General features: G+C 42.6%; 35 protein-coding genes. 33 read left to right on the top strand and 2 right to left on the bottom strand.

The window, feature by feature from the left end:
* The 8 genes from PHG22_03050 to PHG22_03015 form a co-directional block, all read left to right on the top strand.
* The coding region (locus PHG22_03050; GenBank protein MDD5490749.1) for a MopE-related protein at positions 1–1,133 on the top strand (1,133 nt) is incomplete at its 5' end.
* A gap of 277 nt (positions 1,134–1,410) precedes the next feature.
* Complete coding sequence (locus PHG22_03045) at positions 1,411–2,397, top strand: radical SAM protein (GenBank protein ID MDD5490748.1); 987 nt, start codon at positions 1,411–1,413, stop codon at positions 2,395–2,397.
* Positions 2,398–2,400: 3 nt separating this feature from the next.
* The gene (locus PHG22_03040; protein MDD5490747.1) at positions 2,401–3,822 is read left to right on the top strand and encodes an O-antigen ligase family protein; all 1,422 of its coding nucleotides are present in this window, start codon (positions 2,401–2,403) and stop codon (positions 3,820–3,822) included.
* 3 nt (positions 3,823–3,825) lie between these two features.
* Positions 3,826–4,917 carry a glycosyltransferase gene (locus PHG22_03035; GenBank protein ID MDD5490746.1) on the top strand — a complete coding sequence of 364 codons (1,092 nt, stop codon included), beginning with the start codon at positions 3,826–3,828 and terminating at the stop codon, positions 4,915–4,917.
* Positions 4,895–6,154 carry a glycosyltransferase gene (locus PHG22_03030; protein MDD5490745.1) on the top strand — a complete coding sequence of 420 codons (1,260 nt, stop codon included), beginning with the start codon at positions 4,895–4,897 and terminating at the stop codon, positions 6,152–6,154. Before PHG22_03035 ends, PHG22_03030 begins: the two co-directional genes overlap by 23 nt.
* Positions 6,117–8,189: a putative glycoside hydrolase gene (locus PHG22_03025; GenBank protein MDD5490744.1), complete on the top strand. Its 2,073-nt coding sequence runs from the start codon at positions 6,117–6,119 to the stop codon at positions 8,187–8,189. Before PHG22_03030 ends, PHG22_03025 begins: the two co-directional genes overlap by 38 nt.
* 17 nt (positions 8,190–8,206) lie before the next feature.
* On the top strand, positions 8,207–10,162 hold the full coding sequence (locus tag PHG22_03020) for a hypothetical protein (protein ID MDD5490743.1): 1,956 nt from the start codon (positions 8,207–8,209) through the stop codon (positions 10,160–10,162).
* Positions 10,163–10,499: 337 nt separating this feature from the next.
* The gene (locus PHG22_03015) at positions 10,500–11,651 is read left to right on the top strand and encodes a glycosyltransferase family 4 protein (GenBank protein MDD5490742.1); all 1,152 of its coding nucleotides are present in this window, start codon (positions 10,500–10,502) and stop codon (positions 11,649–11,651) included.
* 296 nt (positions 11,652–11,947) lie between these two features.
* Here PHG22_03015 and PHG22_03010 read toward each other — a convergent pair whose 3' ends face one another.
* Complete coding sequence (locus PHG22_03010; GenBank protein MDD5490741.1) at positions 11,948–12,238, bottom strand: helix-turn-helix domain-containing protein; 291 nt, start codon at positions 12,236–12,238, stop codon at positions 11,948–11,950.
* 268 nt (positions 12,239–12,506) lie between these two features.
* Here PHG22_03010 and PHG22_03005 point away from each other — a divergent pair, with 268 nt between their 5' ends.
* The 14 genes from PHG22_03005 (at position 12,507) to PHG22_02940 (ending at position 30,396) form a co-directional block, all read left to right on the top strand.
* The gene (locus tag PHG22_03005) at positions 12,507–13,058 is read left to right on the top strand and encodes an RNA polymerase sigma factor (GenBank protein MDD5490740.1); all 552 of its coding nucleotides are present in this window, start codon (positions 12,507–12,509) and stop codon (positions 13,056–13,058) included.
* Between the two features lie 5 nt (positions 13,059–13,063).
* Complete coding sequence (locus tag PHG22_03000; GenBank protein MDD5490739.1) at positions 13,064–14,341, top strand: hypothetical protein; 1,278 nt, start codon at positions 13,064–13,066, stop codon at positions 14,339–14,341.
* Between the two features lie 330 nt (positions 14,342–14,671).
* Complete coding sequence (locus PHG22_02995) at positions 14,672–18,418, top strand: hypothetical protein (GenBank protein ID MDD5490738.1); 3,747 nt, start codon at positions 14,672–14,674, stop codon at positions 18,416–18,418.
* 209 nt (positions 18,419–18,627) lie between these two features.
* A complete protein-coding gene (locus PHG22_02990; GenBank protein MDD5490737.1) occupies positions 18,628–19,269 on the top strand; it encodes a transposase in 642 nt (213 codons plus the stop codon).
* A gap of 12 nt (positions 19,270–19,281) precedes the next feature.
* Positions 19,282–20,865: an Ig-like domain-containing protein gene (locus PHG22_02985; GenBank protein ID MDD5490736.1), complete on the top strand. Its 1,584-nt coding sequence runs from the start codon at positions 19,282–19,284 to the stop codon at positions 20,863–20,865.
* Positions 20,866–20,919: 54 nt separating this feature from the next.
* On the top strand, positions 20,920–22,974 hold the full coding sequence (locus tag PHG22_02980) for a S8 family serine peptidase (GenBank protein MDD5490735.1): 2,055 nt from the start codon (positions 20,920–20,922) through the stop codon (positions 22,972–22,974).
* A 171-nt stretch (positions 22,975–23,145) separates the two neighbouring features.
* Entirely contained in the window at positions 23,146–24,165 is a 1,020-nt protein-coding gene (locus PHG22_02975; GenBank protein ID MDD5490734.1) for a GDP-mannose 4,6-dehydratase, read from the top strand.
* Between the two features lie 30 nt (positions 24,166–24,195).
* Positions 24,196–24,864 carry a glycosyltransferase family 2 protein gene (locus PHG22_02970; protein ID MDD5490733.1) on the top strand — a complete coding sequence of 223 codons (669 nt, stop codon included), beginning with the start codon at positions 24,196–24,198 and terminating at the stop codon, positions 24,862–24,864.
* A gap of 40 nt (positions 24,865–24,904) precedes the next feature.
* Positions 24,905–25,243 carry a DUF2304 family protein gene (locus PHG22_02965; protein ID MDD5490732.1) on the top strand — a complete coding sequence of 113 codons (339 nt, stop codon included), beginning with the start codon at positions 24,905–24,907 and terminating at the stop codon, positions 25,241–25,243.
* Between the two features lie 142 nt (positions 25,244–25,385).
* Positions 25,386–26,435 (top strand): glycosyltransferase family 2 protein, encoded by a 1,050-nt coding sequence (locus PHG22_02960; GenBank protein MDD5490731.1) that lies wholly within the window; start codon positions 25,386–25,388, stop codon positions 26,433–26,435.
* Positions 26,436–26,443: 8 nt separating this feature from the next.
* The gene (locus PHG22_02955) at positions 26,444–27,658 is read left to right on the top strand and encodes a glycosyltransferase family 4 protein (GenBank protein MDD5490730.1); all 1,215 of its coding nucleotides are present in this window, start codon (positions 26,444–26,446) and stop codon (positions 27,656–27,658) included.
* Complete coding sequence (locus PHG22_02950; protein MDD5490729.1) at positions 27,658–28,842, top strand: glycosyltransferase; 1,185 nt, start codon at positions 27,658–27,660, stop codon at positions 28,840–28,842. Before PHG22_02955 ends, PHG22_02950 begins: the two co-directional genes overlap by 1 nt.
* Positions 28,843–28,986: 144 nt before the next feature.
* Positions 28,987–29,886 carry a hypothetical protein gene (locus tag PHG22_02945; protein ID MDD5490728.1) on the top strand — a complete coding sequence of 300 codons (900 nt, stop codon included), beginning with the start codon at positions 28,987–28,989 and terminating at the stop codon, positions 29,884–29,886.
* A 240-nt stretch (positions 29,887–30,126) separates the two neighbouring features.
* Positions 30,127–30,396 (top strand): hypothetical protein, encoded by a 270-nt coding sequence (locus tag PHG22_02940; protein ID MDD5490727.1) that lies wholly within the window; start codon positions 30,127–30,129, stop codon positions 30,394–30,396.
* Positions 30,397–30,495: 99 nt separating this feature from the next.
* Here the strand turns inward: PHG22_02940 and PHG22_02935 are convergent, their stop codons facing one another.
* Entirely contained in the window at positions 30,496–32,598 is a 2,103-nt protein-coding gene (locus tag PHG22_02935) for a hypothetical protein (protein MDD5490726.1), read from the bottom strand.
* A 41-nt stretch (positions 32,599–32,639) separates the two neighbouring features.
* Between PHG22_02935 and PHG22_02930 the strand changes: the two genes are divergently transcribed.
* The 11 genes from PHG22_02930 (at position 32,640) to rfbD (ending at position 41,210) form a co-directional block, all read left to right on the top strand.
* Positions 32,640–33,212: a CDP-alcohol phosphatidyltransferase family protein gene (locus PHG22_02930; protein ID MDD5490725.1), complete on the top strand. Its 573-nt coding sequence runs from the start codon at positions 32,640–32,642 to the stop codon at positions 33,210–33,212.
* A gap of 9 nt (positions 33,213–33,221) precedes the next feature.
* The gene (locus PHG22_02925) at positions 33,222–34,820 is read left to right on the top strand and encodes a glycosyltransferase family 39 protein (protein ID MDD5490724.1); all 1,599 of its coding nucleotides are present in this window, start codon (positions 33,222–33,224) and stop codon (positions 34,818–34,820) included.
* A 1-nt stretch (position 34,821) separates the two neighbouring features.
* Positions 34,822–36,270 (top strand): hypothetical protein, encoded by a 1,449-nt coding sequence (locus tag PHG22_02920; GenBank protein ID MDD5490723.1) that lies wholly within the window; start codon positions 34,822–34,824, stop codon positions 36,268–36,270.
* The gene (locus tag PHG22_02915) at positions 36,263–36,451 is read left to right on the top strand and encodes a hypothetical protein (protein ID MDD5490722.1); all 189 of its coding nucleotides are present in this window, start codon (positions 36,263–36,265) and stop codon (positions 36,449–36,451) included. Before PHG22_02920 ends, PHG22_02915 begins: the two co-directional genes overlap by 8 nt.
* Positions 36,452–36,453: 2 nt before the next feature.
* Complete coding sequence (locus PHG22_02910; GenBank protein MDD5490721.1) at positions 36,454–36,909, top strand: dTDP-4-dehydrorhamnose 3,5-epimerase family protein; 456 nt, start codon at positions 36,454–36,456, stop codon at positions 36,907–36,909.
* 11 nt (positions 36,910–36,920) lie between these two features.
* Complete coding sequence (locus tag PHG22_02905; protein MDD5490720.1) at positions 36,921–37,331, top strand: HIT family protein; 411 nt, start codon at positions 36,921–36,923, stop codon at positions 37,329–37,331.
* A gap of 4 nt (positions 37,332–37,335) precedes the next feature.
* Complete coding sequence (arfB, locus tag PHG22_02900; GenBank protein ID MDD5490719.1) at positions 37,336–37,782, top strand: alternative ribosome rescue aminoacyl-tRNA hydrolase ArfB; 447 nt, start codon at positions 37,336–37,338, stop codon at positions 37,780–37,782.
* A 9-nt stretch (positions 37,783–37,791) separates the two neighbouring features.
* Positions 37,792–38,799, top strand: a complete 1,008-nt coding sequence (rfbB, locus tag PHG22_02895) for a dTDP-glucose 4,6-dehydratase (GenBank protein ID MDD5490718.1) — start codon at positions 37,792–37,794, stop codon at positions 38,797–38,799.
* A 1-nt stretch (position 38,800) separates the two neighbouring features.
* Positions 38,801–39,529: a nucleotidyltransferase family protein gene (locus tag PHG22_02890; protein ID MDD5490717.1), complete on the top strand. Its 729-nt coding sequence runs from the start codon at positions 38,801–38,803 to the stop codon at positions 39,527–39,529.
* 128 nt (positions 39,530–39,657) lie between these two features.
* Complete coding sequence (locus tag PHG22_02885; protein ID MDD5490716.1) at positions 39,658–40,206, top strand: hypothetical protein; 549 nt, start codon at positions 39,658–39,660, stop codon at positions 40,204–40,206.
* Between the two features lie 161 nt (positions 40,207–40,367).
* On the top strand, positions 40,368–41,210 hold the full coding sequence (gene rfbD, locus PHG22_02880) for a dTDP-4-dehydrorhamnose reductase (GenBank protein ID MDD5490715.1): 843 nt from the start codon (positions 40,368–40,370) through the stop codon (positions 41,208–41,210).
* Positions 41,211–41,393 lie beyond the last annotated feature (183 nt).

The following is a 41,393-nucleotide window of genomic DNA, read 5'->3' as shown; positions in this document are numbered from 1 at the left end:
GAGACAATGACTGTAACGGCGTGGCTGACAACGGCCTGACCTGCGCTTGTAATCCGTCCGTGGAAATCTGCGATGGCGTGGACAATGACTGTAACGGTCTAATTGACGACGGGTTTGCGGGGTTGGGCGATGCCTGCACTGACGGAGTCGGTGCCTGCTTACGCCGGGGGTTTGTCCAATGCAATGCCACTCAGGACGCTACTGAATGTTCGGTTGTGGCCGCCGCTCCCGGAGTAGAAATCTGCGACGGCATAGACAACGACTGTAACGGCGTGGCTGACAACGGCCTGTCCTGCGATTGCAACTCTGAAACCGAAGCCTGCGATGGACACGACAACGACTGTGATGGTTTTGTTGACGAGGACTTTGCCAACTTAAATGGCGAATGCCTGGTCGGAACCGGCTCCTGCGCCAGACGCGGTTATTACATCTGCCAAGGCGGAGGCGTAGCCTGTTCAGCAACAGCTGGTACTCCGGTAGCAGAGTTCTGCGATGGTAGAGACAATGACTGTAACGGCGTGGCTGACAACGGCCTGACCTGCGCTTGTAATCCGTCCGTGGAAATCTGCGATGGCGTGGACAATGACTGTAACGGTCTAATTGACGACGGGTTTGCGGGGTTGGGTACTCTTTGTGAAGTTGGTATTGGTGCTTGTTATCGCGCCGGCTATAATGAATGTTCAACGGATAAACTATCTGTTGTATGTTCGGTGACCGCCGGCAGTCCTTCCACTGAAGTTTGCAACGGCATTGATGACAACTGCGACGGTGATATTGACGAAAGCCTTTCTTGTCCGTCGGCCGTTTTAGAGGTTGACTGCGCCCCGACTGACCCGGGCTGTGCCATTACCATTTATTACGGCAATGGACAGACGGGAACAGGAACCGGTCCGGCGACTTTTACGCTTGACGCCGAGCGTTGCTCGTGGGGCGTGGATATTAATGCCCGCCGAGTAAGCGACAGCGCTTGGTACTCGGCAATTGGGTGGTTAGAAGACCTCGCAACCGAGGTCAATAATAATTCACTCACTTACGATATTTGCGCTGACAGTGACCAAACCTGTACTGGCGTAGTGACGGACGCCTACGGCACCAATCTCCACGTTGGGCCAGCCGACCTGCTTTGCCCATAGTTATTAACAATTTTCCAACCGTCCCGATATTATTTCGGGACGGTTTTTTAGTATTTATTCGTAAGAATTCCCCGCGGTCTTGTCCGCCCGCCCGGCTCGCTGAAGCGTAGATTATTTTTTCATATATTTCCCCTTCCCTTTTGTAAAAGGGAGTCCCGCCCCGACCCCGCATTTGCGGGGTCGGGGCGGGGAGGGATTTAAGGCTAAGAGTTCGTTTTATTGTCTTTTCCCCCTCTTTTTGCTAAAATAACAGAATAATCAGATAATTTTTAAATCAATGTCCAAAGTAAAATTGCCGATAGACGCGGTCATTGCCGTCACTTATAAATGCAATTCCCGCTGTACTATGTGCAATATCTGGCAGTTAAAAGATACTCCGGAAGTGCCAAGAGAATATTTCCGACGGTTGCCGAAATCTTTGCGTTACGTGAATATCAGCGGCGGCGAACCATTTTTAAGGCAGGACTTGGCGGAGACCATTAAAATAATCAAAGAGACGTGCCCCGCCGCGAAACTTATAATTTCCAGCAATGGCTTTGCCACCCCGCTTATTATTGAAAAGATGAGGGAGATTTTAAAAATAGACCCGCCAATCGGCGTGGCGATTTCCATAGACGGAGTAGGGGAAATGCACGATAAAATTCGCGGCATACCCGGCGGTTTTGAAAAAAGCATGGCCACGGTTAAAGAATTGCAAAAACTCGGTCTGACTAATTTGCGGCTGGCTTTTACGGTGTCGCGGGGCAATATTAGTCATCTGAGCAAGGTTTATGACTTAGCCAATGAGCTGGGCGTTGAATTCACCTTGGCGCTGGCCCAGAGTTCGGAATTCTTTTTTGGCGGCAAGGAAATTTTAGATAATCCGCCGACGGAAGAACTCACCAAGCAGTTTGGCTATTTGATAAAATCCGAACTTAAGAAAAATAATCCCAAGCGGTGGGCGCGCGCTTATTTTGCGCAAGGGCTTTTAAATTTTGCTTTAACCGGAAAACAACCCCTGCCATCGCGCGCGGGTATGGATTATTTCTTTTTAGACCCTTACGGCGATATTTACCCTTCGGTGGTTCATAATTCAGTGATGGGGAATATTAAAGAAGAAGAGTTTGATAAGATTTGGTTTTCCGAGAAGGCTGATAAAATCCGCCGTTTGCTTACCGAACGTTCGCAGGAGGCCTGGATGATTTGCACCGCCCGCACTGCCATCCGCAAGTCGCCCTGGAAATTGGCCGGGTGGGTTTTAAAAAATAAATTTTTTAAATGGTAATCTATGCCGGATATTTTTACGAAAAATAAACTGCGCAATTTCAGCATAGCGGCCGTCTTTCTTATTCTGGCCGCGATTCTATCCTTTGTTATTCCTCCGGTTCTTCTTTTATTTGCTATCGCCGGGATTTTAGCGGTTATTTTTTTCTCTTTTTATCCCGAAGTCGGGCTTTATTCAATGGTGCTTATCTACCCTTTTATTTATTGGCAATTTTATTTTAAGACTCCGCCGCAGATTTTTACCGATTTACTGGAGGATATTAATGTTCCCTATATTGATATTTTAGCTATGACCGTTTTTGCCGGTTGGTTTTTGCGGATTCTTTATCTCCATTTTTCCGGACAAGAGAAAATGTCCTGGAAAATTTTTCCCGGACTCGGACTGTTCGTCGCTTTTATCGCCGTTTCCAGTTTGTCCCTCTTTAACGCCGAAAACTTCCTCGCCGGCGCTAAATTTATTTTGCGGCCGCTGACTTTCTTTTATTTGATGTTTGTGGTTTTGCCCTTTAACGTCATTAAGAATAAAAAAATTTTACTTAATGTCTTCCGTTGTTTTTTTCTGGTGGGAATTTTTGTCGCCGGCATGGGATTGTGGTCATTAATTTTTACCGACCGGCCAGGCTGGCTTAATCCCGCCATTCCGGTAGCCGTTTTCGGCGTGCATATTCTCGGTACCAATCATAACCTGATTGGCGAGGTTCTGATTTCCATCATCCCACTTCTGTTTATCCTTATGGAAAATGAGAGCCGGGAAATTCTGCGTCGCATTTATTTTTTAAGCCTGATTTTTTTGGTAGTTATCACTCTGCTCTCGCTTTCGCGCACCGCCTGGATTTGTCTTTTTATAGAACTGGCCCTCATGGTTTTAATCCATTACCGTCCTCGTGTTAAGGATTTGGCGTTTCCCGTTCTTATTTTATTATTAATCTTTTCGCCCATTTTAATTTTTATGGGTATGTACATAACAAGTTATACGGTGGAGCTTTCCAATTACAATAGAATTTTGATGACTGATATTTCCGTAGATATTTTTTCCAAACATCCGTGGATTGGCAATGGTGTCGGCTCTTTTCGCGACCAGCTGGCCAGCTATTATATTTATCTGGTGGAATTCGGCGAACCGTCGGAGGCTCACGGAGTTTTGCAGAAATTGTTGCCCGAGGTGGGAATTTTGGGCACCGCCACTTTTTTCGCGTTGTGGGGGTTTGTGCTTTACAAATTAATTTGGGTTTTTCGGAAAATAAAATCTTCGCCGGCTTGGCGTTTTGTGGTTTTAAATTGTATGATGGCCGCGGCGGGCAGTATGGTCTTTCAATTATTTAACACTTCTTATTTTGTTTCCAAGCTGTGGTTGCCTCTAGGTGTGGCTTTAGCCGCCGCTAATTTAGCGCTCCATTATGCCGGAGAAGAAGAATTATCCAAGTAGATTATGGAAAAATATCCGCTAAAAATAGTTTATGCGATTACGGCTCTCCCGCGAGGCGGAGCCGAGCGTTTTTTAGTTGACTTGCTAAAAAATTTAGACCGCCGGAAATTTGAACCGCAGGTTATTACCGTGGTACGCGGCGGAGAACTGGAAAGCGAAATTCGCGCGCTCGGCATACCGCTTACCGTTTTCCATAAAAAAACCAAGCTGGGGTTGGGCGTGATTTGGCAAATCTATAAATACCTAAGAAGAGAACGACCATTTATTTTTCATTCCCAGCTTTTTGGCGGCGATACCTGGGGCAGAAGCGCGGCGATTTTAGCCCGCGTGCCGGTGATTATCACAACAGAGCAGAATATCAATCTAGACGAAGGATTTTTTAAAAAGACAATCAAAATGATTTTGTCGTGGTTCACGGACAAAGTGGTGGCCATTTCCGAGGCAGTCAAAAACTATTCAATCTCTGTTGACTGCATTTCTCCTAAAAAAATGGAGGTGATTTATAATGGGACAGAGGTGGAAAAATTTTTGTGGTCCGGCCCCAAATTTTTTCAAAATAATCCGTCGATACTTTTAACCGTCGGGCGCCTTGAACCGCAAAAAGGGCATAAGATTTTATTCAAGGCCCTGAGCTTGATTAAGGAACTGCCGTGGAAATTGCGGTTGGTCGGCAAGGGAAGCTTAGAAGATGAGCTGACAGTTTCGGCGCGGGATTTGGGCATTGCCGAGCGTGTAGAATTTTTGGGCGGGAGGGAAGATATTTCCGGAATTTTAAAATCAGCCGATGTTTTTATTCTCCCTTCAATTTGGGAGGGATTAGGAATAGTGATTTTAGAAGCGGCATTAGCGGCGCGGCCGATTATTGCTTCGGCTACGGGAGGCATCCCAGAAATTATCAAGGATGGCGAGAGCGGCTGGTTAGTTAAACCCAAAGATTCCTTAGCGTTAGCCGAAGCGATTAAAAATGTTTTGGAGAATAAGGGCGAAGCCGAGCGTCGGGCGTTGTTGGCGCAGGCGGACGTTCGCCGGAGGTTTGACATAAAAAATATCACTAAATGTTACGAACAACTATATGAGGATCTTACTCGTCAATAAATTTTTTTATCTCCGCGGCGGGAGTGAGAGATATTTTTTTGAACTGAAGAAATTATTGGAAAGTCACGGACACGAAGTGATTTGTTTTAGCATGAAGGACGAGAAAAATTTCCCTTCTCCCCAGAGCGATTTTTTTGTGGCCAATGTTGATTTTGCCAGCCGCCGGGGTTTTTTCAGTAATATTAAAAAAGCCGGCCATTCTCTCTATTCCCCGGAGGCCCGCCGAAAAATGGAAGCGTTGATAAAAAAATACCGTCCGGAAGTGGCGCATTTGCATAATATTTCCCATCAGCTTTCCCCGTCAATTTTATCCATTTTAAAAGAATATAAGATTCCGACGATTCAGACGCTCCATGATTATCAGCTCATTTGCCCAAATTATAAATTATTTACCGAAGGCGCGGTTTGCGAGAGGTGCCGCCGGCACAGATATTACGAAGCCGTAATTCATAAGTGTATCAAAGAGTCGTATGTTGCCAGCGCTTGGGGAGCCTTGGAAATGGCCATCCATAAATCTTTACAAATTTATGAAAGGGTGCTAAAATACTACGTCAGCCCGAGCGTTTTTTTGGCTAAAAAACTTGAAAAATGGGGTTATCCGCCGGGGAAAACCAAGGTGGTTAATAATTTTATAGATTTGGCGGGTTATGAACCGAATTACGGCAACCGAGGTTATTTATTGTATTTTGGCCGTTTGGCCGAAGAAAAGGGCCTGCCGATTCTTCTAAAAGCCATTAAAGGTTTACCTGAAGTTAATTTGAAAATAGCCGGTGCCGGTCCGGAAGAACAAAGGATAAAAAAAATTATTATTAAAGAGAAAATTGAAAATGTGGAGATGGTTGGGTTTAAAACCGGACAAGAATTAGCAGAACTTATTAAAAACAGCATTGGCGTGGTAATGCCATCGCTGTGGTATGAGAATTATCCGTATAGTATTTTAGAATCGTTCGCTTACGGCAAGCCGGTGGTCGCTTCTGATTTAGGCGGGATTCCCGAGTTAGTAAAAGAAAATATCACGGGGCTACTTTTTACCGCGGGAGATTTTTCCGAGCTGAGAGACAAAATAAAGTCGCTTTATTCGCAGCCAAGACTGGCGGAGGAGATGGGACGACGCGCGAGAAAACTGGCGGAGGAACAAAATAATCCCGAAGACCATTATCAAAAAATAATTTTTATATACGAAGAGTTAAGAAAAAAATATGGCAAACCAGGGGAGACAAATAAGAAACATTTTTAAACTGGCCGGAATCCTGCTTTGTTTTTTATTTATCTTTCCTTTGGAAGCATTGGCCTTGGATGCCGATTTGGGATATCCCAAAATAGCCAATGTTTTTCTAAAATGGGGGATAAGCGAGGAGGAAGCCAAAGAGTTGTCGCGTTGGGATTTAGTGGTTATTGATATGGAAGCGCAAGTTTATACGCCCGGCGAGCTTAAAAAGTTGCGCGAATATAATCCCCGAATAATTATTTTGGCTTATGTCACCGCGCAGGAGATTCGCAGCGACGCCGCCGGTCTAGAGGGGACCTTAAGACAGAAGCTATTTTCTGGCATCAGCGATTCCTGGTGGTTGCGCAACGCCCGCGGAGAAAAAATCAGCTGGTGGCCCGATACCTGGCTCCTTAATGTTTCTGACGATTGCCCGTTGGTCAGTGATAAAAGATGGAATAATTATCTTACCGAGTTTGTTCATCAAGAAGTCATGTCCAGCGGTCTTTGGGACGGCATTTTTTACGATAATACCTGGAATGATATTGGCTGGCTTCGTAATTCTTCGGAAATAGATATTAATAATGACGGTCGCGCCGATACAGCACAATTTTTGAACAGCCGCTGGCAGGAAGGCATGGCAAAATTACTCCGCCAAAGTAGGGCGGCAGAGGGAGAAAAATATATTATAGGCAATGGCGGCAGCGCTTATCGCGAGATTATCAACGGTTCTTTATTGGAGCATTTTCCTTACACTATAGAAAATGATTGGGCCAAAACCTTAGCGGAATATTTTTTAATTAACGACGAGGGCAAAGAACCGCGTATTAATATCATTAACAGCAACACCGGCAACACCGGCAATAAGGAGGATTACCGGCATTTTCGTTTTGGGCTCGTCAGCACGTTGCTGGGAAACGGTTATTATAGTTTTGATTTTGGCGACCGAGAGCATAGTCAATTATGGTGGTATGATGAGTATGATATTTTTTTAAACGTTCCGGTTTCGGATTTTTATAATGTAGATAATAAAGACGACAAAAATTTTAAAGACGGGGTGTGGCAGCGCGATTTTAAGGGAGGGGTTGCGCTTTTAAACAGCGGCGCCGAACCTCGGACCGTCAAATTGGCCGGTGAATTTGAAAAAATCAAGGGAACGGAAGATTTAGAAACTAATGATGGCCAGATTGTGAGCGAGGTGGAACTGCCTCCGCTAGATGGGCTTCTTCTCCTTCGTCCGTTAGATAAAATAATCGGCGCTCCGTTTGTCAATGCTTCTTTCGCTAAAATTTTTAACCGCAATGGTAAAAGCATCCGCAACGGCTTTTTCGCTTACGAGGGAGATTTTAAGGGGGGCAGTAAGATAATAATTAAAGATTTAGACGGTGATAAGAAAAATGAGTTTATTGTTGCCGATAAAAACAAGGTGGCGATTTATGGTTCCGACAAAGTTTTAGCGGCGAGTTTTTATCCCTATGGCGGGAAATACGACAAGGGGATTAATATCGCTTTAGGCGATTTAGATAACGATGGGCAGGAAGAAATTATCACCGGCACGGAGGCCGGCGCTGGTCCGCAAGTGCGGATTTTTAATCGCTCCGGCCGGCCGTTAACCCCGGGATTTTTCGCTTTTGATAAAAAATTACGCGGAGGCGTCAATGTAGCGGTGGGTGACTTGGATGGCGATGGCAAAAAAGAAATCGTTGCCGGCGCCGGCGCGGGCGGAGCCCCGCAGGTTCGTGTCTTTAATAAAGATGGTAAACTTTTAAGCAAAGAATTTTTTGCTTATAATGCCGGATTTCGCGGCGGAGTGAATGTCGCGGTCGGCGATTTGAACGGTGATAATTTAGCTGAAATAATTACCGGTCCGGGTGCCGGCGGCGGCCCACAGGTGCGCGTTTTCAATAAAGATGGTAAAATGTTAAGCGCCGGATTTTTTACCTCTGATTCCAAACTGCGAAGCGGCGTTAAAGTTGTTTCCAGTGATGTGGACGGTGATGGTAAAGACGAGATAATCGCTTTGACTACTGACCCCTTCACCCTGTCTTCTTTAATCAAAGAATAATATAAATACTACTGGGTATGGTTGAAGAAAAAAATAAATTAGAAAATAATTCCGAACCCAAGGAGTCTTATGTTTGCGAGGAGAAAAGCGGAAAATTGGTTTGCGAAAAGAAAGAAGAGGAATTAGTCGTTAAAAAATCTTCCCCCTTATCTGGCAAAGGCAATATTTTTATTGGTACTTTAAATATTATGGCAGCGCCGGCCAAAGCCATAGCCGAGCCGTTGAAAAGCCATTACACCAAGAAGTACGAAGGTAAATATAAGCACGCCAGAAAACTTTTTATTTTAGACATGATTTTACTGGCTATAGTCGGATTTTTGGTTTTTGCGGATATTTATTTATTTTTTGGCGGACGATTTGGTTTCTTCACACCCAATAATCGCGCTTTAATTGATGTGAGTTGGGGGAATGAAAAGATAATCAGCGGCGATGAAGCGGCATTAAAAATTGATTATTTGAATAACAGTAAGGATTTACTTAAAGATGTTTATCTCACTGTTGATTTCCCTGAATATTTTAAAGTGACGAATTATAGCGAGAGTTTTGACCCCCGAAGTCATATTTTTAATGTCGGCGATTTGCCGCCCGGAGCTAATGGCAGTTTTCAAATAGCTGGCAGATTATACGGCGGGACAGATAAACCAGATAAAGTTGAAGGAGTTTTGACTTATAGCGTCGGCGCTCGCCAGGGGAGTCAAGCTTTTCAGGCTGAGTATTTAGTTGAGGGCTCAAAAGTAGGGGCAGAACTTTCGGCCCCGGAAGCGGCGATTAAAAATCAATTTTTTAATTTTAATGTCAGTTATTACAATAATACCCCCGATAAAGCGGAGCAAATCTTGATTGTCCCTGAAGGCGGAGCGAATTTCCGTCTTGGCAAAGCAAACTCTTTTTATGACGAAAATCTTGGCGGTTGGGTGATTAAAGGTTTGGAGCCCGGCGGTGTCGGAGAGATGGCGGCCGAGGGAGCATTCTTTACCGATAAAATCAGCGAAACATTGCGCCTTAAAACATATCTGTTTTTTGGCAATCAAAAATTATTACAAGCGGGAGGTAAAACAGATATTAAAATAATTGATTCGGGTTTAGTTTTTGGAATAGAGGGCATGGGAATATCCGAAGCAGTTAATTTGGGGGAGAAAATTGATTATAGAATCAATTTTCTCAATAAGGGTAAATATAATTTTCGCAATGTTATTATTACTGCCGTTTTGGAAAGCGAATTTTTTGACTTATCTTCGGCAGAGGGCGGATTGGTTAAGGACGGAGCAATAATTTTTGATTATAATTCTTATCCGGAACTCGCTTTATTAAAACCAGCTCGTGCCGGTGAATTAAATTTTTCCGTGAAGCTAAGGAACGACGTTCCGGCCGGAGAAATTTTTAAAGGAGAAGCGTTGATTAAAAATTATTTAATGGCAGAGTATATTTTAGAAGATGATATTGACCGGCCGGCGAAAGAAAAATCCCCGATTTTTGAAAAGAAAGTTAATACTGATTTGCGCCTGGATTCCTTCGCCAGATATTTTTCAGCGTCCGGCGACCAGCTGGGCCGCGGGCCTGTTCCTCCTAAAGTCGGAGCAACGACCAAGTACTGGATCTTTTTATATCCGTTAAATAATTTAAGCGATGCCACGGACGTTGTTATTTCTGCCGTTTTGCCATCCAATGTAGAGCTCACCGGACGGAGTTTGCCTATGGATTTAATTGAATTCAATACCGCTACTCGCGAACTTCGCTGGAATGTTGGAAAGGTCAACCGATATTCCGGAGAGTCGGGGAAAGGGGTTAGTTTTGAAGTATCTTTAATACCGGAAGAATCACAAGCGGGTAAGGTAGCGGAACTTTTGAAAGATATTAAGATCAGCGGTCAAGATTCTTTCACTGGCCAAGAATTATTTAGCGTTTTTCCGGATATAACCACGGAATTGAGCAGAGATTTAAGGGCTAAGGGCGAGGGTGTGGTTAAAAAATAGAAGAAATAAATTAGAAAAATTAACTAAAAAATGGCTAAAATAAGCCATTTTTTAGTTAATTTTAGCTATTGACAAAAAGGGCTAAATGTGCTATAATATATCGTTAATCAATTTTAAATTAGTTTAAGTTTTTAGTGGTTTAAAAGAATAGCCATGACCCCGCCAAGGCGGGGCGAGACGAGGATATTAATATGTTTAACTTTCAGCAGTTTTAATCTATTTATTTAAATTATGAGAATAGCAATGACCCCGATAGTTATCGGGGCGCGAAGTGATTATTAAGAATGCGGGAGATTATTTATAGTTATACTTTATTTATTATATTATGCGAGTAGCCATGATAGGACAAAAGGGAATACCGGCTATCTATGGAGGGATAGAGAAGCACGTGGAAGAGCTTAGCGTACGGCTGGCTGGTTTTGGCGTGGAAGTTTCGGTTTATTGCCGTCCTTGGTATAGCAATAACGGAGAAAGTTTAAAAGTTTTTAAAGGAGTTAATTTGGTGTATTTGCCGAGTTTAAAGACAAAACATTTGGACGCCATTTCTCATACTTTTTTAGCCACCCTCCATGCTTTATATAAAAAAGCCGACATAATCCATTATCACGGAGTGGGGCCTTCTCTTTTGGCGTGGTTGCCGAGGATTTTGAGTCCGCGCACTAAAGTTATCACTACTTTTCATTGCATTGACCGCAAACATCAGAAATGGGGATGGTTTGCCAAACTCTCTCTTAGATTAGGGGAGTGGGCGGCTTGCCGGTTTGCTCATAAAACCATTGCCGTGTCTAAAGTTTTAAAACAGTATTGCAATGAGGTTTATGATTGCGAAACTATTTATATACCCAATGGCGTCAATGTTGAACCAGCTCGGGAATTTGGCGATAATTTAATCAAGCAATTTGGTTTAGAAAGGGGTAATTATATTGCTATGGTCTCCCGCTTAGTTAAGCACAAAGGAGCACATTATTTGATTGAGGCCTTCAGGGGCTTGAAAACCAATTTAAAATTGGTGATTGTGGGCGGTTCGGCTTTTACCGATAAATACGTTGGCGAGCTTAAGGATTTGGCCGGGGACAATTCCGATATTATTTTTACCGGTTTTCAATCCGGGGAAACTTTAAAACAGCTTTTTAGTAATGCTTTATTTATTGTTCATCCCTCGGAATCCGAAGGGTTGCCGATTTCCGTGCTGGAAGCTATGTCTTTCGGCAAGGTGGCGTTAACTTCCGATATTCCGGAAAATTTGGAAGCAGTGGAAAATTATGGTTATACTTTTTCCAATAAGAGCGTTTTGGATTTACGAGAAAAAATAAAAATTCTAATTAGTAATAAAAAGGATTTAGAATCTCTCGGGGCTAAGGCTCGGGATTTTGTAGGAGCGAATTATAATTGGGATAAAATCGCTCGGCAAGTTTGCGATAATTATTTCTCTTTAATGCCCGGCAGTGAAGCCGGAGCGGTTAAAGAATTGGGAGTGATTCAAAACTAAAAAATTTCATCTAACGTGATTATAAAAAAGGAGCGGTTACTTTGAGCCGCTCTTTTTTATAATCATTATCACGAATGCGCTATTTTGTGTCATCTCTAGTCGTCCGTAGAGACGCCCCGCCGCGGCGGGGCGTCTCTTCAAATCCCAAGTTCAATCTGCAAGATTGAACTAACAAGGGATTCTTCCCCCGCCAAGGCGGGGTCAGAATGACAAATAGGGGCGGGATGACGAAGGACAATAAAATGAAAGATTAGAATAAGAAAAAATAGGAGAGCCGAAAGGCGTAAGTTACGGGATTATAAATTTCTATCCTTTTCCGTTTCCAATGTTTTAGGATTTGGGCTAAAAAGTCGGTTTTTGATTTTCCATTTATCCACATACTGGCCGATGCCTTGTTGTGATAGCTTATTTTTTACTTTAGATTTTTTTTGCGACCATTCCAGCGCGCTGGCGAAATTTATTTTATATCTACCCCGAACCACAACGTATTTTAATTCCTGGTCTTTAATGGCGCGGCGGATTGTTTTTTCATTTACCCCAAAAAGGCGCGCGGCTTCATTAATTGAAACTCGGATTAAGTTTTCCATAGGTAGCGGTTAAAAAATTTATTGATATGTCCACAATAGAGTGGACATATCAATTATAAACAATGTTAATTAAGGAGTCAAATTTTGAGTAACTGTTATTAACAGTTAGGGGGGGGTTTGACAAGAAAAATACAATGCCGTATAATAGTAATTCATCTGAATTTATATTTAATATTAGCCAATAATTAAGGGTTTATAGCAAACGATTGGCAAATATTGTATAATAATGTCTAACTGTAACGTTTTCTCATTTTAACCGTCTTATTAAATGAAAACTTTAAATAAATTTAAAGAAAAATTTCTCCTTTTTCGGATTAGAACTCGGGGCGATAAAGAAGCGTATGGCGAATTATATGATAATTATGTAGCCAGCATTTATCGCTTTATTTATTTTAAAGTGAGTTCGCGGTCGGAAGCGGAAGATTTGACCTCGGAAACCTTTTTAAAAACATGGGATTATCTCGCTGACCAGGAAAAATCCAGCCGAATTGAGACTTTCGGACCTTTCATATATAGAGTGGCGAGAAATTTGGTAGTTGATTATTATCGGAATAGGATTGAAGAAACGGCGCTGGAAGGGATTGAGAGTTCCACCGAGAAAATGGATTTGAAAACAAACATGGAGTTGGATGAGCAAGTGCGAGAGATAGAAGAGGGGATGAAAGATTTAAAAGAAGAATATAGAGAGGTAATTTTACTTAAATACATAGAGGGCTTGGGGATCTCTGAAATAGCGGAGATTATAGATAAGACCAAGGGCTCCACTCGGGTTTTACTCCACCGTGCAGTCAAAGCATTAAAGGAAGTGGTAAAAGAATAAAATAAATGTCTAAAGAACTCATAAAAAAATTAAAAGCGCTGGAGAAAATTGCTCCACAAAAAAACTGGCAGGAAAACCGGCGGGCTTTTATTTTATCAAAAATAGATAATACCAATTTAACCGATGCCAAAGAGAATCTTGGCCGTTGGGGCAGTTTTTATGCCTCACGTTTTGCTTTTTGGACAGTGCGTCCGGTAGCGGTTTCGGCGATGATTCTTATTGTGGCTATGAGCGGCGGTATTGCCACCGTGGGCGCTTCCAGGGGCAGCTTGCCAGGCGATACTTTATATTCAGTTAAACTCGCAAGCGAACAAGTAAAGCTGGCTTTGACTACCGGAGAGGTGGGAAAAGCCAAAGTTCAATTATCCATGGCTGAGAACAGAGTGCAGGAGATAAAGGAGTTGGTCAAGCAGAATGATTCCGGGAAAAACGCGGTTATAAAAAATACGGTTAAAAATTTAAAAGTTAGTGTCACTGCCATCCAAGACCACATTGCCAAAGCGCAGGAGAAAGAAGTAACCAACGAATTAATAGCTTTAGCGGAGGAAGTGAATACTAAAACTAAAGAGTACGCTAATACTTTAAAAGAGAGTAATACGGAATTACATAATAACGAAGTTTCGGCAGAAAAATCCGAAGAAAAAGTTGAAGCCAAAAAAGCCGTGGACGAAGCGGTGGAGGTGGCTCAATTCACCAGCACGGACGCTTTAAGGGTTTTAATTTACCAAGAAAAGACGGAGAAGATAAAAATAAATCAGGAAGAAGTATTAAAAAGATTAAATAATGAAATTGAGGATTACAAGACGTCCGTAACTAAGCTTTGGGAAAAGGAAACAGCCACGCAAAATTTATATAATTCAGCGAGAGACCTAGCCGGAGTGTTAGAGGGGCATAAGGAAGCAGTTAAAATGGAAAGTGTTGAGTATCGCGCGTTAAGCGAAGAAGAATTAACGCAATTAAAGGAAGCTAAGGATTCCTTGGCTAATATCAGTGTGGATTTAAGCGAACTGATAAATCAGATAAAAGACGCTGGCGTGCCGGTGGAACAAAGATTAAAGTGGTTGAAAGACAGGAGCAGATTTGACAAATTGATTGATGACTTGATTCTTTCAAAGGCCAGCGTGAACAATTTAGAGAAATATGTAGGGAAGACAAATGAGAGCGTCACGGCCTTAACGGAAAAGTTAAGTAAAATAGAAACGGATATAATTGTGGCGAAAGAAGAGCCGAAAACGGAAATAACAACGGAAGAAAATAAACAGACGGAAGAAGCGGTGGAATAAATAGTATCGGAATCGGATGATTGGATATTAAAAATAGATTTGTCATTTGAATTTTAGATTTTGTCATTTTTTGTGTCATTTTTAACGCGCTATTTTGTGTCATTCTGAGTCCCGAGAACTCGGGACGAAGAATCTGAATCCGAGATTCTTCATTCCGTTCCGAATAATCGGGACTCAGGGTGACATATCAAAGAGGTGGAGAGGATGACGCGAGGTAATTATTAATAAAAAATCTCCCATATTTGGGAGTTGTAGCGAGCTAAAAGGTCGAGGCCAAACGGCCGCTGGCTGCATAACCTAATTTAAAATTAAAGAAAGGTAAATTAATTTATGACAGATGTTTTACGCTTTGGGAAGAAAGCTTTTACCTACACCGTAATTGTGACAACCATCATCTGGGCGATTGGGCTCGCGGCTTTTTTGCCGTTGACCGCCAATGCCGCTACCATTACCGGTGGCGACCTGATTAAGGCCAGTGGTGCAGCTGTTTACTATTATGGCAATGACGGTAAGAGATACGTCTTTCCTAACGAAACTACCTACAAAACATGGTACGCCGATTTTTCCGGCGTTAAGACCATTACCGACAGCGAATTAGCCGCGGTCTCCATTGGAGGCAACGTGACTATGCGTGCCGGTACGAAGTTAGCTAAAATCACTACCGATCCCAAGGTCTATGCCATAGAACCGGGCGGAGTTCTCCGCTGGGTTGAAACAGAGACCGTCGCTAAGACGCTTTGGGGCAATGACTGGGCCAAACGCGTAGTTGATGTTCCGGATGCTTTCTTCACCAACTATTCTTCCGGTTCTTCTTTAGCCACTGCCACGTATCCTACCGGCAGTTTGGTTAAGACCGCCGGCAGTGCCGATGTTTATTACATTGACGGCACAACCAAAAGGAAAATTGACAATGAAGCCGCTTTGACCGGAAATTTATTCCAGTCAGCGAACATTGTCACCGCCTCTGATTTAGCCGCCTATACTGCTGGAGCCATTATCTCCGGCAAGGATAGCGCCATTTCCAATGTTGCCGGCAGTACCTCGGTTGCCACTGGTCCCTTGACCATTGCTTTGGCCGCCGATACTACGTCTGCCGCTTCTGTTGCTAAAGGCGCCAATGCCAACTTTACCAAGGTGACTTTCACCACCGGAGCCAACGCGGTGAATATCAGTCAGATTTACGTCACTCGCTATGGCTTATCCGCCAATACCGAGTTGGAAAATCTTAAATTCGTTGACGCGAACGGCACAACCGTCGGCAATGTCGCGAGTTTGAACACTGATGGCCGCGCTTTAGTCACTTTCTCTCCGAATTTAGCTTTAGCCGCCAACAGCAGCGTTAGCTACTTCATCCGCGCTGGCTTTACCGCCACCGCCAATACCGGCATTACCGCCGCTTTAGGTATTAATGCCGCTTCGGATGTCACTTCTAACGCCGCTTCCATCGCTGGCACTTTCCCGGTCAAGGGTAATTATATGACTACCGTGGCTGTCACTATCGGCACTGCTAGTGTTGACGCTGATGGCAACGTGACTGATACCACTCCGGATGCCGGAGATACCAACGTGGTGGTTAACAAATTTAAAGTAAGCGCTGGTACTACCGAAGCTATCACCATTGACGCTGTTTCCGCCATTGAAGCCGGCACTGCTTCTTTGACTGATACTAAGAACATTGAATTATACAGTGTCACCTTGGGTAAGTCCTTAGGAGAAGTCGCTTCTTGGAATGGCGAAGGTAAAGTCACTTGGAACAACCTAAATATCACGGTTGACAAGGGTAATGTCCATCGCTTTGAAATCAGGACTGATATCGTTTCCGGCGCTGGCTTAACCGTCAACGCGGATATTTCAGATGGTTCTGATATTTTAGTAACTGTCAAGGGCGCCACTTATGGCTTCTTTATCACTCCTACCTTAACGACTGCTACTTGGACTGGTAAGGGCGGTACGGGAGCTACAGCTGTTAATCAGACCATTAACGCCGGCACTTTGGTTATTAGCAAATCTTCCACTACTCCGGCTACCGGAAATGTGGCGGCTGCTGATAATCAGGTTTTGACCACTTGGGATTTTGAAGCCAAGGGCGAGCCGATTAAAGTCACTTCTTTAAGAGTGGCCTTTAATCTTACGGCTGGATTCGTTGATGGCACTGATGAGACCCAGCTTACCAACGTTAAGATTTATGATGAGAACGGCGTGATTGTTGCCGGTCCGCAGGATCTTGGTACTACTAACCTCACTGTTAACGGCACAACCTATGAAGGTTATATCACCTTCACTGACCTTATCATTGTTCCGATTGGAACTCATAAATATTCCGTCAAAGCTAAATTAGCTAATAGTGTTTCCACTGGCGATGCTTTGGCAGTCGGTATTCCCGACCCGGATACTTATGTTGTTGCCAAGGGCTACAATACCAATGATACGGTCACTCCGTCCCCGACCACTTCCAATGTTGATGGCAATACCCAAACCGTGAAAGCCGCTACTTTAACGGCTACCACTTTAACCACCACCCCAGCCGCGAGAAACATCGCCGCTGGTATCCAGGATTATCTCTGGATGGTCGGTTCTTTGGATGCCACCAACTCTGGTGAGGACATTCAGGTGACTTCCATCGTTGTTGAGGACACTGTGGCTGATAGCGATGTCACTCGCGCTGCTGGTTTCGCTGATTTAAAGAACGCCGAATTATGGGCGGACTTAACTGCTGAAAACAGCACTCGTGGTGATGCTTATGAGACCAAGATTTCCAGCACCGAACAGCCGTCTGGCTCCGGAGTTGGCGATCATACTTTGACTTTCAGCTTAGCCCAGACCTTAACGATTAAGAAGAACACCTTTACCAAGATTGCTTTCATTGCCGACTTAAGCTCCTTTACTCCGGACGGCGTTGAGACCCACCGCATCAGTTTTGACACTGATGCGAGTGATATCACTGCCACCGGCGCGGAGACCGGCACTGATATTTCCGCTAACGTCACTCCTTCCGGAGCTGGCCAGTTGATGACCATTTCCGCTTCCGGTGTAATTACCGTGAGCTTGGATTCCACTGCTCCAGCCGCTTCTTTAATCGGCGGCAGCACTAATGGAGTCACCTTGGGCGTCTACAGATTGGCCGCTTCCAACGTTGAGGACATTGATTTGGACCGTCTTGATTTCACTGACAACGGTTCCAATGATGTCGGTGTCACCACTTACTACCTCTATCAGGGCAGCACCCTGATTGCTTCCCAGGCGGGCGGAGCCACTGTTTCCTTCATCTTAGATGACGGCGCAGTGACACTCCCGGCCAATGGCCATATCCTCTTAACTCTTAAGGGCGATGTTGCTAAAGTTGACGGAAGCACCGTGGTTAATGGTTACACTGTCAGGCCTTCTATCGCTGATCCTTCCGGTGAAGTCGGCGGAGCTCCTACCACCACCGATAACGATGGTGACGTGAGAGGTACTGGTAAATCCAGCGGAGCCACCATTGATGGCTACAGCAATGCCACCACTGATGCCGCTGTTCAGTCCAATATTTTCACGATGTACGAGGCCTATCCGTCCTTCGCCTTTGTGTCTGATTCCCAGATTGGCAGCACCACTACTGGTAGCTCCAAGCAGTATGTCGCTAAGATCGGCATTACCGCTTCGGCTGGCAATGACATCACCTTTGAAGATGATGATGGCAACCAGTTAGTGCTCCAGATTACGACTGTCACTTCTGCCGGCGACGCTGGCAACGAGAATATCGTCTTGGAAGATGTTTCCAACGGTAATACTCTCTGCACAGTCGCTACGGAAATCGACAACACTTCCGGCGCTCATGAATCTACTTGTACTTTTGATACGAATAGCTTCACTGTGCCGGCTGGCGAAACCAGATACATCAAGGTGTACGCTGACACCAGTTTGCTCATCAGCACTGGCGAAAGCTTACAGGTTAGCGTGGATTCTGCCACGGCTACCGACCTTGACTGGAGTATCAACAGCGCCAACTCTACCGATAACTCTGCCACTAATAGCTTCAACAAAGCGGATGTTATCTGGAGAAGCGTCGCTCCGGGCCCGGTCTTGAGCCATACCTAATCCGAATTTCTTAGTTTAACGGTAGCTTTTACAAAAACCGTTCAAAAACCCCCCGATATTTTGTCGGAGGGGTTTTTGTGTTTGATTAAATCCCGTTGTAGGGACGCCCCGCCGCGGCGGGGCGTCCCTACAAATGACGCGGTATAATCGTAGACGCGATTAATTGCGTCTCTACAATGATGCGATGAACAATGTTAAAATGATTTTGTATGTTTGATTTATTCCAAAATAAGTATCGTATCCAATCCACGCGTTTGGAAGATTGGGATTATTCGCAAGATGGATATTATTTTGTCACTATTTGTACGCAAAATAAAAGATGTTTGTTTGGTGAGATTAAAGACGAGGAGATGATTCTAAATGGGTTAGGGAGAATCGCGGTAAAATGTTGGTTGGAAATACCCCAACATTCCCCGTTTGTTTTGCTAGACGAATTTATTGTTATGCCCAATCATATCCATGGGATAATTGTTATTAAAAATAATAATGGCATAAAACGGCGCGGAAATGTGATACAAAATAATAACGTTAACCGTGACAAAAACGATAATTCCGTAGAGACACGCCATGGCGTGTCTCTACAAGATGAAAATAAAAGTAAGTTTAACAAATTTTCCGTCCCGATACCCGGTTCTTTGCCAACTATTGTTAACCAATATAAATCCTCGGTAAAACGTTGGTGCAATAAAAATGGATATTTATTTTTCACTTGGCAACCTCTTTATTATGACCATATTATCCGCGATGACGAAGAATTGTATAATGTCCGGAATTATATTATTTCTAACCCCGAAAAATGGGAGAGGGATAGAAATAATCCAGCCAATATGGTAAAGTATAAACAGAAATAATAAATCAAAAATATGAAAAAAGTTTTATTTTTGTCCATTTTTTTGTTGGCGACCCTGGCCATTCCGGCAGGCGCTTTTACGGGAGCCAATTTTACGAATAACAACGCTCCAGAAGCCACGGCCTACGAAAACGATTTTGACGTTTTGGTTTTAGACGTGATTATTCCGGATAATAACGGCTCGGCTGACACGTTTAAAGCCATAACTTTAAGAAATTTGGGAACAGCGGCCGAGAGATTGAATATTACCAAGCTGGTTATTTGGCAAGACAAGGGCCTGGCCGGTTGGCAGGGATTGGGAGTTGATGGTGTTTTAGGCGAGGCTGTTTGGGATAGTTTGTATAGTTATTGGTATTTAGATAATTTAACCGCTACCGTGCCCGCAGGCGGATTACGAATCTTTGCGAGCGTAGAAACTGCCTCGCCTTTGCAACACGACACCACGGTAAAAATGACGGTTCCTATGTACGAAGATAAAAATAGTAATGGTTCTTTTGACTCGGGAGATACCGGGATTTTTGTCGCTTCTAAAAATAACGGCCCCACCGGCTCGGCCGTAGAAAATTATTTTTATCAGAATATAAACAAATCTTTATACGATGGTGCTGCGCCGAGGACCAATCTTACCAACCTCACGGATGGCCAGACGTTAACCGGTGGGACTTTTAAAATTACCGGTCAATCGCGCGACCGCGGTAATTCCGGTTTTGCCGCTCCAAAAATTGTGATTGATAGCAAAGAATACGGGACAACGGAAGACAGTTTTAGCAGCGAAGGGTTATTGTCTTGGCATTATGACGCTAATTTTTCCGCCGGCAGCCATAAAATTAAAACCATCACTACGGACAATTATTTTAATAGTTATGAGTCGGCCGAAATTTCCCTTAATATCACCGAAGTTACTGTTACACCGGTCGTTTTTTCTTCAGAGAATTCCTCGGTTTCCGCTTCTCTCCACAGTATTTTGGCCAACGGCAGTTCGGCGGTAAAGATTACTGTGACCGCCAAAAACAATTCCGGTGAAGTGATGCCCGGAAAGGAAGTGACTCTTTCCTCCACTCGCGCGGCAGAAGATATTATCACCATACCAACCGCGACAACCGACGCTAAAGGCGAAGCGGAATTTTCAGTTGTTTCTAATCTCGCTGGTGAGAGTATTTTCACGGCTAAAATAGCTGGCGTGGCTTTAAAGGAAACGCTGGCGGTTTATTTTTTTGCCGCCCCCGGCGGAACCTTAATCAAAGGCCAATCGTCAGCGGCGGTTTATCTTTTAGGGCTCGATAATAAGCGTTATGTTTTTCCGCAGGAAGGAGTTTATAAATCTTATTATGGCAGTTCTTTCGCCAGCGTGAAGACAGTGAGCGATGTTGAGCTGGCAGGGTATCCTTTGGGTAAAAATATGACTTACGCGCCCGGAACGCTCATTAAAATTCCTTCGGTGCCAAAAGTTTATGTCGTGACTTCCGGCGGAGTTTTGAAATGGGTCAAAACCGAAGACGCGGCTATAAAACACTTTGGCGCTAATTGGGCTAAATCGGTCAAAGATGTTTCCGAAGCGTTTTTCGTGGATTATAAAGAAGCGGGCGCATTAGAATAAAAAGAATGTAATCAGTTTTAGTTATAGCCGGATTTTTATCGGCTTTTATATTTTATGAAAGGTTTTATAAAAATATTTTCTCTTTTGGTTCTATTTTTTATTGGCATCAATGCCGCCCAAGCTTTGGTTTTCCCCAACGACCCTTACTACAAAAATCAATGGTATCTTAATCATATAAATTTACCGGCGGCGTGGGATTACACTCAAGGTTCCGAGAGCGTGGTAGTGGCGGTCATAGACAGTGGAGTTGATATTAACCATCCCGATTTAAGAGAGAATATCTGGGTTAACAGCGACGAGATTAAGGGTGATGGGATTGATAATGATGAAAATGGATATGTTGACGATGTCAATGGCTGGGATTTTATTAATAATATTCCCGACCCTTTACCCAAATATAGCGCAGCGGGTTTTACTAATGTCGGCATGCAGCATGGCACGGTTATCGCCGGAGTGCTGGCCGCTCGCGGCAATAACGGAGAGGGCGTGGCGGGCGTGAGCTGGCGGAGTAAAATTATGCCCCTGCGCGCGATGAATAGCTTCGGCAGCGGCGATGCCAACACGGTAATCAGGGCGATAGATTATGCCGTGGATAACGGAGCCCAGATTATTAACATGAGTTTTGTCGGTTTTGCGGATGAACTGTCTTTAAAGCAAACGGTTGAGCGAGCTTATAACAAAGGAGTTTTAATTGTGGCCGCCGGAGGGAATAATACGACGAAAAAAGAAGGTGATGACTTGGATTTAGTTAAAATGTACCCTATTTGCTTCAATGATTCGGTAAATAATTTGCTTTTAGGGGTTTCTTCCACCGATGCCAATGACCAGAAGGCAAGGTTTTCCAATTATGGCTCTTGCGTGAATATCTCCGCGCCCGGGATTGATTTTTTTAGCACGGAATTTTTAGATAAAAAATTTGGCTTTAATGAATCTTACGGCGGCAATTGGTCAGGAACTTCTTTGGCCACCCCGCTTATTTCCGGCACGGCCGCTTTAATAAAATCTTTTAAACCAAACTATTCCGTAGAAAAAATTATCAAATTGATTTTGGAAAACAGCCAACCGATAGACGATAAAAATCCTTTCTATGTCGGTAAGCTGGGCAAGGGGAGATTAAATACGGAAAAAATTTTTTTAGCTATGGCACAGGAGAACAACGAGGAAGCAATGGCTCCGGCGATTGCTCCGGAACCGGCCCAATGGAAAGATGAAATTAAATTGCTTGTTTCCGGGGAGCAAGGGTTTCCCGCGGATGTTAAGTTTTTTCAAAACAGTGGAGTAATAAAAGAATGGCCGGTTTTAGTAAATTTCAAAGGCGGGATAAATATAGCCAGCGGAGATTTGGATGCTAACGGCGCCAGGGAAATAGTCGCGGCGGTCGCTTCTTCCGGCGGCCCACAGGTGAGAATTTTTAGTGAGAGCGGTCAGCTTCTTGGTCAGTTTATGGCTTATCGCGAGTCCTTTCGCGGCGGTGTCAGTATCGCTGTGGGCGATTGTTTGGGGGATAGCGGTGAGGAAATCATTACCGCGCCGGCTTCGGATAATGTTCCCGAAGTAAGAATTTTTAACAGCCGCGGAGAACTTTTGAAAAAATTTCTGGCTTTTAGCGAATCTTTCCGCGGCGGGGTTAATTTATCCGCCGGAGATTTAAATGGCGATGGCCAGGATGAAATTATCGCCGCGCCGGCGAGTAAGAGTAGCGCAGAGGTAAAAATTTTTGACAGCAACGGGAAAGCGCTGGGGAATTTTTTAGCTTTAACTAAAAGTTTCCGCGGCGGGTTAAATGTTTCCGTAGGAGATATTAACGGTGATGGTGTGAAAGAAATAATCGTCGCCTCGGACTCAGATAATGTTCCCGAAGTAAGAATTTTTAACAGCCGCGGAGAACTTTTGAAAAAATTTCTGGCTTTTAGCGAATCTTTCCGCGGCGGGGTTAATTTATCCGCCGGAGATTTAAATGGCGATGGCCAGGATGAAATTATCGCCGCGCCGGCGAGCAAAGGCGGTCCGCAGGTAAGAATTTTTAATGGCGGCGGGGAAGTTTTGTGGCAATTTTTTGCTTTTGACCAGAAACTTAGAGGCGGGCTGAATGCCAGCGTGTTGAAATAAATTTATGATTTTCCCCCATTTGCCGGCAGGCGAAAAGCTTCGTCTGATTATTTGAGCGGACAACCCAGTCGGATGACCGAGCCATTTTATGAACAAATCTTTGCGTTTTCTTGCCAAAAATAGCTAATTTTACTATAATTAACCAAGGTTTAACAATAATATAGATATAATATGGTAGCAGCAAAAAAGCCGATATTCGGCAAGAAAAATGTATTAATCGCCGGCGGAGCAGGGTTTATGGGTTCGCATCTTTGCGACCGGCTGATAAAAGAAAGCAAAGTTATTTGCGTGGATAATTTTTTAACTAGTAATGTCAGAAATATCGAGCATTTGTTGCGTTCTCCCGATTTTGTTTTTATTAACCATGATATTACCAAACCGTTTGATTTGGAAAATTTTCCGGAATTAGAAAAGTTTAAAATTCCCTTTCAGGGCATTCAGGAGATTTATAATTTCGCCTGCCCGACTTCTCCAAAAAAATTTGACGATTTTAAGATTCAAACGTTAGAAGCGAATTCCACTGGGCTGATTAACCTTTTAGAAATAGCCCGCCGGTATAATTCTAAGTTTATTCACGCCTCTTCTTCTGTCATTTATGGTCCGCGGACCGAGGAAATAGTTTATTTTAAAGAGAGTGATGTGGGTGTTGTTAATCATTTGACTCCCCGCGGCTGTTATGATGAGGGCAAGAAATTCGCGGAAACGATAGTGAATACTTATCATGATGTTTATAAATTGGATACCAAGATCGCGCGTATTTTCAGGACTTATGGTACCAGGATGAGAATTAATGACGGAGAAATGGTGCCCGACTTTATCGTTAACGCGCTGGACAGCAAGGATTTAGTTATCTATGGAGACAAAAGTTTTTCCACTTCGCTTTGTCATATTGATGATGTCATTTCCGGAATTGTTAAATTAGCATCTTTGGAAATTAATGAACCCGTAAATTTAGGAGGTCCGCAGGAATATAAGTTGGCGGAAGTGGCGGAAAAAATAATTGAAATGACGGAGTCCAAATCAAAAATTGTTTTTGAAAAACCTTTGCTTTTTATGACCCCCTTGGGTTTGCCCGATATTACCAAGGCCAAGGAAGAGCTGGGTTGGTTGCCGATAGTGACCTTGGAATCAGGCTTAAAACAGACCATTGAATATACTATGGCCGAAAAAGGCCTTTTAGGATTTAATTAAACGCATTGCTAAGGAAAAGTTTTGGCATTTATGAAAATAACAGTAGTCATCCCGGCTTTTAATGAAGAAAAAACAATCAAAAAAATTTTAGAGGAAGTTAAAAATTGTGGCGCAGATATCATCGTTGTCAATGACGGTTCTTCAGATAAGACAGGTGAGATCGCCGAGAACGAAGGAGTGACGGTAATTAATCATATAATTAATCGCGGATTGGGAGCGGCTCTTGGCACTGGCATAGAAGCCGCTCTTTTAAGCGGAGCTGATTATATAGTGACTTTTGACGCCGATGGCCAACATCAGGCCGAAGATATATTTCGTTTAAAAAAGATCGCGGAAGAAGGCGGTTATGACATCGTTATAGGTTCGCGCCTTTTAAATCCCAGGGGGATGCCATTGGCGAGAAGGGTTGCTAATTGGTTGGGCAATTTATCCACGTATCTCCTTTTTGGGATTTGGGTGACCGACAGTCAGTCGGGACTGCGTCTCTTTACCGCCCCCGCCGCCAGCCTCCTTCATCTAAAAAGCAATCGGATGGAAGTTTCCTCGGAAATCATCAAAGAGGTGAAGCGTCATAATTTTAAATTTACGGAAATCCCGATTGAAGCCGTCTATACCGATTATTCACTATCTAAAGGGCAAAACTTTGTGGTGGGTCTTAAAACTCTTTGGCAATTAATTTTACAAAAAATAAGCAAGTAATGACACGAAAAATAAAGAATAATAACGAATCTTTACGGATATGTTAATTCAATTTTTTATTGTTTTATTCGTTCTTTTTGTTCTCTCTCGTATTTTGTTGCGGTTTAAAAAGGGAGAAATTACGGCCAAAGAACTTCTGTTTTGGCTGATTTTTTGGATAGCAGTCGCGGTAGCGGTGCTTTTGCCCCAGACCACGAGTTTGTTGGCTAGCTGGGTGGGGGTCGGGAGAGGAGTTGATTTAGCCATCTACGTTGCTATCGTTGTGATTTTTTATGTCATTTTTCGTATTTTTGTCCGTTTGGAAAAAATTGAGCAGGATATAACTAAAGTGGTGAGAGAGATGGGTTTAAGAGAAGAGAGAAAAAATCCGAAATCCTAAATCCGAAATTCTAAACAAATTCAAATATCAAATAATCAAAATTTAAAACGGTTTTAATATTTTAATTCGTGATTTATATAGTAGTTAGGATTTAGAAAATAGGATTTGATTAGAAATTAGTCATTGGGAATTAGAAATTTGTATGAAGGTTTATATTATTATTGTCACTTATAACGCCGAAAAATACCTGCCGGATTGTCTCGGCAGTATTTTTTCTAATTTACCCGAAGATAAAGAAGTAAAGGTTTTGGTTATTGATAATAATTCAACCGACGGCACGGTTAAATTTATAAAAGAAAAATATCCGGAAGCGATATTGATTGAAAGTCGAGAGAATCTCGGTTTTGCCGGCGGCAATAATATAGGCATTAAAAGGGCGCTGGACGATGGCGCCGATTATATTTATTTATTGAATCAGGACACGATAGTGGAAAAAGGATGGCTGGGAGAAGCGATTAAAGTCGCCGAAGCGGACCAAGGAGCCGGAGCTGTCCAGTCATTGCTTTTACTCCATCCAGAAAGGGAACGCATTAATAGCTGGGGTAATGAGATACATTTTTTGGGCTTTGGCTATGCCGGCGGTTATCGCCAATTGAATCACTCGAATCTAAAATTGGAAGTTAAGGAAATAACTTATCCGAGCGGTGCGGCGGTTTTAATAAAAGCCGGAGTTTTGAAAGAAGTCGGGCTTTTTAATCCTTTGTTTTTTATGTATCACGAAGATTTGGATTTGGGTTGGCGGATGCGCCTCGGCGGATTTAAGATTTTATTGGCCCCAAATTCCGTCGTCTGCCATAAATATGAATTTAGTCGCAGTATTAAGAAATACTATTTTATGGAACGCAATCGTTTTTGGGTGTTAATCCAGAATTATAAATGGCCGACACTGATTTTATTTTTCCCCGCTTGGCTCGTAATGAATATCGGTCTTTTATTTTCTTCTTGGCGCGGCGGGTGGCTCAAAGAAGAGTCCAGGGTCGGTTGGTATTATTTAAAAGCGCGCCATTGGCGGATTTTACTCGCTGACAGAAAAACGGTGCAGGCAAAAAGAAAAATAAAAGACCGGAAGATTTTGAAATTTTTTACCGGTAAAATAGATTTTCAGGAGGTCGCCAATCCGTTAGTGCGTTTTATTTTAAATCCAGTTTTTAATTTATATTTTCAATTCTGCCGGTTAATTATTTGGTGGTAGCTTTTAATATGGGAATAGGCGATAAAAAAAATAAAATAGCGGAAATTGTCTGCACTTTTCCCCCTTATCGCGGAGGGATTGGTAATGTGGCCAAGGAAAATTCTTTGATTCTCGCCCGTCGGGGTTACGCGGTGGAAGTTTTAACTCCGTGGTATTGGGATTTTTGGGAAAGATTGCGGGGGAAAATTATTGACCCGCCGGAGATCGAGGTAAAAAGGATGGTGTCGTTTTTTAGTTATGGCAATGCCGGAATTGTGCCGCAGCTTTGGTGGCGTTTGGGGCATTTTGATTTTATTCATCTTCACTATCCTTTTTTTGGCGGCGCGGAAATTGTTTATTTCTGGTACGCGGTTAAAAAATTTTATTGCCGTTTGATGAAAAAGCGCTGTCTTTTGCCGCGGCTGATAATTACTTATCACATGGATGTTGTCGGCCGAGGGATTTTAGGATTTATTTTTCGCTGGCATACCAAGTATTTGTTAACCGGAATTTTAAAACAAGCGGATAAAATTATCGTTTCTTCTTTTGACTACGCGAAGGAATCAGATATCAAGAATTTTTTCTTTACCCAGCAGGATAAATTCACGGAAATACCGAATGGCGTGGATACCCGAAGGTTTTTCCCGCGTAGCCAAGACAGGGAGTTGTTGGCTAAACATTCTCTTGGTGAAGGAGATAAAAAAATTCTTTTTGTCGGTGCCTTGGACAGGGCGCATTATTTTAAAGGTATAGATTATCTTTTGCGCACGATAAAATTAATCGGCAACCCAACGATTAAATTGCTGATTGTCGGCGCCGGCAACATGAAAGAAGAATATATCGCCAAAGCCCGCGCCCTTGATATTGCCAGCCAAGTGATTTTTACGGGGTTTGTCAGCGATGAAGATTTGCCGCGCTATTACAATTTAGCGGATTTATTCGTATTGCCATCTACTGATAAATCCGAGGCCTTTGGCGTGGTTTTAGTGGAAGCCATGGCTTCGGGCAAACCAGTTATTGCCTCCAATCTTCCCGGAGTACGCAGTGTAGTCGAAAATGGTATCAATGGATATTTAGCGGATTTAAAAAATGAAGGAGATTTAGCCAGCTGTATTAAAAATATTTTTGCCAGCGAAGACCTCTCCCGCCAATTTGGTTTTGCCGGCAGAAAGAAGGCCGAGCAAAAATACGATTGGAAAGTTATTGGCGATAAATTAGAATCCCTCTTCAAATCTTTTCAATAATGAAAATAGGCATTATTTCCAATTTTTATTATCCCTACGAAAGAGGCGGGGCCGAAAGGATAGCCGCTAAAATTGCTAATGGTTTGGCGCATCGCGGCTATCAAATTTTTGTTATTACCACCAAACCGAAAGAATCGGGTTTGGGACAAGAGGTGAAAGGCGGCCAGCTTATTTATAGATTTTTCCCGAAAAATTTATATTGGCTCGGCGATGCGCATAAACACAGTTGGATTAAAAGATTTTTTTGGCACATCTTTGACACTTTTAATTTTTATAGTTTTAAAGAAATTAAAAAAATTCTAAAAAAAGAAAAGCCAGATGTTGTTTTAACCCATAATTTGAAGGGTATCGGCCTTTTAACGCCCCTGCTTTTAGGAATATTGAAAATTAAACACATCCACACTCTTCATGATATTCAGCTTATTAACCCTTCGGGTATTGTTTTGTGGGGCGAGGAGAAGAAAATTAAAAATTGCAATTTTGTTTTAGCAATTTACGCCTTTATTTGCCAAAAACTTTTTAGTTCCCCGGCCGTGGTGATTTCTCCCAGCCGGTGGCTTTTATCCGTTCATAGTTTCGCGGGCTTTTTCCCCACTTCAAAACGGACGATTCTCCCTAACCCTATTATGCTTTTTGATGCCGACATCTCAGAGGGGGAACGGAGCGAGAAATTTCGTCTGCTTTACTTGGGGCAAATAGAAAAACATAAAGGCATCCTTTGGCTTATAGAAAATTTTAAAAACATTAATAACGATAATTTAACTTTACGAATTGTCGGTGGTGGCGCGGCAATGGGTGAAGCCCAAAGATTAGTCGGAGAAGACAAGCGCATCAGCGTTGAGGGGCCGGTGGAGCAAAGAGAAGTCGGGAAAATTTTTAGTCAGGCGGATTTAACTATTGTTCCTTCTCTCTGCTATGAAAATTCACCGTCAGTGATTTATGAAAGTTTATATTATGGCGTGCCGGCGGTGGCCGCCAATATCGGCGGCGTCGGCGAGTTGGTGGAGCTTGGCAAAAACGGCTTTACTTTTGAGCCCGGGAACGGGGAGGAATTTGCGGGCATTTTAAAATACATTTTAGCCAGCCCGGAGGAGTATCTAAAAATGAAAAATAACGCTCGGCTGTCAGTGGCTAAATATAATTTGGATAACTATATCGGGGGGCTGGAAAAATTATTTAGTTAAGGCCAGCCCGAAATTCGCTTTAGGCCTTGACAGATTTTATTATTTGTAATATATTAAACTATTCTTTCGGGGTGAAAGAATCCTAGTCCTCGGGCAGAGGAAAAATCCAAAAAGCGGGCAAAAAGTCTGCTGGGAGGTTTGGCAATGAAATACGGAGAAGTGACTTTAGGAGAAGTGGAAGCTGCCATTAATAATTTGGGCGGCAAGAAAGTATGGGATGCTTGGCTCAGGGGCGAAAAAACCGTGACGGTTACAGACGCAGTTCGACTACTCTTTGACAAACACGGCCGACGGATTCCAGAAGGACTCTCGGCCAACGTCTGCGACGGGGACAGGAAATTTCGGCTAGTTCAACCGGAGCTGAAGGCAGAGGTTGATTATCTCAAGCGCCTTAGTCGATTGCACGAGTGTCTCGGTTCGTTTACGGCGATTACTGCCGGACAATTCAGGGCGGAAACCGAACGTCTGTTGGCTTTAATTCGGAACAACCCCCAAATCGCTAATATCATAAAAGGTGTAGGGCTGCCGGTGGTTATACCTCCACTCACGACCAAAAACCCCGGAGTTATTCTCAAACAGTATCTTGAGGCGGTCGGCAAGAGTTATATAAGAACCTTCGGTGATCGGGAGTTTCGTAATCTTCACAAAAATACCTCGGCGAACGAGTTTAGCATCGTTGAGGGAAGCCGGCATGACCAGCTTATTGAACGAATGAAGTGGGGGCCGGTTATCGGGATTCACTTCCCAGCCCCCTTACAGGGATTTTCCATCAATGCCGACAGGGAACAAGTGTCAACGTTACCCGAAGGGTTTATTCTTTCCGGTATGGATACTCCCATTGCTATGGTAATGTATCCTGACATCTTGGCGCGTGATAGGAATACACTATGTCTAAATATGGCCGCTCTTTCCGCCCAATCCGCCGAGTGCACACCCGCTTTCGTTGCTCACAACGAATATCTCGTCTTCAGTAACGACAGCGACCCGACCAGTGCCCTTTGTTTCAATTCTGGCGGTCTCTTGTTCCTCGGGCCTGTCAATTAGGCGGGCAAGTGGTGTTATGCTGATAAAGGGTAAATAAGTGTTCTTTAGCGCGATCCAATTTGGATTGCGCTTTTTTATTATAATGTTTTAATGTTCCCATGCCATTATTTTACTTTTAGCTCTATCAACTTTTGGCACGCCAGTCACGACCGATGTGTCTTGACAGAATTATCAAGATATGCTATATTTAAAAGTTTATTGTTGCCCAATTTTTTATTTTTAGACAAAGGAGGAATAAAAATGGGTTATTTTTTGAGAAAAATAAAAAGTGGAGAATTGGAGATTCCACTTCTTGGAAAAGTAAGAATTTTTCAAGCCGTGATTAGCCATGCGGAAGAACACATGGGAACCCTGTTCATTCCGACTTATGACAAAAGCCCGTCAGGAGCTTCTAAAACGGCTACGCGCCAGGCCTTAAGGTTTGTAGATGAAAACATTTCCGAAGAATTTATTTCTGGCATTTCAGTAACAGTCGTGGAAAGTAAAAATCTTTTTGAAGCCCCCAATTAAACAAATAAAAAACCTCGCGCTAATAACGCGGGGTTTTATTTTGTTCTAACGCCGTAGAGACACGCCATAGAGTGTCTTCTCTACAAGCAGGTTTTATTTTTATCTCTTATACTCAAAAACGTAAATTTTACCGTTGTCTAATTTTACAAAATTATCGGCCGAGGACTTGGCTTCCTCTACGGTGATGGCCGAGCGGTGCCAGTAATCATTCACCACTAAAAACCCGGCGTCAACTCCGACTAAATCCATAGCTTCTATCATTGTTTTCCGTGCCGCTTTTTCGTAAACCATTTTTAAATAATAATCGTAAAGCGGGCTGCCGGTAGGAATAGGATAATAAAATATCTCTCCGCGGGAAGTTTGATAATACTTAGCAAAGCCAAATTCTTTTAAGGCCCCGGCCGCCACCATTTGATTGGCAAGTACTATGTAATCTCCGCCAGCTGTATTTTTTATATAATGAACGGCGCTGAGGTCAGCTTGGCTCAAATTATATCCGCGGGCGTCGTCATAATCGTCCTGGCGCGGGTAAGAAACGTAAAAAGAGCTGATTATGGCAATGGTTAAAATTAAAATAAAAAATGATTTGTAAAAGATATTTTTTTCGGTAATTTTTTGGGCTAGCCAGTCAAAAGTCCAAAGATAAAATGGGATGAGAAAATAAAAACTCAACTCTAAAATTCTGGAGGCGTAATTTTGCCGTTCGTAAGCGATTAGCCCTTGGAATTGAAAAAACAAAGTCAGGAGCAGATAATTTATGATTAGAATTATAAAAGAATAAACGAAAATTTTTACCGAAGTATTTTTTTGTTGCCTTAAAAGAAGCCAAAAACCAACGGCGGCCAGCGCTATGAACCAAAAATTAAAATTCCAAGCATACAAATAAACTAAATCTAAAACCGCATCAAATTTTCTGACCAGCACCGGCCACTGCCAGTCATTCAGGATATTCGGCGGAGAGAATCTAATGACGGTTGAAAGGTTATTTGATACCACGGATTGCAGATAAAAAATAGCCGGCAGGGCGATGGCCGAGAGAAGACCAAAAAATAAAGACAATTTTTTATAATTCCGGCTTATCAAGAACAGAAGCGCTACAAAACATAGCGCCGGTATGCCGGCCAAGGGGTGAACGGCGGCGGCGGTCAGAGCCAGAATAAGGAGAATTGACCAGTTGATGTTTTCTTTAGCCGATGTGTATTTATAAGATAAAAGAGCAATAAGCAATACGAGCAGATTGGCTAAACCCTGGGGAGTGGTTAAGAGAAACACCCCGAAAGGTATGGTTAAAATAATTAGAGGCAAAAACTTTTTAGCGGAATTTTTTGCGAAAGAAAAATAGACGGTAGCCGGCAGATAAACGGCGTAAAAGAGGGGGACGAGAATTTTGTCAATCCATTCGTGGGGGAGCGACAGGATTTTAGTTAAATAAATAACCAAAGTATATTGTCCGAGATAATACGGTGTCTTGGGTGAGATAAAACCGTTGTTCAGAATAAATTTTTCCGTTGCTTCGTGGATGAAGGGGTCGTAGCCGTAGCCCAATTTGTAAATTATAAGAGCAACGGCGAGAGAAAAAAGAGAGTGGATGGAAATAAATAAAAGCGATAATTTAGTTTTATTGCGCAGAATGAAAACGAGGAGAATTGCCGTGGTGAGAAAATAAATTATAAAAAATGATTTAGGCAAAAGCTCCCAAGGCGAACGGATAGCCAAGTCGGTTCGGTGCGCGAAAAGCAGATAAGAATTAATGGCAATCAGCGTTAGATATAGGGCTGGTAAATACAAATTTTTTAATTTCAAACTTGTCAGTCCCTGGCGGAAAATTTGAAACTTGTCAGCCGAAGACTTATCGGTCCCTGGCGGAAAACTTGCAACTTGTATTTTTTTTGCGGCCAGTAATGCGACCGGAGTTAAGATTAAAAGAGCGGAGATTACAAAATTATTTAACTCGTAAAAAAAATAAATAATCGCGCCCCCCAAGGAATTAAGGCATAAAAATAGAAGTAGCCCATAAAAAATTGACCAGCCCGGATTTTCTTTATTTAAAAATAAAACACCGGCTAAAAAGCCGTTGAGTAAAAGATAGAAACAGCCGCCAATTATCCCGACTACCGTATTTTGCCAGAAAAAAATATTAAGAATTAGAATGGCTGGAAGAATTACGCAAAAAATGGTAAGATATAATAAGGGTTTCTTCATGATTTTCGGATATTTTAAGTTAGTTTAGCATAATTCAGCTTATGTGGAAAGGACCACAAATTTATCCTCAAGATTTGGTTTTTCGCTGGTTTTTTAATCCGATAATTCCAAAATTCATTAAGCCAAACCATATTACTATGGTGAGGTTTATTTTAACGCCCTTGGTGGTTTGGCTGATAGTTAAAGAAAATTTTAGCTGGGGAATCCCGCTATATATCTTTACCGCTTTTACCGATATGTTGGATGGGTCTATGGCGCGCGTGCGCGAAGAAGTCACCGAGTGGGGGAAAATTTATGACCCCTTAGCGGATAAATTACTCATCGGTTCGCTGGTTTTTATCATTGTTTTGCGTTATCTTTCTTTTTATCTTGCATTTGCAATTATCGCTATTGAAGCGGTGCTGATAATCGGTGGGTGGTTAAAGCATAAAAGAGGATTGGTTATCCAGGCGGAGATTTGGGGGAAATTAAAAATGTTTTGCCAATTTTTCGGGATTTTGTTTCTTCTTTTTGGATTATTATTTCAAATGCAGTCGCTCTCTTCCATTTCGGCCGGCACGCTTTATCTCGCTGTGATTTTTGCCATCGTGAGCTTATTTAGCCAAGGTATTTAAATAGATTCCATGGGTGAAGCAAAAACAAACAACCATAAATATTTTTTAAGAACATTGCTGGTGTTGGGGGCCGTGTTCTTTTTTATTTATTCCTTTTTGCCGGTCGCCGGCGGTTTGATTTTTAACTCTCCCGATGAAAACGCCAATTTTATTTTTACCAAAAATTTAATTGAGCGCGGTGATTTAAAAATTTTTGAGCCGCTCAACAGAGAGGTTGGTAATATCGTCCACCCGCGAAGCACCAACGTGGCCGGGCCGTTTATCGTACCGGGAAGTTTTTTGGGTTTGATTTTGATTTATGGTTTGTTAGGCAAAATTTTTTCTTTGGAGGTGGTGACGTATTTTACTCCACTCGCGGCCGTAGCCGGCGTTTTATTTTTTTACGGCCTGACACGCAAAGTTTTCAACTCTACCATTGCTTTTATTTCCTCACTGCTTCTTTTTATCCATCCGGCGTGGTGGTATTGGAGTTCACGGACAATGATGCCGAATGTGTTATTTATTTCTTTGCTTCTGGGCGGATTTTATTTGATGTCTAGAATCAAAAAGGATTCCAAATGGTCTTTGTATTTTTTCGCTGGGATTTTTTTGGGTCTCGCGCTGTCCGTGAGATTATCCGAATTCTGGTGGTTGATTATTGCGCCCGCCATGCTTATTTTTATTTATCGGCGGGAAATGAAATGGCCCTATGTTGTTTTAGGGTTTGGCGGGCTGCTTTTATCCCTTGTACCGGTTTTTTATTACCAATATCTTACTTATGGCAACGCCTTGCTGACGGGATACTCTCAACTCGGCAGCGACGTTGCTTCCAATTTAACCCAAGGCAGCGGGTCGTGGTTGGATATTATTTTTCGTTTTGGAATTCATCCGCGGCTGATGGTTAAAAATTGCTGGAATTACCTTATTTTAATTTTTTGGTGGTTTACTCCGTTGTTTTTGGCCGGGCTCGGTTTTTTTATCTATCGTTATCGCGATTGGCAGAAGAAACAGAAAGTTTTTTTCTGGCTTTGGTTTTTTATTTCCGCTTGGCTTGTAGTTTATTATGGGAGTTGGTTTTTTTACGATAACCCGACCCCCGGCACTGTGACCATTGGAACTTCTTACGTCCGTTATTGGCTGCCGATTTATCTTGGCCTTTTGCCCTTCGTGTCATTATTAATAATCAAAGCCGGCGGATTGGTAAAAAATAAAGCCAGCCGGATTTTAATAGTAGTAATTTTTATTTTAGCCCTGGCTTATCCTTCGGCACGTCTTGTTTTATGGCAAACAGAAGAGAGTGTTTTCCAGGTGCGCCACACTTTAGAGATTTACGGGCAGGTCAAAGAAAAAATTATTGAAAATACAGAAGAAGATTCGGTAATTGTGGCCAGCTATATGGATAAAATTCTATTTCCCGAAAGGCGGGTAGTCCAAAATATCGCCGACGATTATACGGAAGAAAATTTATCGGCTCTTTTAGATAAAGCGCCGGTGTATGTTTATAGTTTATTTTCAGAAAAAGATGTAAATTTTCTAAACGATAAAAAATTAAGCCGTTTTAATCTGGTTTTATCGGCTTATCAAGATTTGCCCAATGGGGCGAAATTAATGAAATTGATGAAAAAATAAAATGGATAAGACGAGAAAAAATATCAGAATAATGTTGACTCTCGTAGCGGTTTTGATTTTGGGGTTTCTCGCGGAGCGTAATCTTTTAATTTTTGCTCCGCTCCAAGCGGAATTTGATTTTTCCCGCCCGAGCGGGTGGATTTCTTTTTTAAAACCGCGGGGGAGGGTCTCGGAAATCAAAGAAGAGGCGGGGAAATTTTATCAATCCATTGTAGGGGAGCCAATTTATATTGAATCAAACATTCCTTTGAGTTTTTTTAAAAAGGCCGAGATAGTTTTAAATTATAAAAATCCCGAGCAAGATATTTTGGAACTCGGTCTGGTGACTAAAAACGGTTATGATTTGCGACCGCTTCAGAATAAGGTATTGGACGATTTATCCTGGCCGAAAATTTGCGCTGACGGGGTTTGCCTTTGGCAGAAAGAAAAAAAATACGAGAGCATCGGGGATTTTATGGAGAATCAGCCAGCGGCGGAGAAAATCGGCGTTTATTATTATGAGCTGGGGCGTCCCTATCGTTTGCCGGATTATAAACCAAGCGAACGATATCAAAGTTTTAATTATTCCCTGCGCGGTGCTCACCAATTTTACACCTACATAAAAGACGAGGATTTGGATTTTATGTTTACTTTTGAGGATATGAACCGTTCGGTTGGCGCTGACGAAGTAGAAGTTAACCTTTATAATGAGGAAAATAATTTAGTAAAAAATTGGATAATGACTGATGATGGCAATTCGGAGGCCAACGAGGTCGTGGTTACCCCCCGCCAGCTTAAATTGAACATCGGCGATTTATCCGAGGGGGTTTATCGGCTGGAAATCTCCGCCAGCGACGATATTTTTTTAAGAGACATTCAGACCAGACAAAAATATCTGTCTTTTATCGGGGAAATATATCTCGGCGATAATATAAATTCTACCGTCACTTCTCAAAAAGATGCGACGCTATTCGGCAATAGCAGGGAAGTGGCGGCCGTTACTACTCACGATGAAGGCCGTCAAACTTTGAGTTTCACCGGAGAAAATTTGTTCATAGAAAAAACACATATTCAGTATTATTATAAAAATTCGGCCGGAAATTTTTCGGTCAGAGTTCCCGTAAGTGATATTTTGCTTCAAGGTGATGGCCTATGGTCTTTTAGCGAGAAAAATTTTTTTGACCCGCGGCAACGGCGGGTGGCGGACAGCCGGGATTTAGAAGGATTAAATTTTGTCATCGCCAGATACCAACCGCTGGCGTCTAACAGTGAATGGCAGACGCGAGGAGCCAGTTTTAATCTTTATAACGCCCGAAAAGAAAAAGGAAAAGTAAGGTTTATTATTTCCGCGCCGGGGCTTACCGCCGATAAGAAGCCGATTGACGTTCGAGGGATAATAATTAGAATAAACAGGGGTGAATTTTCTCGGGAGAATTTTACCAAATTTCTAAATAAATTTTTCTATGAATAGGGGATTTGTCAAAATATTTTTTGAAGAATTATTTTATGCTTCTTTTATTTTGTGGGCGGCTTTGATGATTTTAGAATTTTTTATCAAGGGTTTTGTTGTTAATTTTTTCAATCCCCATTTTGTCTTGATTATCTCGGCGGCCAGTGCTATTATTACCCTGATAATTAAAGAAGATTTTTAATTATGATAGACAGGGTGATTATAAAAAATTTAAAAATATTCAAAGATGAGCGAGGCTGGGTGGCGGAGCTTTATCGCCATGATGAAATGGATTTTGTTCCGGCGATGGCCTATGCTTCGTTTTCTGAAAATGGCGCGGTGCGCGGGCCGCATGAACACAAAAAGCAGTCGGATTATTTTTGTTTTTTCGGTCCAGGTGATTTTATGATGTATCTTTGGGACGAGAGAAAAGATTCTTCTACTTATGGCGAAAAAATGGAAATGCGGGTGGGGGAGAGCAATCCGCTGGCGGTTCTTGTTCCGCCGGGGGTTGTTCATGGATATAAATGCGTTTCGGAATCGGGAGCCTGGTACGTTAATTTGCCGGATGCTTTGTATGCCGGTAAGAATAAAAAAGAAGCAGTGGATGAAATAAGGCATGAAAAAGACGGTGCAAATTCCAAGTTTAAAATAAATTAATTTTTGACTTTATGAACGATTGTATCTTTTGCAATATTATCAAAGGCGAAATTCCTTCGGCTAAAGTTTACGAAGACGACGAAATTTTCGCTTTCCTGGATATTAATCCCGTTAATCCCGGGCACACCTTGGTTATTCCCAAAGAGCATTATGACGATTTTTCCCTGACGCCCAACGAGCTTTTATCAAAAATGATGCCGGTAATTGATAAAATTTCCAAGGCGATTATGAACGGACTGGGCGCGCAGGGGTTTAATTTGGAGTTAAATAACGGCCGGGTAGCTGGTCAGATTGTCCCGCACGCGCATTTTCATATCGTCCCCCGTTTTCCCGACGACGGCCTTCATCTCTGGCCCGGTAAACCCTATGCTGAAGGCGAAATGCAAAAAACGGCGGAAAAAATTAAAAACAATTTAGAGTAAATTTATGGAAGAAGTTTTTATTCCGGAAAATAAATATAAAATCACCGCGTACAAAAAAAGCGCCGGACCCGGCGGGCAAAACGTCAATAAAGTGAGCACGGCCGTGGAATTGCGCTGCGATATTGACGAATTAGATTTGACAGAGGAAGAGAAGAATAGAATCAAAGAGCAATACCCCAGCCGGATAGTCAGAGAAGATTTTAAAGAAGGCGCGCGGCAGGAAGTACATTCCATTATGATTGTGAGAGCAAGCGAAGAAAGGTCGCAAAAGGCGAATAAGGAAAGAGCGGTGGAAAAATTTCTAAAATTCATCACTGAAGCTATTGTCCCGGAAAAAGAGCGTTTGGAAACCAAGCCGACGCGGTCTTCAAAAGAAAAGCGCCTCCAAGAAAAGAAAATACAGAGCGAAAAGAAAAAAGAAAGAACCTTTGATTGGCGGAAATTTAAATAATTATTTTTTATGAAAATACTCGTTACCGGAGGAGCGGGGTTTATTGGCTCCAATTTTATCCACCACATTTTCAAGAACCATCCTGATTATAAGATTATCAATCTGGATAAATTGACGTATGCCGGGAATTTGGAAAATTTAACGGCAGTTGAAAAAAATCCTAATTATGAATTTGTTAAGGGCGATATTGGAGACGCCGATTTAGTAAATGAACTAGTTAAGGATTGCGATGCCATTGTCCACTTTGCCGCCGAGTCGCACGTGGACCGTTCAATTATTGATTCGGGAGAGTTTGTAAAAACCAATGTATTGGGCACACAGGTTTTACTGGAAGCAGCGAGGATTAATAGCAGAAAAAGATTTCATCATATTTCCACCGATGAGGTTTTTGGCAGTTTAGAGCTTGATTCGCCTAAAAAATTTAATGAAAAAACGCCCTATGACCCGCGCAGCCCTTATTCGGCAAGCAAAGCGGCGGCGGACCATTTGGTCAGGTCATATTTTCACACGCACGCTTTGCCCATTACCATCTCCCATTGTTCAAATAGTTATGGTCCTTATCAATTCCCGGAAAAAGTTATTCCTTTGTTCGTCACCAATTTAATTGAGGGCAAAAAAGTTCCAGTTTATGGCGATGGGCTTAATGTCCGCGATTGGATTTACGTAGATGACCATAATCGTGGAGTGGATTTGATTTTACATCAAGGGAAAATTGGCGAGACCTACTGTCTGGGGGGGGATAGCGAAAAATCCGGTATAGAAATTACCAAGAAAATTTTAGAATTAATGGGCTATGGCGAAGAAATGATTGAGTATGTTAAAGACCGTCCGGGCCACGACCGCCGCTACGCCGTTGATTTTTCCAAAATTAAAAACGAACTGGGCTGGGAGCCGCGGGTAGATTTTGAAACCGGACTTAAAGAAACGGTAGAATGGTATAAAACCCATGAATCATGGTGGGGGAATATCAAATCCGGCGAGTATCAGAATTATTATAAAAAACAATACGGAGGATAAAATGCAAGCCATAGTTTTGGCGGCGGGACGGGGAGAGAGATTGCGTCCACTTACAGAAAAAATTCCCAAACCGCTTTTGCCGGTTAACGGTCAGCCGCTTATTTATTACTCGCTGAAACTTTTAAAAAACGCCAGCATTACCGACGTTATTATCAATTTATATTACTTAGGTGATTTGATAAAAAGGGAGCTGGGCGATGGCTCACAATTAGGAATGTGTATCGTTTATTCCAAAGAAGAGGAAATTTTAGACACCGGCGGCGGGATAAAACAAGCGGCAGAAATCGGTAAAATCAAAGATACTTTTGTGGTAATAAATAGCGATATTTTAGCTGATATTGATTTGCGCCGAGTCGTTGATTTCCACCGGCAGAAAAAAGCGCTGGCAACCATGGTATTGCGAAAAAATGATTCAGATAAACAGTATCCAAAAATTTTAGTCGATAAAGAAAGCAGAGTCCGCGACATCAAAGAAATATCCGGTTACACGGACGAGGCGGAAGAATATATGTTCACGGGAATCCATGTTTTAGAGCCGCAAGTTTTGGATTATCTGAAAAAAGAGCCGGCATCTGTAATTGACACTGCCTATTTTGGAATGTTGCGCGAAGGAAGGCCGATTTACGGTTTCATCCACGACGGCTTTTGGGCGGATTTGGGTACGCCGGAAGATTATGAGAGAGTGAAAGAGACGGTAGAGACAGGAAAGATTAATTTTAAATATTTTTAAGTTAATATTCTCCCCCTGCCCGAGGGGGAGTCAGAGGGGGTGGGAGTTGAAATATCTAATCACCCCAACCCCTCCCTGCCTGCCGGTAGGCAAGCTTATCTAAGGAGGGGAGTAATGAATAATTATTTATGAAAATCCCGGAGCAATATAAATCCTTAGAATACGTCCACGATATTGAATGGCGGGATATTTTTGCGGTGTGGCGTGTTTACGAAGCTTATCAGAAAGGCTGGGAGAAGCATTGGAGAGAAAGAGGATTTAACTCTTGGGATGAGTGGAGAGCCAATTATGTTGCCCCGTTGAAACCGCAGGAGAAAAAATGGAAAATATACCGCATAAATGACATCGCGGAGGTGGAAAAATTTTACGGAACGCCGACACGCAGTTGGATTGCCAAATGTTATGGCGGAATTATTACTAAACGATTGTCAGATATAATAAATCATCCATTAATTGCCGCTAATAATAAAATAAAAGACATTATTAATAATTTTCCTTTTCAAACAATGTTAACGGGCGTTATCCATAATGGAGAAATAGTTTTAATTGAAGGAATACATCGGGCAGGCGCTTTGGCGTTAATGGCAAGAGAGGGTAAAAGAAGTGGAGGTGAAGTTGTGATTGCTTTAGCTGAACATGATAGCGAACTTTTGCCGTTGGGCAAGGGAGATAGTTGAGTTTAAATATCTATAATAATTTGTAATAATCTGTCATTGCGAGCGAATCCGAACTTGTTGAAGATGAGCGAAGCAATCTACACGTATTAGAGATTGCTTCCCCCTCGACGACTCGACTGAGCTCGCCGAAGTCAAGCTCGGGGTCGCAATGACAAAATACTATGAAAATACTAATCATCGGCGCGAAAGGAATGCTGGGGCAGTACTTGGCGGAAGTTTTTTCCGGCGAGGAACTTTTTTTATGGGATAGAGAAGAAATTGATATCACCGATGAAAAGCAAGCGCGAGAAAAGATTACAAAATTAACACCTGATTTAATTATTAACGCCGCGGCTTATAATGCCGTTGATAAATGCGAGGAAGAAGAAGGATTTGCCATTGCTAAAAAAGTAAATGGCGAGGCGCCGGGATATTTGGCAAAAATAGCCAAAGAAGTTGGTTCTGTTTTCGTCCATTATAGCAGTGATTACGTTTTTGACGGCAGTAAGGAGGAGGGATATAAGGAAAATGACGAACCGAGTCCGGTTAATAAATATGGTGAGAGCAAATTGATGGGCGAACGGGAGGTTCAAAAATATGGTGATAGATACTATATTTTGCGTACTTGTAAATTATTCGGCAATCCCGCTTCCAGCGCCGAGGCCAAGAAAAGTTTTGTTGATTTAATGTTGCAATTGGCAGGGGAGCGTGATAAGCTGGAAGTCGTTGACGAGGAATATGCCAGTCCCACTTATGCTTTAGATTTAGCGAAGAGGACGAAAGAAATAGTTGATGGTGGTTATCCGTGGGGTATTTATCACGCGACAAACGACGATGCCTGCACGTGGTACGAATTTGCCAAAGAGATTTTTAAAATAAAAAATATAGATATAAAAGTTGAACCGGTCAATTCCGATAAATTTCCCCGCCTCGCCCGCCGTCCCAAATTTTCTGTTTTGTTAAACACCAAATTGCCGGAGATGAGGAGTTGGAGGGAGGCATTGAGGGAGTATTTAAAACAATAATGTCATTGCGAGGAGTCCCTAGAATTCGGGACGACGAAGCAATCTACGCGTATTATAGAGATTGCTTCCCCCTCGACGGCTCGACTGAGCTCGCCGAAGTCAATCTCGGGGTCGCAAAGACAAAATAGATAAGGAGGTGGCAAGAAGCGTTGGGGGAGTATTTGGAATAAATAAAATTTATTA

The organism is Patescibacteria group bacterium (assembly GCA_028716045.1).
GTDB lineage: Bacteria > Patescibacteriota > Patescibacteriia > JAQUQO01 > JAQUQO01 > JAQUQO01.
The sequence above is the reverse complement of the archived record's forward strand: the minus strand, read 5'-3'. Positions and strand labels throughout refer to the sequence as shown.

Coding starts and splice junctions, on each gene's coding strand:
- PHG22_03045 (MDD5490748.1), top strand. CDS start 1,411: ATGTCCAAAGTAAAATTGCCGATAGACGCGGTCATTGCCGTCACTTAT.
- PHG22_03040 (MDD5490747.1), top strand. CDS start 2,401: ATGCCGGATATTTTTACGAAAAATAAACTGCGCAATTTCAGCATAGCG.
- PHG22_03035 (MDD5490746.1), top strand. CDS start 3,826: ATGGAAAAATATCCGCTAAAAATAGTTTATGCGATTACGGCTCTCCCG.
- PHG22_03030 (MDD5490745.1), top strand. CDS start 4,895: ATGAGGATCTTACTCGTCAATAAATTTTTTTATCTCCGCGGCGGGAGT.
- PHG22_03025 (MDD5490744.1), top strand. CDS start 6,117: ATGGCAAACCAGGGGAGACAAATAAGAAACATTTTTAAACTGGCCGGA.
- PHG22_03020 (MDD5490743.1), top strand. CDS start 8,207: ATGGTTGAAGAAAAAAATAAATTAGAAAATAATTCCGAACCCAAGGAG.
- PHG22_03015 (MDD5490742.1), top strand. CDS start 10,500: ATGATAGGACAAAAGGGAATACCGGCTATCTATGGAGGGATAGAGAAG.
- PHG22_03010 (MDD5490741.1), bottom strand. CDS start 12,238: ATGGAAAACTTAATCCGAGTTTCAATTAATGAAGCCGCGCGCCTTTTT.
- PHG22_03005 (MDD5490740.1), top strand. CDS start 12,507: ATGAAAACTTTAAATAAATTTAAAGAAAAATTTCTCCTTTTTCGGATT.
- PHG22_03000 (MDD5490739.1), top strand. CDS start 13,064: ATGTCTAAAGAACTCATAAAAAAATTAAAAGCGCTGGAGAAAATTGCT.
- PHG22_02995 (MDD5490738.1), top strand. CDS start 14,672: ATGACAGATGTTTTACGCTTTGGGAAGAAAGCTTTTACCTACACCGTA.
- PHG22_02990 (MDD5490737.1), top strand. CDS start 18,628: ATGTTTGATTTATTCCAAAATAAGTATCGTATCCAATCCACGCGTTTG.
- PHG22_02985 (MDD5490736.1), top strand. CDS start 19,282: ATGAAAAAAGTTTTATTTTTGTCCATTTTTTTGTTGGCGACCCTGGCC.
- PHG22_02980 (MDD5490735.1), top strand. CDS start 20,920: ATGAAAGGTTTTATAAAAATATTTTCTCTTTTGGTTCTATTTTTTATT.
- PHG22_02975 (MDD5490734.1), top strand. CDS start 23,146: ATGGTAGCAGCAAAAAAGCCGATATTCGGCAAGAAAAATGTATTAATC.
- PHG22_02970 (MDD5490733.1), top strand. CDS start 24,196: ATGAAAATAACAGTAGTCATCCCGGCTTTTAATGAAGAAAAAACAATC.
- PHG22_02965 (MDD5490732.1), top strand. CDS start 24,905: ATGTTAATTCAATTTTTTATTGTTTTATTCGTTCTTTTTGTTCTCTCT.
- PHG22_02960 (MDD5490731.1), top strand. CDS start 25,386: ATGAAGGTTTATATTATTATTGTCACTTATAACGCCGAAAAATACCTG.
- PHG22_02955 (MDD5490730.1), top strand. CDS start 26,444: ATGGGAATAGGCGATAAAAAAAATAAAATAGCGGAAATTGTCTGCACT.
- PHG22_02950 (MDD5490729.1), top strand. CDS start 27,658: ATGAAAATAGGCATTATTTCCAATTTTTATTATCCCTACGAAAGAGGC.
- PHG22_02945 (MDD5490728.1), top strand. CDS start 28,987: ATGAAATACGGAGAAGTGACTTTAGGAGAAGTGGAAGCTGCCATTAAT.
- PHG22_02940 (MDD5490727.1), top strand. CDS start 30,127: ATGGGTTATTTTTTGAGAAAAATAAAAAGTGGAGAATTGGAGATTCCA.
- PHG22_02935 (MDD5490726.1), bottom strand. CDS start 32,598: ATGAAGAAACCCTTATTATATCTTACCATTTTTTGCGTAATTCTTCCA.
- PHG22_02930 (MDD5490725.1), top strand. CDS start 32,640: ATGTGGAAAGGACCACAAATTTATCCTCAAGATTTGGTTTTTCGCTGG.
- PHG22_02925 (MDD5490724.1), top strand. CDS start 33,222: ATGGGTGAAGCAAAAACAAACAACCATAAATATTTTTTAAGAACATTG.
- PHG22_02920 (MDD5490723.1), top strand. CDS start 34,822: ATGGATAAGACGAGAAAAAATATCAGAATAATGTTGACTCTCGTAGCG.
- PHG22_02915 (MDD5490722.1), top strand. CDS start 36,263: ATGAATAGGGGATTTGTCAAAATATTTTTTGAAGAATTATTTTATGCT.
- PHG22_02910 (MDD5490721.1), top strand. CDS start 36,454: ATGATAGACAGGGTGATTATAAAAAATTTAAAAATATTCAAAGATGAG.
- PHG22_02905 (MDD5490720.1), top strand. CDS start 36,921: ATGAACGATTGTATCTTTTGCAATATTATCAAAGGCGAAATTCCTTCG.
- arfB (MDD5490719.1), top strand. CDS start 37,336: ATGGAAGAAGTTTTTATTCCGGAAAATAAATATAAAATCACCGCGTAC.
- rfbB (MDD5490718.1), top strand. CDS start 37,792: ATGAAAATACTCGTTACCGGAGGAGCGGGGTTTATTGGCTCCAATTTT.
- PHG22_02890 (MDD5490717.1), top strand. CDS start 38,801: ATGCAAGCCATAGTTTTGGCGGCGGGACGGGGAGAGAGATTGCGTCCA.
- PHG22_02885 (MDD5490716.1), top strand. CDS start 39,658: ATGAAAATCCCGGAGCAATATAAATCCTTAGAATACGTCCACGATATT.
- rfbD (MDD5490715.1), top strand. CDS start 40,368: ATGAAAATACTAATCATCGGCGCGAAAGGAATGCTGGGGCAGTACTTG.